This window comes from Bacillus solitudinis, from assembly GCF_002797395.1.
GTDB classification, from domain to species: domain Bacteria; phylum Bacillota; class Bacilli; order Bacillales; family Bacillaceae_D; genus Halalkalibacter_A; species Halalkalibacter_A solitudinis.
The window spans coordinates 1,338,884-1,396,554 of record NZ_KZ454943.1 but is presented as its reverse complement, the minus strand read 5'-3'; the positions used below and the strand labels follow the sequence as shown (position 1 = coordinate 1,396,554).

Genomic DNA, 57,671 nt, shown 5'->3' with positions numbered 1-57,671 from the left:
TTTAATCCAACTCAACTCTTACAAGAATTAAAGGATATCGTTAGGAAACGTTTCCGCAGAGAGCTGCAGCAAGATAAGGATTATCAAATGTATCGGAAAAAAATTATCGAAACACCGATGAAGGCTGTCTTTCAATTTATGCAAGCGGTGAGACGAATTAGACCGTGCGTGCGGCAAGTTTCGTCACCAACTCTCATTATACAAGGTGAGGTAGATGGAATTGTACCGAGAAAGAGTGCACAATACTTGTTTGAGACGATTGCCTCATCAAAAAAGAAGATGGTATTAATGAAACATTCACACCATATGATTTGCCACGGTTTCGAGAAGGAACAGCTGATTACGGAGATTGATGCCTTCTTAAGCTACGGAGTGGAAGAAAGGATAGAGAGATAATGAAATTGGTGGAACCTAAACCATTTACATTTGAAGGAGGCAAACGTGCGGTTCTTCTTCTTCATGGATTTACGGGAACGACAGCCGATGTTCGTATGATTGGTCGATTTTTACAAAAGCAAGGGTATACTTGTCATGCCCCACTTTATAAAGGCCACGGCGTTCCTCCTGAAAGGCTTGTACATACTGGACCAGAGGATTGGTGGAAGGACGTTGAGTCGGGTTATCAATTTTTAAAGGATCAAGGGCATGAAGAAATTGCAGTTTGCGGGTTATCGCTGGGAGGGGTATTCTCCTTAAAAATCGGTTACACTTTACCTATAAAGGGTATGGTTCCAATGTGCGCCCCGATGAGATCCAAAACAGAGGACGCGATGTACAAAGGTATTCTTGCGTATGCAAGGGAATATAAAAAGCGTGAGCAAAAATCAGCCGAACAAATTGAAGAAGAAATGAACGCATTCCAAGAGACGCCGATGGCAACACTTCAGGCGCTAGGACAACTAATTGAGGATGTGAAAGAACATTTAGACCATATTTATTCACCTGTCTTTATTGTCCAAGCTCGACATGACCAGATGATAGATGTTAACAGTGCAAGTACCATTCATGATCGCGTAGAGTCCGACGAGAAGACGTTAAAATGGTATGAGGAATCAACTCATGTCATTACATTAGATAAAGAAAAAGAACAGCTTCATGAGGACATTTATCAATTTTTAGAAACACTTGATTGGTCTGATAAATAGAGGCTGTTGAAACGAAAGGAGTCGATACCATGAATGAAAAACAAATTGAGCAGCTATTAACGTATTTTCGTAAGGAAGCGGACAAACCTCTTTCTGTCTCTGAAATAGAAGAAGCGTTTAAAGTTGATGGCAGTGATGAATTTAAAGAGCTTATCAAATCATTAAACGAATTAGAAAATAGAGGGCTAATTGTTCGAACAAGGAGTGATCGATACGGCGTTCCGGAGAAAATGAATTTAATTCGCGGTCGCGTTCAAGGACATGCAAAGGGATTCGCTTTTATCATTCCTGAGGATGAGGGTCAAAAGGATGTATATGTCTCCCATGCTGATTTGGAAAGTGCAATGAACCGAGATACAGTTCTCGTCCGCATTAACCAACAATCGTCGGGTTCTCGTCCTGAAGGTAAGGTCATTCGCATCATTGAGCGTGGGGTTCAAGAGGTCGTTGGGACGTATATTGACCAGGAATCTTATGGGTATGTTATGGCAGATGATAAACGAATCGCCAATGAAATATTTATTCCGAAAAACGCAGACCATGGTGTCGTGGATGGACATAAGGTTGTTGTAAAGATTGTAAAGTACCCTGAAGGACGAATGAGTGCTGAAGGGGAAATTATCAAAGTTCTAGGACACAAAAATGACCCAGGTATGGACATTTTATCGATTATTTATAAGCATGGTATACCATTGGCATTTCCTGATGAAGTCCTTGATCAAGCAAATTCCGTTGGTGACACCATCGACCCTAAAGAATTAGAAAACCGTCGTGATCTTCGTGATGAAACGATTGTTACAATTGATGGGGCAGATGCTAAGGATCTTGATGACGCGGTTCATGTAAAACGTCTAGATAATGGAAACTATCTTTTAGGGGTTCATATTGCGGATGTTAGTTATTATGTAACAGAGGGTTCTCCTATTGATAAGGAAGCTTCTGAACGAGCAACAAGTGTATATTTAGTGGATCGAGTCATTCCTATGATTCCTCATCGCTTATCTAACGGGATTTGTTCTTTAAATCCGAAAGTAGATCGCTTAACGCTTTCTTGTGAAATGGAAATTGATCCACAGGGACAAGTTGTTAACCATGATATTTTCCAAAGTGTGATTAAAACGACTGAGCGAATGACATATCACGATGTAAACAAAATCCTTGTTGATAAAGACGAAGAAGTACGTTCCTCTTATCAAGGTCTTCTTCCATTTTTTGAGCAGATGGAGGAATTAGCTGCAATTCTTCGTAAAAAGCGTTTTGACCGTGGAGCAATTGATTTTGATTTTAAAGAGGCAAAAGTTCTTGTGGATGAAGAAGGAAAGCCGACAGATGTGGTTTTACGTACTCGTTCTGTTGCTGAGAAACTAATTGAGGAATTTATGTTAGCAGCAAATGAAACAATTGCAGAACATTTCCATTGGTTGAAGCTTCCCTTTGTTTACCGAATCCATGAAGATCCGGATGCTGAGAAACTAACGAAGTTTCTTGAGTTTATTACAAACTTTGGTTATGTTGTGCGTGGAAGCGCGAATACTCTCCATCCTCGAGCGCTGCAGAAACTACTTGATGAAGTGCGCGGAGAGCCTGAAGAGACGGTCATCAGTACGGTAATGCTTCGTTCGATGAAGCAAGCAAAGTATGACACAAATAGCGTTGGTCACTTCGGTTTATCAACTGAGTTCTATACGCATTTTACATCACCAATCCGTCGTTATCCGGATTTACTCGTTCACCGTTTGATACGCACCTATCTAATTAAAGGGAATGTCGATGAGCAATCTCAAGAACATTGGCGTGAAAAGCTTCCAGGTTTAACGCAGCACTCTTCTGAGATGGAGCGTCGTGCTGTCGAGGCAGAGCGGGATACTGATAGTGTAAAGAAAGCTCAGTATATGGAAGATAAAATTGGTGAAACCTTTGCGGGTATGATTAGCGGTGTCACTAACTTTGGTCTCTTTGTTGAACTTGAGAACACAATTGAAGGACTCGTTCATGTTAGTTATTTAACCGATGATTATTACCATTATGATGAAAAGCAGTACGCGATGATCGGTGAACGAACAGGACATGTGTTCCGAATCGGTGATGAAATAGAGGTACGTGTTGTTAGTGTGAACGTCGAAGAATCTTCAATTGATTTCGAGATTGTCGGGATGAAAGCACGTCAACCAAGAGAACGTAAAAGCCGTCCGACTGTGATTGCAGGTGGAAAACGAAAACCAAGAACAGGCGCACCTGCGGCGGCTGGTAGAACTGCTGGTCAAGACGAAAAAGGACCAAGCAAAGGACGCCACAAAAAAAAGAAAAAACCATTTTACGAAAACGCCCCAAGCGCAAAACGGAAAAAGGGACGTAAAAAGAAGAAATAACTTAAACGACTGCCGGGGGCAGTCGTTTTTTATAGGTGACAACTCGTTGGCACCGGCAGCCGAGCAGAGGGAGGCTAGGTTTAAGGTTTAAGGTTTAAGATTTAAGATTTAAGGTCTAAGGTTTATAGGCGACAACTCGTTGGCGTCGGCAGAGACCTTCAAAGATATAAACAGTATAAAAAATCATGTCAGGATAGTTGACACCAATTAACAAGAGCTTCCCCCCTTTTGGTATTCTAAAAAAGATTCAGGTTTTAAAGAGACAGATTCCCTTACCTAAATCTATATTACAAATACTACTTTGGGGTGGAAGATATGGTAAACGATAGTAGGGTAAGTAAACGAATTTTGATATTAACAACAATTGCAATGGCTGTTGCGTTTACAGCTTGGACTTCGTTGTCTCCATTAATTAATCATTACGAGGCGATGTATAATCTTACGTCGACTCAGAAAAGTGTTCTTGTAGCACTTCCTGTATTACTAGGTTCAATTTTACGAATTCCTATAGGGATTTTGACGGATCGCTTTGGGGGACGAAGAGTGTTTAGTGTGTTATTACTTGTATCCATAATCCCTCTTGTCGGAATTAGTTTTGCAAACTCATATGAGTCTCTGCTTCTATGGGCTTTGTTACTCGGGATCCCTGGTACCTCATTTGCGGTTTCAGTTACTTTTGTTTCGAAATGGACGGTAAAGGAGAAGCAAGGAACAGCGCTTGGGATTAATGCGACAGGAAATATTGGTACGGCTGTTGCTGGATTCTTACTGCCGACGCTTGCTGTATTATTAAGCATTCAAACAACGTTTCTTGTTCTAATTGTGCCTCTGCTACTTATGGCGATTTTAATTTGGTTTTTCACACCAGATTCGCGTGAGCCAGGTGAAAAAAAGAGTTTATTCTCAGCATTGTCCATTCTTAAGTTCAAGAATAGTTGGATACTCTCTCTCTTTTACTTTGTCACATTCGGTTCGTTTGTCGCTTTTGGAATTTATTTACCTACTCTATTAATGGATTTATTTGATTTAAGTGCAGTTGACGCGGGGTTTAGAAGTGCTGGATTCGTTGTATTAGCAACGCTAATCCGACCACTTGGCGGTTATTTAGGTGACAAGATCGGTGCGGGCAAAGTGCTAACATATGTATTTATTGTTATTGCTTTTGGTGGTTTTACCATCGGCTTTGGTATGCACAGTATGCTCATCATGACCGTCGCTTGTTTGTCTGTGGCACTAGCATCGGGAATTGGAAACGGTGCGGTTTTCAAGTTTGTACCACAATTATTTCCTGTGAATACAGGTGCTGTAACAGGTGTTGTGGGGGCAGCTGGAGGGCTTGGCGGATTCTTTCCACCGATTTTTTTGGGAATGATTAAGGATGTAGCAGGTACGTACATGCTAGGCTTTTTGCTTCTATCCTTGCTTGCTGTAGTCTGTTTATTTGTTAATAGACGCCAATTCGATCAGCCGGATCCAGTCAGAGTGAGAAGACGTCAACTTGATCTAAATTGACGCTCTGCTTCTTTATTTGCTATGATGAGTGAATGAGAACAATACAAGAGGGTGTTGGACATGGCTGGAACAGGTAAAGTAATTGCTCAGAATAAAAAAGCAGGACATGACTTTTTTATAGAAGAAACGTACGAAGCAGGTATGGTGTTAACAGGTACTGAAATCAAATCGATGCGACTAGGGAGAATGAATTTAAAAGATTCATTTGCAAGAATATCGAATGGTGAAATGTATCTTCATAATGCTCATATTAGTGAATATGACCAAGGGAATCGCTACAATCACGAGCCAACTCGTGCAAGAAAGCTGCTCATGCATAAAAAGCAAATCAACCAATTAATTGGGCAGACGCAACAGCAAGGCTATACGCTTGTTCCGTTAAAGGTTTATATTAAGAATGGATTTGCAAAGGTCCTAATTGGACTCGGGAAAGGGAAAAGAACCTTTGATAAACGAGAAACCTTAAAGCGTAAGGATGCAAAACGTGATATTGACCGTGCATTGAGAGAACGCCAAAAAGGCTAAATCAACCAGTTGCATCTGTTACCCAGTATGCTATAATAAGAAGTCCAGAGCGAAATAAATCTGGTTCTTCACTTTAACAAGGAGAGACTGCTGTGCAGCTTTTTCTTTGTAAATACGGGGACGTTTTGGATTCGACAGGGATAGGTCGTGCTTACGTCGCGAGTCGAGGGGGTCGGCCTCGTTAAAACGCCAACGCCTATAACTGGCAAAACTAACAATTCTTTCGCAGTAGCAGCTTAATAGCGCTTTGCGGTTCCACCCTCCATCGCCCATGTGGTAGGGACTGGGACTCACTCTAAGTGGGCTACGCCGGTTACTCTCCGTCTGAGGGTGAAGGAAGAGACTAATCAGACTAGCCTCATCGAAGCCTGTCGCTGGGCTGATGTGATGGCGAAATGCTAATACAGTGACTACACTCGTAGAAGCGTAAGTGTCGTTGTTTCTGGACGTGGGTTCGATTCCCACCGTCTCCACCATACATACTGTTTGGTGGTAGATAGATTTGTGTGTGACTTCAACCATATATTTTCGTAAAACGAAAGCTTATGCTTGAAACTTACTTTGATTTAGTATTTAAAATAACTTAGAACTTAATTATTGAAATGGAGTAATGCACACAAGTTATTGTGTGCATTTTTATTTTGCTTATTTTATATCTTTCTTAAGAGTAATAACCTTAGTACACTAATTAGAAAGCATTTTATTTAATATGAGAAAAGTGATTTGGAATTTTTCACTTCTTTCTTACGAACCTATAATTAAATAAATCGTTCATATTACTAAATTATCATTACTTTTCATCCTGATATTAAGTTAAAGGTGGATAATTGTTAAAGACGAAAAACGAAAGATTAACAGATTATTTACTGAACAGTAGACCCATACTGCGCAACAAACAAGCTAGATCATTGAGTTAAAGTTCATGTGATTTTTTGGTATTTCATTTTAAGTTGTTTGAGATTAATCGGAGTAAACCGTATCATAAATAGAGGAAAAAAATTATGTAAATAAGGTGGGGTTTTGTAGTCGAAAGAGGTGGTGTGTGAATAAGTAGCTTATTGTCCGTTTCACGATACATCATGTTGATAAGAATAAATGTCTTAGAGATGTTGATCTCTGTAAAACCAAAGTCGAGTTTGATTTATCAATCTTTCGGGAACCACCGTCGGATTGTTTGATTGTTATCTTATTTATTAAAAGCTGAAAGAGTTGCTCTTTCTTTATATTAAAAATAAAGCACGTCAAAACGGCGTGCTTCATCTTTGCAACTTACATTGCCTCAATGCTTCTTTCAATATGGTTGATTTCTTCATCCGGTAAACCATTTTTTTACAATTGTTTATCGACTTCATGAACGGAAACAGACCAGGCAATACCTGAAATCTAGTAATAAATTTTTTATAAAATAAGGTGGATGTTTAAATAAAAGAGAGATATTTTATATTTTAATCAAATAAAGGTTCCATCATCAACATTTATTTTTAGAGTTAACTTTATTATTCATAATCCTCTATTTTCCACTCAGCTTTCCAATCTAAATAAACCATTTCTCCATCAAATCTTAACGGAAGCCATACGTAATCTGATAATGAGGTATTAACCTTCCATTCTTTGATAAAGTCATCTGAAAAACTATGTTCTTCATCTGGATCAAACATTGCTTTAAAAATATCTGCAGTTTTTTGGTACTGTTCTCCAGATTGGTAATCATCCCCTGCAATCTGTGGTAGATGTGGAATCCATCTATCAGCTAATGCAATATATAAATCCTTTTTAAAAGGGTGTTTAAAAACAGATGATATTTGTGAATTAAAAGAAGTATGTGAGGAATCACCAATATGTGGATTCCCTAAAACATTAAAAGGACCATGATATGTTCTAGCGCATGCTACTTCTGTTGGGTTTGGATGGTAATGTGTCGTACCTGATGTCAACAAGTAATGTAAGCCCTTTCTACTAAAGTATGCAGGAGCTTCACGCACAAAGGGAGGTGCAATATTTGGAAAATGAGTTGAGTAATAGCCTGTTACATCGGTATAATCATCCGTTAAATCTGCACAAATTAACTCACTGTGAACTCTCTCGAAGTAATAATAGGCTTTTCCATCCTCAGCTGCAACTAAGTCAAAATCACCGGCACTCATATCTAAAGGTCTGAATCCTTCCTTTAAAATTTCGTAAGGACCTAATATGTGGTCAGATATGAGTATTGTTGCATCTTGTGTGTGATCTTTTCTCATAATCTTCAGCCAGCAAACAAACTTTTGAGTCTTTTCGTTAAATATAATATGTGGTCTGTCCATATTCTGGGTTGGGTGTAGTGAAGAAGATACATCTTCTTCATTAGGAGGGATTATGATACCTTTATCTTCCCAATTATATAAATCTTTTGAGGAATAGCATCTAACTCCCCAATGCCAGATGTTATTTTCAGGTTTTGTCTTTTCTTTATTCTCACCGTACCAATAAAAAGTATCTCCTACCGTAATAATAGATCCAGCATGCGCTTGAATGCGCTTTCCATCGGTATCTAGCCAATCTTGACCAGGCCTTATTGAATTATACTTCATTCTATACTCTCTCCTTTATAAACCTAATCATTTTATAATTACCTTAAACTTACATAATCCTTTTTATTTAGATAGCTAAACTGATGTAATTAAAAGATATGATATTACAAAGCATATCAATCTTTTAGTTAAATAATTTTAGCAAAAATAGTGTACTATCTTTTGAAAGTACCTAACTGTTTTGTAGCTAGTCAGAATACATCCGTCATGGTACACTTTTTTTAGGTTTTAGCACATGAAAGGAGTGTTATGGTGGGCGGGAAGATTAGAACCAAACTTTTTTTCATCTTTTTGTTTATTTCTATTATTCCAATTTCTGTAGTTACAATAATTTCCTATAATGTTTATACAAATTTAGTTGGAAAACAAGTTTCACTTGTTGCTACTAATACTATTGACAATAGTTATGAACATATTAATAAAGTATTTCAAAATATTAATGAGATTACTCTCACATTCCAAAGTTATACAACTCGTCCGGGCAATTTTACCGTTGCACATGAGGTGAAGCAGTTAATTAATAATCCTAATCCTGATCAATATGATTTTTTTTCTGCACGTTCTAATATGCTTTTCTTCTTTTATAACCTGGTGCTCGGAAATGAATATATAAAAGGAATCTACTTTTTTCTTCCTGATGGAAAATCAATTAGTTATGGAATTGGTACTGATTTAGTTAACGATTACAATCCTTTTAAAGAAGAATGGTACATTCAAACTCTAAATAAACATGGTGATTTATACATAAGCGACTCTTCCATAAAAGATTTCACTCTTGACAAAGAGCGATCTATTTTCTTCTCAAGAGCACTCTATGACGTGGATAATAGGCAGTACCTTGGAGTATTAATGATTGACTGTGACTTAGCAATTTTTGAAGACATGGATAAAGAGATTTTTCCGAGTATTACTAATTTGTATCTTGTTAATGAAGAAAATAATGTTTTGTACTCTAATCATAAAGAAAAAATTGGTCAACAATCACCTCAACATCTTAATGCTATTGCGGAGGATACATTGGCAGAAGGAGTTTATGAAGTTAGTAATAATGGTAATTTATTAGCTATTAGACATTTTTTATATAATGATTGGCGAATTGTTGCCTCTGTAGAGTTGTCAAAGTTATATGAACAGTATGGGATTAAAAAACAACTTTTAGTGTATATTGCGCTAACCTGCATATTAATATTTTCATTACTCTCAGTGGTCTTATCAAACTTAATTACTAATCCAATTGTCTATTTAAGTAAGGTTATGCATAAAAATAAACATTTGAATCTGTTGAGGATGGAAAAGAATATAAACAGAAATGATGAAATAGGAGTTTTGTATAATGAATACAACAGAATGGTGAACCGGATTGAAGAATACATAAAAGAAAGGTATCAAAATAAACTCATTACTTTAGACTCTCAAATGAGGTCACTAGAAGCACAAATTAATTCTCACTTCTTATATAATACTTTAGAATCCATTCATAGCATTGCTGAGATTGAAGAAGTTGAAAGTATTGCTACAATGACAAAAGCACTTGGCGATATGTTTCGATATAGTATCAAGACTGAGAGTGAATTAGTTCTAATAGAAGAAGAGCTCAAACACGTAAAAAATTATTTATATATTCAAAACATTCGATTTTCAGATAAAATAGATTTTAAGTATTATATTCAAGACGGTTTATTAAAAAAGAGAATATTAAAGTTAATATTACAGCCATTAATAGAAAATGCATTGTATCATGGGTTGGAAGGGAAAAACTACCATGGTAAAGTGACTTTAAATATATATGAAGCTGAAAGCCAAATTATCTTTGAAATAATAGATGACGGAGTAGGGATATCTACAAAAGAATTAGATAATTTAAGAATATTACTAAATCAACAACCATCATTCAATGACCTTGGACGAAGAGCAAAACGTAGCATCGGATTAAAAAACGTACATTCTCGCATTAATTTATATTATGGTTCAGATTATGGATTAAGCATAGAAAGTACTGAGACGAAAGGGACGAAAATTGTAATAAATATTCCGATACTAAAATGAGGTGTAGTATATGTATAATTTTATTATTATCGATGATGAAGCGCTAATTCGCCTTGGAATACGAAAGAAAATTGAATCTCTTGGTTTGGAACAGTTGGAATTTGTGGGTGAGGCTGATAATGGTAAAACTGGTCTGGAATTAGTACGAAGAGTTAATCCAGACATAATCATTTTAGATATGAGAATGCCACTAATGGATGGGAAGTCTCTTTTGCAGATAATACAACAAGACTATTCAGACAAAAAAGTTATTGTTATAAGCGGTTATTCTGATTTTGAATATATGCAAGAAGCTATTTCTGCAAAAGTAGTTGGGTATTTGCTTAAACCTTTTAATCGTGAAGAAATAAAGGAATCATTAATCAAAGCAGTTACAACCCTAAATAGTGAGAAGGCGATGAAAAGGAATCGAGAACAACAGGTAAACGAACTACAAGAGTTAAGTTTTAATGCTGACCTTCAAACTTTATATTCTTTAATTCATGGGAAATTTTCTAAAAAAGGTGAAATAGTACCTCGATCACAGAAAATGAATAGTATTATGAAAGACAAGTTACTTTTACTTATGAGCTTTACTTTGCCTAGGACTAATAAGAATTTATTAACAACAATACTTGATGAAGATAATGTAAAGGGGATTCTTATAACCCCCCAACATCATCATAATATGGAAGGATGTTACTTGTTATCCTTTTCAAAAGAAATGGAAGCGCTTAAATGGTCTAATTCCTTTGTAAAAAGACTAGAAGACCAATATGATGGAAGTTTAAAGGTAGGCATTAGTAGTGTTAAAACGTCTGTGTGGGAGCTAAATGAGGCATATAGGGAAAGCGTTTGTGCGATTAATAGTACACTAATAAATAGAAAAAAAGCTTGTGTTAAGATATTTAAAAAAGAGGAAAGACAAGATAGAAAGCCATTGATTTTGGACCACATCGATGAGTTGCTGTTCTTCTTCGAATCGGGAAATATAGATAGGGTTATAGACTATGTTGATAAAATCTTTGAATACTTTAATAGTAAATCCGACATTACTCTTGGGCAGATTAAAATATCCTTGCGAATCATTTTGCAAGAAATAAACTTGCAAGTAAACCGTAATTTTCAAATTGGTGAAAATGAGCTTCTCCATAATTTTGAATTATCACTAGAAACTATGTTTGATATTAATGCTATGAAAGAAATTTTTCGAGAGATACTCGTAAAGAACACTGAAATGATGAAGGAGAAAAATGTTTATTCGAATAATCAGGTTGTTGAAAATATAAGGGATTATATAGATAACAATTTTGATAAGGTGTTAACACTTGAAAAAATCTCTTCACTTTTCTTCTTGAATCCGAGCTATTGTAGTTATGTGTTCAAAGAAAATACTGGTGTAAACTTTTCAGATTATGTCAATCAAGTACGAATTCAAAAAGCAAAGGATAGACTAGAAGTTTCTGAAGAAAAAATATATAAGATTGCTAAACGACACGGTTTTGATAATGTGAAATATTTTTTTCGTGTTTTTAAGAAGATAACCGGATACACTCCAGAAGAATACAGGAAAACTTACAAAAAGAGTATTAATTATTAAACAAAAACCTCCATCTGTTAAGCAGGTGGTTTTTTTCTTCCCGATGGGTTTATTTAGTAATAAGTGTTGAGTTGCAAGAGTCGCCTAATATTAAGTACCCAATATGGCATGATCGAATGACTAAAGATAGTGCACACTATGATCTGAACAAAGTGTACTACCTATAGATATAAAATAAAAATGTAAAGTTTCACAAAAAAAAGGGGGAGTATTAATGAAGATGAAAGTGCTTACAATTGCTATGGTTTCTGTAATCCTTTTGCTACTAGTTGCATGTAATGGAGAAAATACCAAAGAAAGTAGTACATCCAATGAAGGTAAAGAGGAAAATGTCACTATTACTATGACTTTATCTGGAAACAAGGCTACAGAAGGTGAAGACTTTGAGTTAGATGTTCTTCCAAGAATGGTAAATGAAAAATTTCCAAATATAACATTAGAGGTACAAAAATTACCAGATACTCAATTTGAAACTTCAGTTAAAACGAAACTCTCTGCAGGCCAAGGACCTGATATTTTTACTATTTGGCCTTTAATAGGTCCCATGGGTGCTAGATCCATTGGAGAGGCTGGGTACTTAGCAGATTTATCCGATCTGCCTTTCTTAGAAAATATTAACCCTGGTGCGATTGATGATATGTCACTTGACGGAAAGGCTTATGCTATTCCAAGAGGAATTGATATGTTAGGTACTTATTATAATGAATCTTTATTTGAAGAAGCTGGAATTGAAGAAATCCCTCAAGATTGGAATTCTTTCTTAGAAGCATGTAAGAAATTAAAGGATGCTGGCATTACTCCAATCGTAATGGGTGATAAAGACTCTTGGTGGATTCAATTTGGTATTTACCAACTAGTTGCAAATACTGTGTATTCTGATGATCCGGAATTTGACTTAAAGTTACGATCTGGAGAGGAAAAATTCACTAATCCTAATTGGGTAGAAGCTATATCAAAGTACAAAGAACTTTACGATAAAGGTTACATTGTAGAAAATTCTCTTGGTCTTGGTGGGCCACAAGCAATTCAGATGTTCGTTGATGGAAAAGCAGCAATGGTGTTTGACGGAACTTGGGAGTATGCACCTATTAAAGCACAAGGTGCAGTTGATTTTGAACGTGGTTTCTTTCCTCTACCAGGTAACGATGAAGGGGAACCAGTTTGGCAAGCAGTAGCTACTGCAGCTGGTTGGGGTGTAAATGCTAATTCTAAACATCAAGAAGAAATTAAACAAATTTTGAACTACTGGTTTGATCAAGATTCAGATTTGTTCAAAAAGTGGATTGAAATGGAGTCATCTATAAGTGCTTTTAATGGAGTAGAGTTAGAGAATGAAATTTTTAAATATTCCTATGATTTGTATCAGTCAAACGGAAACTCCACCTATTTCGCGAATCAAATGTGGCCTGGTGGTGTTGCAGATACATTACAGTCAACATTTGCAGAAATAATCGCAGGGCGTAATAAAACTCCTGAAGATGTTGCAGAAGCAATGCAAAATAAATTTGATGAATTATGGAAGCAGTAATTTTTTTTAAGTCTCTTACTATTCAAGGAGGACCTTATATAGGTCCTCTTCACAGCTTAAGAAAGGAAGTTAATTATGAAATCAAAGCTTCAAAACAAATTCATGTTTTTATTTGTAGTACCTGCTTTAATAATTTACTTAGTCTTGTGGATATTTCCAATATTCAAACTTATTCAATATAGTTTCACTAATTACGATGGTTTTCTGAAAGATTATGATTATGTAGGATTCCAAAATTATGTGCAAGTATTCAAAGATGGAATCTTTGTTAGCAGTCTATCTAACACCGTCATTTACACAATCGTTTATGTGGTATTCAGCATCCTGATTTCTTTAGGATTAGCTTTAATGTTAAATATGAAAATCCGTGGTCTTGGGATATACAGAACAGTAGCTTATATACCTGCATTGTTCAGTCCAATTGTAATTGGTTTTATATGGGGCTATGTTTATATGCCTGATAGCGGTATGATTGCGACTATTGCAAATTGGCTCGGATTTAATGGAGCAAACCTAAATTTATTAGGAAGCTATGACACTGCATTATATTCAATTTCAGTAGTTGAAATATGGAAAAGTATTGGAGTCAGTACAATAATCTTCTTAGCAGGGCTGCAAACGATACCGGTTGAGTTGGAAGAAGCCGGAAGAATGGATGGAGCAAACTCAGGGCAAATTACTCGGTTTATTAGAATTCCGATGTTAGCGACAGCTATGACGATTAATATTGCAATGAATATTATAAATGGGTTAAAAGCATTTGATTATCCGTTTATTATGACAAATGGAGGTCCAGGAAGAGCAACTAGCACATTAGTATATGATATCTATAAAATTGGATTTACAGAACAGCAGTTTGGCAAAGCATCTGCACTAGCTATTGTATCCTTTATATTTATAATGGTGATTACTGTATTCTTTGTTGTAAGGATGAATAAGCGGGAGGTTTCAGCGTGAAAAATAAATCAATAAAAATCATAATCCATGTTGCAATAACTTTAATATTAGCTATAAACCTTCTTCCATTAGTAATTGCTCTCTCTAGTTCATTTCGTAAAGTAAATAATATGACAAATCCACTTAAGCTATTTGATGAGTTCTCTTTAGAGAGCTATATGATTGCTTTTGAAAAAATGAATTTTTTACAAGCTTTCTGGAACAGCATTATTTTAACAACTATCCCTGTTATTGTTGTTGTGATTTTTTCAGCTATGGCAGCCTATCCCCTAGCAAGAATTAATAATAAATTAAGTAAATTTCTATTTTTCTTTTTTATTTGTGGGTTAGTGGTACCTTCACAAATGGTTATTATACCAATTGTGCAAACAATGAGTTCATTAAATTTACCTAGTCCTCATTTACCGCCAATCTTAATGTTTATCACAAATAGTATCCCCTTCGCCTTGTTTTTATTTACTGGGTTCATCAGGAGTAGTGTGCCTATTGAATTAGAGGAATCTGCAATTATAGACGGAGCTGGAGTATTCCGTCGATTTTGGTCAATAGTGTTCCCTTTGCTAATTCCTGTAACTGTGGCTGTGGTAATTACTCAAGGGGTTTGGATATGGAATGATTACTTCTACAATATGATTTTTATATCATCAAGTGAGTATACACCTTTACCTTTAGCCATGCTTGGTTTTATGGGTGATCAGACAAATCCCACTGCATGGAATGTGTTATTCGCGGCATGTTTCTTAGCCTCACTTCCATTGTTAATAATCTTTGCCTTCTTGCAAAAGTTTTTCATAAGTGGACTTACTGTTGGATCTGTAAAAGGGTGATTACTTTATAAGATACTTGCATAATCTTTTGTAATCTATTTGCCTATTCGAAAGGTTTCAAAGCATTAGTCAAAACCTTTATTTTGTTGTAAGTTAAAGGAGGGGCATATGAGCTTCCAAATTAGTGAATGGCATAATTATCAACGGAAAAGTGAATTTGAGAAAAAGGCTGATAATCAAAGTCCTAAACTTTATCAGAAAATAGAGTACCCAGAAAATATAATCCAAACCGAAAAAGGTGAAACAATTATTCACTCTTGGAAAACTGTATTTGTTTCGTCAGCAGATAAACTCAGTGAAACTGAATATGGCAAAGGCGATTCCTTTATTCTTGATTTCGGGGAGCATCTGGTTGGATATCTTTCTTTTGATGTTAAACCAGTTGGAAGTCCACCAGATGCTCCATTAAAAATCCGCTTAACCTTTGGCGAGATGCCTGTAGAAGTCTCGGAGTCGTTTGCAGAATACGATGGATGGATTAGCAGCTCATGGTTACAGGAAGAAACACTGCATATTGATATACTACCAGAAAATATCGTATTACCTAGACGTTATAGCTTTCGGTATTTAAAAGTAGATGTACTTGATACATCACCTAAATATAGGGTTGTATTTGAAAATGTAAGCTGTAATTCAGTTACTTCTGCTGATACTGATAGATTAGTCTCGTTTAAACATCACGACGTAGAATTAGAAAAAATAGATAAAGTAAGTATTAAAACCTTACAGGATTGTATGCAAGAGGTATTTGAAGATGGACCAAAACGGGATCGCAGGTTGTGGCTAGGAGACCTAAGACTTCAAGCTCTCACAAACTATGTAACTTTCCGGCACTTTGACTTAGTTAAAGGTAACTTATATTTGTTTGCAGCGGTTCCTAATATGGATGGGATGGTTTCTGCCAATTTATTTATTAAGCCGAAGTTGATTCCAGATGATACTTTTTTATTTGATTATTCCTTATTTTTTACAACTACTTTATATGATTATTATAAAGTAACCAAGGATTTAGAAACACTAAACGATTTATGGGAAACCGCATATAAGCAAATAGAGCTAGCGATAAACCGTGTGCAAGTGAACGGTATAGTCCAGGATGATACTAACTGGTGGTCTTTTATTGACTGGCATTCACAATTAAACAAACAAACCCCATCACAAGCTATATTAATTTATGCTATTAATCGTGCCTTAGAATTAGCTAAAGTTCTTGGAAGAGTTAATGAAGTAAATGAAATGGAAGAAACAGTTAATCGTTTGATATATGCATCTAAGAATCTATTATGGAGTGCAGATGAGGGCTACTTTATAAGTGGGGATGAACGACAAGTATCATGGGCAAGTCAAGTGTGGATGGTCCTAGCTGAAGTTGTAGATAGAGAAGAGGGTAAAAGGTTGCTCCGAAAGTTAATTGAAGAAGAACCTAAAATTGGAATGAATACGCCTTATATGCATCACCATTTTGTAGAGGCTCTATTGTTAGTTGGTGCAAAAGATGAGGCGATTTGGTGGTTAAAGAACTATTGGGGAGGGATGATTTCCGATGGTGCAGACACTTTTTGGGAACTGTATAACCCAGAAGATAAATCATTTTCACCTTATGGTAACCATTTGATTAATAGTTACTGCCATGCTTGGAGTTGTACACCTTCGTATTTAATTAGGACTTATTTGAAATAGACATATATTTCTCGAGAGTGGTGTTGAGAGTATAGTGCTGAAAGTAAGCAGGAACCTAATTTGGTTTCTGCTTATTATTTTTATGTACGGTTGTAGAATGAAATTTCAGTTTAATATGATATACCATGGTAATTTTAAAAAAACTATAGAAAGTGTACCGAGAGTCATAATAATTGTGAACTTTCTACTAGTATATAATTTAATTGGCAACGTTGAAAGCGTTTCCAAAAAGAAGATAAAGGAGGAGTATTATGCAAAGACGTGATATCACTAAGTTAGGCAAATCGTGTATGGCCATGTTGTTAGGTTTTACGGTTATTAGCAGTAGTATAGGCTCAACAACAACAGTAATAGCAAAAGAAGAAGAAAAGAGAATTACGTTTAAAGAACAAGTGGGAGGAGTTTTTGATGGAATGCCATTATTTGATGGCATTCCAGAGCATTTGGATGAGTTTGTAGACACTTATTTTGATTACACAGGAATAGAAGGCCCAGCAGTCTATGTCTCAGGGAAAAGGGATCATTATACTTTGACACGCGGGAATAATGCGGGAAAAGTTATACCAGGTGCATTGTCGGCAGCTGATAATGTACAAGGAGTTTCTACAGACTTTCCTGCTTTAGTTGGTATGGGACAAACTTGGAATAAAGATCTTCTTTCTGAAATTGGGAAGGTTATGGGTAGTGAAAAAATTAGTACTCTCAAAGTAAAACAAGGGGAATCTAATATTCAGAGTGGACCTGATCCATCCTTATCGGTTGCATTTACTGCAGTAAGTGATTTGCGAACTAATCCGCTTAGTGGAAGATTTGATGAAGGTTTTTCCGAAGATCCTTACTTGACTTCTGTAATGGTAGATGAGTTGGCAACAGGGCTTAGCGGAATAGACCAACAAAAAAGTGATGACGGGTTCTGGGTCCGTGCAGTTGTAGGAACGAAACACTATTCTGTATACAATGCACAATGGTTCCGCCAAACGGTAAATAATAGTGCTGGAGCGCGTTCTATGTTTGAATATCATACCCGTAGTCCACTAAAAGCACTTAGTTCTGGCTCAGTGTCTGGTGTTATGACTTCATTCGGTCGGACTAATGGAATCCCGAACATTATTTCTTCGCATCAAATTCATGCAAACAACAATTCCAAATACGGTCTATACAGTACAACAGACTTCTTCAGTGACCGACACATTTATGGAGAAAATAAGCAAGGGAATGGTTATGATACAAAGTATGCTGTCGACAGCTCTCACGCTTCTGCGTTGTTCACCTTAGCAAACTCAAGTGATGGGTTGGCAAATGTCCAATTGTTAGTAGAAGCCGTAGAGGCGGGACTATACGGTGTCACGGAAGAAGATTTAATAGAGACTGCAAGATCTCATGTAAATCAATTAGTTCGATTAGGTATTTTTAATGAAGTAGATGAAAATGGAATTCCAAAATACTATCCATTTGCTGATGATGCAAAAGATGTTTCAGATATAGTCTCTGACTATAATGATGCTGACCATCAAGACATTGCATTCAGAGCAGCTAAAGAAAGTATTGTACTTTTAAAGAATGATGGAGCATTGCCATTAGATAAAGATGAAAGTGCTGCAGTTTCGGGAATATATGCCGATGCTAGATTTAAAACAACGTATTCTGCACGGACTACACCTGATATTGATAATGCCGGAAATTCACCATTGCTGGCGATCATGAAAGAAATTGGCAATGATAAAGTATCTTACGAGACTGGTGCGCAAATCATAGGTTTTACATCTAAACTAAATGGTGGAACCGTCTCTGCAGATCCGAACGCTACGGAAGAGGGTGCGAACCTCATAACTACAGATGCTACTCTAAATCCCGAAAATGATGCTCATCTATTCGAACTATATGATTGGGGTCAAGAGGGAGTTAGTTTAAAGTCTATGGTAAATGGGCGTTGGGTAACTTCACCAGGTCAAAATAGAGATGGAAGTGTAGATCCTGTTGGTAATACAGATAACACACTTCTCAATCTGACCAACAATGATTGGCAACTAGAGACAATGGATGGCAACACTAGCACGATTCCACCAAGATTACGTATTGAACAGAATAATGATGAAGGTAATACTGTTTCTATCATCTCGAATGGATACCAAACAGGCTTTGGTGGGAATTTTGCTAATTGGTATTACGAAAATGGACGTTTTTTCACAACTATGGATGACGAAACTTTAGGTACTACTGGACCATTAGGCGATGCAGAAAATGCTTCTAACCGTGGAGACGATGTGAAGTTCACTACACACGTTGTTCAGGATGTTGGAGAAGAAGCAGCGAATCGCGCTAAAGAAGATGACTATGCAATCGTCTTTGTTGGTGCAATTCCCCGTCATAGTGCTGGAGAAGGAAATGATCGCTCAAGCCTTGAGATGGGTAAAGCCGATTATCAATTAGTTGATAAAGTATCTGCAGCTTTTGCCGCAGAGGGCAAAAAAACAGTTGTAGTAGTTAAATCAAGCTTCCCAGTAGGTATGGAAGAAATTCAAAACAACAAAAATGTTTCCGCAATTGTGTACCAACCATATGCCGGTCAATATGAATCTTATGCATTGGCAGAAGTATTGTATGGTGATAATGCACCAACAGGTAGACTAAGTTCTACATGGTATGCGGATATTTCTGCTTTACCTTCGATAAGTGAGTATTCAATCCCAGAAGGAGATACACAAACGTTGGCTGATCTCGATCCTCGTTTTACAGTGGATATGACCAATGCTGATCCAATTGAATCAGAGTTGACTTATATGTACACTGATGCACCAGTAACGTATGAGTTTGGGTATGGTCTATCTTATAGTGACTTTGAATATAGCGGCTTCACTGTACCGCAAAATGTAAACAGTAATAAACCGTTTGATGTGTCAGTCAAAGTGAAAAACGTGGGCGATGTGGATACTTCAGAAGTAGTGCAGCTGTATATTAAGAACAATGATGCAGCCTACGGGGAATATGCTCCACAAAAGCAACTTGTTGCATTTGAAAAGATGCAAATCGCAGCAGGTGAAACGAAAACGGTTACACTAACCGTTAATCCTGAAGACTTTGCCGTATGGGACGTAAACCTTGGTGACTTCATTGTAGAGAAGGGTAACTATTCATTAATGATAGGTTCATCATCTGAAAACATTGAAGAAAACAAAACAGTAAAAGTTAATGGTAAATCTATTAAGACTTTACAAGCCAGAACATTCAACGTGTTTGATCATAGTTTTGCTTCTAAAGATGTGGTTTATCATGAAGTTTCTAAAGATAGAACGGCTGAAAATCTGAAAGAGAAAAATGTTGTAGGTGGCTACCATGCCGTTAAATCTAAGCAAGAAGGCTCGTGGGTAGCAATACCAAAAGTAAATCTCTCTAAAGCACAGAAGGTTGTAGCAAGTGTGGCATCAAATGTAACTAGTGGTCAAATCACTTTACATGTTGACTCGCCAGAGAGTGAACCTTTTGCAGTAATTGATGTGCCTATTACTGCCCCAATCTCTTATACTGCCAAAAACACAGAAGCTGAAGTCAATGAGCTCGGATATGTGGATATAACAGCAGAAATTACTAAAAAGATGAAGGGTGTCCACGATGTATACGTTGTTTTTAATGAAGGTGATTTAAGAATTGACAGTTTATCTTGGCAAAAATGACAAAAACGTTCAGGCTTATCAGAAAATCAATAATTTGTTAGGTTAATAAATGAAATCATAATATCCCAGTGTTACATTCGCTGGGATATTTTGTGATTAAAAGAAAGTATTTTAATGAAGGTTAACTAAAGTGATCACCGATAAATAAAATTATCCTTTTGGGCACAAAACAGAGAAATTGAATCGGCTACACTGAACTAGACAGAAAAATTAAGGTCAAGTAGACTACAGATAATATAATTGAGGAGAATCTACGATGACTAAAAAAGAACGCCGAACATTTACTAAAGAGTTTAAAGAACAAATTGTGCAGCTATACAACAGTGGTAAACCAAGAAAAGAGATTATTCGTGAATATGACCTCACTCCTTCGTCTCTTGATAAATGGGTGGGTCAGAGTCAGACATCTGGTTCTTTCAAGGAAAAGGACAATTTAACTTCTGAACAAAAGGAATTAGCGGAACTAAGAAAGAGAAATAAGCAATTGGAAATGGAGAATGACATTTTAAAGCAAGCCGCGCTGATACTAGGACGAAAGTAAATGTGATTAAGAATAATCAACACAAATACTCGATATCAGCAATGTGCAAAGTCCTTCAAATCCCGAGAAGTACCTATTATTATGAAGCAAAAGAACGACAGGCTGAAGATGATATCACTTCTGATATTATTGAGATTTTCCACGAAAGTTACCAAAACTATGGGACTCGTAAAATTAAAAAGGAATTAGTAAAGCGTAGTAAGGTTGTTTCTAGACGTCGGATTGGACGAATCATGAAAGAGCAGGGCTTGGTGTCCTCTTATACGCTTGCGCAATTTAAGTCATATTCTAGCGGAACTAACGAATCAGAACAAAAAAATGAACTTGATCGACAATTTAAACAAGATGAAGCGTTATCTGTCGTGGTGAGTGATTTAACATATGTCAGAGTCGATAAAAAATGGCAGTACATATGTGTATTTGTTGATCTCTTTAACCGTGAAATTATTGGATATAGTACTGGGCGTCATAAAAATGCTTTACTTGTTTATCGTGCTTTAGCGTCAATGAAAACAGATTTGCGCAAGATCGGACTCTTTCATACAGATCGAGGAAGTGAGTTCAAAAACAAACTTATCGATGATGCATTAGCCACGTTTAATATCCAACGTTCGCTTAGTATGAAAGGATGTCCTTATGATAATGCAGTAGCAGAAGCCACATTTAAAATCATAAAGACGGAGTTCATTAAAGGACGCCATTTTGATAGTCTGAAAGAGTTAGAATCTGAATTACACAATTATATCAATTGGTTTAATTACAAACGAATCCACGGAACACTAGGTTATTTGAGTCCCATTGAATACAAACTTGGACACCTTAAAAAAGTTGTCTAGTTAAGTGTTGACTATCCAAATTTCCAAATAATGAAGGACTAGATCAGTTTTTAACCGAAATAAATAAACATGTGAATTATAAATTATCTATCGTGATTAATAATAAATGTTAAGATGAACCAATGGTACATAGAATCTTTACGCATGGTATCTTGTTCTAATTAGAGTGTCCGTTTAAGGAAGAGAGCTTTGTTATACATCTCTAGAAAAATATAAAAAGAATCTTCTTTCTCAAGTTTTAAAATTCTCCTTAATTCAATTGGGATTCTTATTGCTCCTTTTTCACTAATAATCATTTTATTATTTAATGTTTCTCCGTGTAATTTTTGGATCATTAATTCATCTGCTTGGCCGGTTAGCCCAACTGCTACTTCATCTCCACACCCGAGTGTCAATGACTTCCTGATTGATTTAGGAATTGTGACGTAATAACCGCTTTTTATCGTGCACTTCAACCCAGTATCTATTATTTGTAAACGTGGATTTTGAGAGGTAAACACTTCTGACATTGTAATCACCCCAATCCTTAAAAAGATTATCTTAATAATAGATTGAAATTATCAAGAAACTGTGAAGATCCTCATCTTCTTTATAGGGTTTATTACAAATTCGTTTAATATGCGTGTTAACAATTAAAAAGAAGACTAGCTTTTTCTCTAGCCTTCTAGTTCTTTATTAATGACATCGAAGACTTTTTCCATGCAAAGAGGAAACCCTGAGTCAAGGTTTAATGATTTTTCATTATAAACCGTTCTATTAATCATTCTTTGAAGGGTTGTTAGTCCATTTATACCCTACGCCCCAAACTGTTCGGAAGTGTTCATCAACAGGAAAGCCAGCCTGACGGATTTTTTCCCTAACATTTCGGACATGCGAATCGACGGTCCTCCCCTCTGTCTCTGAATCAAAGTCCCAAATCAAATCAATCAATTGCTCTCTTGCAAATACTTTGTTTGGATTTTTCATCAGATGTCCTACCATCGAAAATTCCTTCGGTGTCAACTTGATGGGTTTATTCTGAAAAGAAAGTTCAAACCGGTTTTCATCCCATACCAATCCGTTACTGTCAATCAAGTTTTTCGGTGTTCTTCTGCGCAAGAGTGCGTCCATACGGGCAAGTAACTCTTCTTCGTTAAAAGGCTTTGTAATGTAATCGTCGGCTCCTAGCTTCAATCCTTTAACAATATCATCCTGCTGTTCACGTGCGGTTAGCATGATAATCGGCACATCTGAGAAGCTCCGTACTTTCTGGCAAAGCTCCCAACCATCCATACCAGGCATCATAATATCTAACAGAATTAGATCGAATTCCTCTTCTTCTAGATAGGATAGCGCTTCATGGGGACCAAGCGCTTTTTTACATTTATAGTCGTGGGGTCTTAAGTATAAAGCGACTAAATCCAACATACGTTTCTCATCGTCTACTAAAAGTACCTTATGAATGGTGTTCACCTCTTTCCAATTCGATTATGACGGTGGTCCCTTTTTCAAGTCCTCTTTGGATGTTGATTCTCCCCCCATGCGATTCGATAATTTCTTTGGCGATCGCTAAACCGAGACCACTGCCACCGCTTTTTCTAGACCTTGACTTTTCCACCCTGTACAAGCGTTCAAACACAAAAGGTAGCTCTTCTTCAGGTATCCCTTCTCCTGTATCGATAATTTGTATCGTGATTTTCTTCTCATTATCCACACAAGTTAGCGTGACGGATGTTCCTTCATCGGAATGCTTTCTAGCGTTATCGAGTACATTTAACAAAACTTGTTGAATACGTTTTGGATCGATGAAAGCAACGATATCTGGCTTACATCTGACAAGCAGTGAGATGTTCTTCTCCTCAAATGCAGGTTTGATCAAACCGGCTACTGAGGTAAAAATTGCATCCAATGAAACATTTTCTTGCTTAATTAGAAATTGATTTTGATCTAGCTGAGCTAATTCAAATAAATTCTTAATCAACACCGTCATATGTGCAGTCTCTTCCCGAATGATAGCGATATATTCCTTCTTTTCTTCATCGGAAATATACGGCCGACTAACGATATCTGCATACCCTTTAATATACGTCATTGGAGTTCGAAGCTCATGTGAAATATTAGCTAAAAATTCATTTCGAGCTTTTTTCAAGTGAGCCAAGTCGTTCGATAATTTTGTGATTGATTTTGCCAACTCACCCAATTCATCATTTCGATCAATGTAGAGCTGAACTTTATTATCCCCTTTACTTAGCTGTTCTGTAGCTTCCTTCATTCTTATTAGAGGAAGAGTGATGACTCTGGATAACACTAATATTGTAAAAATTGTCAATGCGATAGTAACCAAACTAACAACTAAGAATTGATCCCTTAAATGGTCAACAATTCTTTTAATATAACTCGTATCTGCAAACATAAATACATGACCACTATGTTCCTCGTTGATTGTTATCGGACTATCTGTCGCAATATACTTTTTCTCATTCCAATGTTCTTCCACTACTTTACCCTTGCTAGATTTGATATCAAAATCGATATGCTCAAGTACTTCGGTCATTTCTGCTTCAATCGAATCTGAATTTACAAGTATATTACCAGTTTCATCAGTAATAATGACAATGAAGTCAGAAGCTGCTTCCATTATGGCAACATGCATCAATGTGGATTGTTCGAAACTTTCTTCCAAGACCTCACTATGTGTATTTCCACGTGCTAATAAATTATCTAGGACTTCATCTACTCGCTCATTCACCAAGGTGATGTATAGAGCAAGAAACAAAAACGATTCAATGATTAAAATAAAGAAAAAAAATAACAAGCCGATTTTCATCGAGAGTTTATTAAACATAGCTGACCTCTTTATATTAAGAATTACGTATCAGAGGATACAAAAGTAAAAATAATCTCAGTTCGTTGACTTTAATTAAGCGGTTCAAACAATCTTCTCGTCACTTTGCGTCGTTTGAATTTAGGGAATAATGGAGACAGTCTCACCTGTTTTCTTTGTTTTCATTAGTATACTCGATTAAAGACGGGGTTGTCCCATAACTTAAAAAATACAAGTCCTTCTCCTATTTTGTTCACGTATCAATAAAAAGCATTCTATTTTTTAGTTTATATAAAAAATTTCAATTTTTTGTGCAGAATATATTCATTGGTTTTTCAATATTAAAATGGAAAATGAATAAATTATTAATAGATTTTCCATAGATCCTGCACACCATTTGCATACTTTTTGGGTAAAGTTCCTTATACCAATAGTGAAAGAGGGATAAAGATGAAAAAAAGTAAACTTATAACAAGTATCTTATTATTTCTAGTCGTATTTACCTTGGTTGGATGCAATAGTGATGAGGAAGAAACGAATTCGCCTGAAAGTGAAGAACAATTGAACATGGACAGCGAAGAGAACATGGATGAAGAATCAAGTCATATGGGGATGAACCACTCGGGATCGGGTGAAGTTCCTAATGATTTACAAGTTGCAGAAAATCCTACTTATGAAGTCGGTAGCCGAGCGATTATCCAAACCGACCATATGGAGGGCATGCAAGGTGCCGAAGCTACAATTGTCGGTGCTTATAGCACGACAGCTTATGTCATTACATATACGCCAACCACTGGTGACGCTCTAGTTGAAAATCACAAATGGGTCATTCATGAGGAACTTGAAAACGCTAAGAAGTCTGCTTTAGAAGCTGGCGCGGAAGTCACGTTAGATGCTGAGCATATGGAAGGCATGGACGGCGCAACTGCTGAAGTCGATTCAGCCGAAGAAACAACTGTATATATGGTAGACTTCATTCCAACGACTGGAGGCGAAGTAGTCAAAAATCATAAATGGGTAACAGAAGCTGAACTATCCGCTGAATAATCAATCAAAAACCCGAGTCAATATGACTCGGGTTTTTTAAAAAGAGGAACGTAGTAAGCTCGCCATGCTGGAGAAAACTACGATGGATTAACAGCAATCATTTCAAAGAAATATTGTATCTATCAGCAAACAGAAGTGCCCCCTGTTTTTTGTCGTTAAGGCAACTTACTTGTATATCGCTTACTTATGTATAACGATACAAAAAGATTGCTCTAGACCCACCCTTATTTTAGTTGATATCATAATTAGGTGCTGAGTAGGGGGCAAGTCGAGTGGAAGAGCAAAAGTATAGTAATCTTAAATTAGGTGAACGCGGAGCAATCATAAGTATTATTTCTTACATATGTCTTTCTATCATAAAATTAGTTGTTGGATATATGAGTAACTCAGCTGCTCTGATAGCAGATGGTCTAAACAACACAACAGATATCATTGCATCTATTGCTGTACTCATAGGACTCAAACTTTCACAAAGGCCACCTGATAAGGATCATGGGTATGGTCATTGGAAAAGTGAAACCATTGCATCAATGGTAGCTTCCTTTATTATGGTGGCAGTGGGTCTACAAGTATTGATTGATGCTATCACCTCTATGTTTCAAGGAGTAAAAGAGTCACCTGATATATTGGCAGCGTATGTAGGTATCTTTTCTGCACTAGCGATGTATTTTGTTTATCGTTATAACAAAAAATTAGCGATTAAAATTAATAGCAAAGCGGTAATGGCAACGGCAAAAGATAACATTTCAGATGCTTGGGTGAGTATAGGGGCAGCCGTAGGTATTTTTGGTTCTCAATTAAATATGCCTTGGCTTGATACGTTAACTGCCGTTATTGTAGGAATGATCATATGTAAAACAGCTTGGGGTATTTTTAGACAAGCTTCTCATGAACTTTCGGATGGATTTGATGAAAATAAAATTCAATTTTATCTGGGCATCATCACCAATGTCGAGGGAGTTAAAGGAATAAAAGAAATTAAAGGGCGAAACTACGGGAATAATGAAGTAATCGATGTTGTTATTTTAGTGAATTCTACTTTAGATATTAAAGAAGCTCATGATATAGCTACCCATGTTGAAAAAGTTATGATACAAGGCTATGGAGTATATGCTGTCCATGTCCATGTCGAGCCAAATTAAAGCTAATCAACTATTGGCAATGTTCTTACTTTTCATAAAAAAGTAGTAAAAGTGAACATGAGAATAATCTTGGCAAATGTAGGGAGGATTACTCTACCTATGATAGTAAAATATAAATAAAAAAGTATTAGCGTAGCAAGGACTTGCTGGTCTTTAATTAAACGTTTGATTAATAGTTTTGATGAGTTACGGTGTTTTTGCACGATTTTCTCCTTCACTATAGAACTCTCAAATTAACTTTCTAAGTAGTTAACCAGGTGTGAAATTAAACAATAATCCACAGTTAACGATTGAATAATATAACCCTTTACGGAAGGTGCTCATCTGTAAATCAGATAAGTGCTTTTTTTCTCCTTTCTGAAGTATGAATTTCATATTTTAACAAAACCTATCATTGTGTTTTTGGGAAAGAGGGGTTAATTATAATGATGTCATCTATAAGGAACAGTTGGTTTTCTAATATAAGAGGAGACATGCTTGCAGGGATAACAGTTGCGCTTGCATTGATTCCCGAAGCGATTGCGTTTTCGATTATTGCAGGTGTTGACCCAATGGTTGGGTTGTATGCGTCCTTTCTAATTCCAGTCATCATTGCATTTGTAGGTGGACGGCCGGGTATGATTTCCGCTGCTACTGGTGCAATGGCTTTATTAATGATTACATTAGTAGCTGATTATGGTATTGAATACTTGTTTGCTGCGACAATCTTAACAGGATTAATCCAAATTATGTTAGGTGTGTTTAAAACGGGATCGTTAATCTTATCCTTCATCCCAAACTCTGTCATCATTGGTTTTTTAAATGCCTTAGCGATTTTAATCTTTATGGCTCAATTACCCTATTTCGTAGGAGAGTCATTAAACATGTATGTGATGGTGGCTGTCACACTTCTTATTATTTATTTACTACCACGTTTGACAAGAGCGATTCCGTCTTCATTAGTCGCTTTAGTTGGTTTAACGGCATTTTCTATATTTACTGGGATGAACATCCAAACAATTGGAGACATTGGCCCAATAACTAGTACATTGCCCGTTTTCATTATACCAAACATTCCATTTTCTTTTGAAACATTCATGATTGTCTTACCTTACGCTATTACACTCTCGCTCGTTGGTTTATTAGAGTCATTACTAACCGCCACAATTGTGGATGATATGACAGATACACCAAGTTCAAAAAACAAAGAAGTTAGAGGGCAAGGGATTGCTAATTTCGTTACTGGATTTTTTGGAGGAATGGCAGGTTGTGCGATGATTGGACAATCGATTATCAATGTAAAATCAGGTGGTAAAGGAAGACTTTCATCTCTCACAGCTGGGATTGTACTCATTGTGTTAATCATTATGTTTGGCGAAATTGTAGCCCAGATTCCGATGGCGGCGCTTGTTGGAGTTATGATTATGGTTTCCATAGGAACGTTTCACTGGCAATCTATTATTGATATAAGAAAAATGCCCAAAAGTGAAGCGCTTGTCATTATGATTACGGTAGCGATCGTTATTGTCACACATGATTTGGCCCAAGGAGTTTTGGCAGGGGTTCTTGTAAGTGCACTGACCTTTGTATGGAAAATTGCCAAAATCAAAGTAGGTACGTCCACCGAGGGAAATAAAAAAACGTACAGAATTTCAGGTCAGCTTTTCTTTGGTTCAACGACCTTATTTCTAGAACAATTTAAGTATGATGAAGACCCAAATCATATTGTGATTGATATGGAATTTGCACAAGTATGGGACCATTCTGGGGTGATTGCTCTTGCAAAGGTTATTAATAAATATGAAGACAGTGGAAAAAAGGTAGAATTGATTCGCCTCAGTAAGGAGAGTCAACTAATTATTTCAAGGTTGGGTTTGGCAAGTACAGGTGCACATTAAAATCAATAAAAAACTTACCCATTGCTATAAAAGCAATGGTCAGCCTGTACGAGGTGACTGGTGATGATGTCAAAAAAACTAGATGAAAAGAATGCACATGGAGATGGTTTCGATTGAAAAATTAGTACCTAAAGACCATCTTGTCCGAAAGTTAGATTATTCAATGGAGTTTGATTCATCTACGATCTTGTAAAAGAGCTTTATTCTACTGATAAAGGGTACCCAAGCATAGACCCTGTATTGTTAGTGAAAATGGTGTTTATTCAATATACTTTTGGCATTCGCTCTATGCGTCAGACCATAAAAGATCAATGTACAAAGAGTAAAAACCATCAAAAGCTCGTCCTTCGTCACATTTGGCAAGATACCTTGGATGAAGCGGAGCACTTGAGGCATACTGATTGGAATAAAGAGATTTACGCCGAGCGTAAAGAAACGATTGAACGTGTCTTTGCGGAGCTCAAACAAAAGCATGGTTTGCGTTGGGCCAATCTGAAAGGGTTGGAAAAAAATTCAATGCAGGCAATGCTCGTTTTCGCTGCCATGAACCTGAAAAAGTAAGCCAATTGGCACGGGAGAAATACTTATTCCCCAGTGCCGCCAACCACAAACAAGTCTAAATCTACAAAAACGCTTTTGAGAATCATTTTTCAAAGGCGTTTTGTCTACGGTCTCGAATAAAGGCAGTCTTGTCCTTATTCGTTGTTTTATCTTTAAAATTATAACCAACTAGATATTGACAGATAAAATAGCTTCTCATATACTTGGATAATGCAAATAGTAATCGTTCCGATTTATTTGAGAAGGAGAGATAAAATGTTTAAGCAGTCGTATTTTGTAATTTTTATTCTAGCAATCTTATTTATAATAGGGTGTTCATCAAAGAATGATGTCCCAACGATTCAAGACCAAGGAAGTCAGGAAGGGAAGCAGGAGAATGAAGGTGAGAAATCTATCACCGTTTTGTTCAGCTTTGCGCCGTCAAGCTTAGATCCGCATGCAGAGTCAATTTCGGTGCGTGCAGGAATTACAGAAACTCTAGTGAGAATTGATGAAAATTTAGAGATCCAACCATGGCTTGCCGAAAAATGGGAGCAAGTGGATGAAACAACTTGGACTTTTACATTACGTGAAGGCATCACCTTTCAGGACGGATCAGTCTTAGATGGTGAAGCAGCAAAGGCGTCATTTGAACGTGCTATTGAAGTAAGTCCAGCTATTCAAAGTTTGTTGAAAATCAAAAGCATTGAAGCGAGTGGTCAGGAAATTACATTTCACACAGAGGAAGAATACCCTGCATTTTTAACCGAACTTGTTCATACAAGTGCATCACTTGTGCAAGTGAATGCCGAAAATATTGAAGAATCGCCAATCGGTACAGGACCTTTTAAAGTGAATTCGTATACTCAGGATGTAGAAATTCAATTAGAAAGATATGATGGCTACTGGGATGGATCAGCGAAGATCGACAAAGCTGTGTTCAAATTCAATTCAGATGGAAATGTTCGTGCCCTAAGTCTTCAATCAAATGATGCTGATATTGCTTATCATCTTTCGCCTGAGGGCTTGGAAACCATTGCGAATACCGAAAACTTATCAGTGGAATCGATTCCTAGTCTACGTTCTCACTTTCTTTTATATAATCAAACGAAGCCGGCGATGCAAGATGTTAAGATACGCCAGGCATTAGATGTTTTAATTAATCGTCAAGTCATTGCTGAGGAGATAATGTCAGGGCATGCCACACCAGCGAACGGTCCGTTTAATCCTTCCTTTCCTTTTGGAAGTGATAAAAAAATCACAAGCTTTAACCCTGAGCAAGCTAAGGCATTGTTAGAGGAAGCTGGCTATGAACTAAATAGTGCAGGTAAGCTTGAGAAGGATGGAGAAGCGCTATCGCTAAATCTGATAACCTATACGGGGCGTCCGGAACTTCCTTTAATGGCACAGTATATTCAAGCCGAAGCAATGAATATAGGGATTGAGATAAATATTGTGACAGCTGAGAATATCGATAGTTTTCTATCTGAACAGTTAGATGAATGGGATATTGCAACCTATAGCAATTTAACAGCTCCTCGTGGAGATGGAGGCTACTTCTTTAATGTTGCTTATTCTCCGGAAGGCTCCTTGAACCCTGGCCAAATAAATATTCAAGAGTTAAATGAGTTAATTGGACAATTAAATCGAACCAGGGATAGTGGAGAGAGAATTCAATTACAAAAAAACGCAGTTGAAATCATTCAAGAACAACTCCCACAATCGTTCATTGTTTATCCGCATGTCATTGTTGGACTAAATGAGAGAGTAACAAACTGGAAGCCGGGAGCGGAGGAGTATTACATACTTACCAATACATTGGATGTGAAATAGTGCTTGCCTATATTTATCAAAGAATTATACAATTGGCCATCGTTTTGCTTTTATTATCCTTCATTACCTTTGGGTTAATGAAGATTGCGCCCGGTGACCCAGTCCAAATAATGCTACAGACTGATGAAATTGTTATTTCAGAAGAAGAGCAAGAAAAGCTGAGAAGTGAACTGAAGTTTGACCAATCGATTATGATGCAATATACAACGTGGGTAGTAAACGTGGCTCACTTTAAATTAGGTCATTCTTATATAAGTAAAAAACCTGTAGTGTCAGAAATAAATAATAGAATATGGCCTACCCTTCAGCTAACAATTGGTGGATTGATTGTGATGATGACCATTGCTATGATTTTAGGAACACTCGCTGCTGTCTATCAAAACAAATGGGTCGACCATCTCAGCCGCTTACTCGCCTTTGCGGGAGCGGCTGTTCCAACGTTTTGGTTAGGCTTAATTTTGATTTATGTTTTTTCCTTTAAATTATCGCTATTGCCCGCATTAGGGAATGGAAGTCTTAAACATTTAATTCTTCCTTCACTTACATTGGGTTTAGGAATGGCAGCAGTTTACGCAAGATTATTAAGGGCAGGTTTATTAGAAAGTTTTTCTCAGGAATATATTCGAGCAGCTAGAGCAAGAGGAGTAAGTGAGTGGAAAGTAATTACTAACCATGCGTTACGTGCTGCTTTACTCCCTGTGGTTACTATGTTTGGAATGAGCTTTGGTAGTTTACTAGGTGGGGCGGTTGTTGTTGAAATGATTTTTTCATATCCAGGACTTGGCAGTATGGTTGTGGATGCCATATTTAAAAGAGATTATCCTCTTATTCAAGGCTATATTTTATTTACAGGTGTTGTTGTTGTACTTGTCAATTTAACGGTTGATTTATGCTACCGACTGCTAGATCCACGAATTCGATTTGGGAAGGGGAAACCCCAGTGATAGGAAAAGCGATAACCCGCGATCCGCTACTTATGATGGGCACAGCGATGATGGTTTTTGTAATCCTTATCATTGTTTTCGGTCCCTATGTCGTCCAAAACGATCCCTATTTGATGAATATGGGACTACGCTTGCAACCACCAAGTCTTACTTATCCACTTGGTACGGACTTCTTCGGACGCTGTATTTTTTCCCGCATAGTAGTTGGTGCTAAAGTTACAGTCGGCATTGCCTTACTTGTTCTAAGTGCAGCCTTACTTGTCGGGGTTCCTATTGGCCTTCTATCGGGGTATATTGGAGGACGCTTTGATGCCTTTTTTATGAGAGTGGTTGATGGGTTAATTGCCTTTCCTGACTTTATTCTCGCCATTGCGATCGCTGGATTTCTTGGTCCGAGTTTAAACAATGTAGTCATTGCTGTAATCGTCGTAAAGTGGATTAGCTATGCCCGCCTAGTAAGAAGTGGTGTTATAGCCGAGAAGGAAAAGGATTATGTGCTTGCTGCTAGGTTAAGTGGGAGCAGGCCGTCAAAAATAATTATGAGGCATTTAGTACCTCAGTTAGCGCCACAAGTAATCATTTTAGCGAGCTTAGATTTAGGAAAGATTATCTTAATTATCTCCTCACTGTCCTACTTAGGGATTGGCGCACAACCACCAACGCCGGAATGGGGAGCGATGTTAAATGACGCGAGGCCTTATTTTCAGTCGCAGCCTTCACTAATGATTTATCCTGGCTTAGCGATTATGTTTGTCGTTTTAAGCTGTAATTTAATTGGTGATGGATTTCGAGAGGCGTCTGATATAAAAAATAGTGATGAGTTGAGGTGAGTTTGCGATGGCAACGTCCGTTATAAAAAAGCAAAAGGTTCTTCAACTGAACCAATTGTCAATTAAGCAGAAAACAAATCAGAAACAGCTGCTTCATCAAGTTGATTTAACAATTCATAGAGGTGAGATGTTTGGACTTGTCGGAGAAAGTGGAAGTGGAAAAAGTCTAACAGCTTCTGCAGTAATGGGGTTGTTGCCAAAGCAACTTGAAATTTCAGATGGGATGATTTTATTTCAAAATCAACCCATTCATCAACTATCTGTAAAGCAGCATCGTTTGTTGCGTGGAGATAAGATAGGGATGGTCTTTCAAGATTATAACGGCAGCTTAACCCCTTTTATCAAAATTGGAAAACAGATGATTGAGACACTTCGAACACCTAACAACCTTTCAAACAAGCAGGCAAAAGAGATTGCAATTGATGTATTGCAACGAGTAAAACTTCCTGCAAAACGAGTGTATTCAAGTTACCCGTTTCAGTTAAGTGGTGGCCAAAAACAGCGTGTTGCCTTAGCGATGGTGCTAATGCTTCGGCCAGCTCTACTCATTGCTGATGAGCCGACAACAGCTCTTGATGTCGTGACGGGGGAGAGAATTATTGAATTAATAAAGGAGCTTCAACAAGAGATCGGTTGTTCCGTGTTGTTCATTACCCATCATCTAAGTGATGTCCTCAAACATGCTGACCGCATTGCTGTTATGTATGGGGGGCATTTAGTTGAGGAAGGGATGGCCCATACAATTGGAAATCATCCCGCACATCCCTTTACGGAGTTGCTCCTGAAATCAATGCCTTCCTTGGAAAGAAAGCTTGAGCGTTTACCGATGATTCCGGGAGAGCCAGGAAATGTAGCAGAGAAGGGTTGTCCATTTGCAAATCGTTGTCCAAAAGTGATAGAACGCTGTGTTCAAACAGGGTTAGAATTGAGTGAGTTGTCACATCAACACACTGTGGCTTGTCATTTATATGAAGATGTACATACTACTGGCTATTTGGATGGGGTGAAATAAGATGAATGTCATCCTAGATGTGAAAGAAGTACGCAAAGTGTATGAGAAAAGTTTTCTTGCTGTAAATGATATTTCTTTTAAAATTAAGAGAGGGCGGTGTGTGGGCGTTGTCGGGGAAAGTGGAAGTGGGAAAAGTACATTAGCTAAATTAATTTTATCTTTAGAAGCATTGAGTGGTGGCGAAATTTTCTATAATGAGGAGCGCTTGGATACTATCCGTGGGAAGCGGTTGCGTCAGATGCGAAGAAACGTTCAATTGATATTTCAAGATCCTACTGCCTCTCTTAATCAGCGTTTGACCATTTTCTCTTCTGTGATGGAGCCACTTGATAATTTTAAGGAAGTGACCCCATCGTTTTTAATAGATGTTCGGCACTCACGGAGGGCGACAGCGGCTAAGCTTATGGAAATGGTGGGTCTGACGAGTGAACATCTTGATCGTTATCCTCATCAGTTAAGTGGTGGTCAAAGACAGAGGGTAGCGATTGCTAGAGCGATAAGTGTTAATCCTGATTTATTGATTTGTGATGAGCCAACGTCTAGTTTAGATGCGTCGATTCAAGCGCAGTTAATGAATTTGTTGAAGGAGTTAAAGGGAAGTTTAGGGATGTCTTATTTGTTTATTAGTCATGATATTGGTGCGGTTTATTTTATGAGTGATGAGATTATTTTTATGAAGGAAGGGAGGATTGTCGAGCAGTTTTTAGCGAGTGAGTTGTTGAGTGTGGATCGGAATGTGTATACGAGAAATCTTATTCAAGCGTCTTCTTAGAGTAAGTCTCTGTGGATGAAGGCGGTGTATGGCGGGGTAAGCCTTCTTTTGAGGAAAGAGGAGGGTCGAACCCTCTCCACTCGTCGATTGGCATCGACGCAAACGGTTTTCAACCGCTAAGGTCTGCCTCTGATGGGGGCTTCTTCTTTTTTAGTGGGTTACGCATCGAGTGGGGGGAACGTCATGAGATACCTGTCCGGATGATGTGTATTTGTCGCAAAAGGCTTTTTGGGGGTTTGTGTTTGTTTAAGCTGAAAATTTAATTATCTTGTTTATTAAATTATGTATAAAAGAAGAGGAGAAATGAGAATGAAAGTAGCGACATCGGTGGGAGGACTAGAGGAAAAGTCCGTGTTTAGTCATCGGAGTTATTTAGTTTTGGCGATTCCGTTAATGATTTCAACTTTGACACAACCACTATTAGGAATTGTTGATACAGCAGTAATTGGAAGGATGCCTAATCCATCTTATATCGGTGGTGTAGCCGTTGGTGCGCTCATTTTTAATATGATGTATTGGTTGCTAGGCTTTCTTCGTGTTAGTACCACTGGATTTACGGCACAGGCACGGGGGGCTACTAATGAAAATGAGATGACAATGTCACTTTTACGTCCTATGGTTATAGCCATTTTATTTGGGTTCCTCTTTATTATTTTGCAATACCCACTTGTCAAAACTGCCTTGTTTTTGATTGGGCCTAGTGATGCTGTGACGCAGCATGTAGCGACATATGTTTCAATTCGGATTTGGAGCGCACCTTTTGCTTTACTTTGCTACGTTATTATTGGTTGGTTCATGGGAATGTCGATGATCAAGCATTCATTGGCGGTACAATTATCCATGAATATTTTAAATATCCTCTTAAGCATCATGTTCGTGCTAGGTTTCGGGTTTGGGGTTGCTGGTGTTGCAGCAGCAACCTTGATATCTGAAGTAAGTGCAGTGTTGCTAGGAATATGGTTAATCATTCGTTCAAAGCAAATAACATTCAAAAAAGAAACAGTTTCAGCATTGCGTGAATCGACTCCTCTATTGAGGATGTTGAAAATGAATCGAGATTTGTTTTTTCGCACGGTTTGTTTATTAACGATGACAGGATTGTTTACAGCAAAAGGAGCTGCAATGGGAGAGGTGGCATTAGCAGCAAACGCTATTATTTTGCAAATTCATTACTTTATGTCCTATTTATTTGGAGGGCTTGCGAATGCATCTAGTATTATTACTGGACAAGCAATTGGGAGCAAAAATAAACAACTTTTTCACCGGGCGTTTTTCCTATCTGCACAGTGGGGTGGCGTAGCCGCAGTAGTACTTGCTTTGACAATTCTGGTATACGGCGCTGATATTGTTTCGTTCTTTACAACGATTAGTGAGGTAGAGATGTTTGCTGGAAATTATATCGGTTGGATGATTATCTTTTCCTTTGTCGGTTTCTGGGGTTTGCAATTAGAAGGGATTTTCGCAGGGGCAACAGAGGCTCGTTCCGTTAGAGATTCGATTGCTATGGCTTTGGTTGTTTTTTTATTTATCATCTATATTTTTGTTCCAGTTTACGGAAACCATGGAATTTGGATGGCGTTTGTGTTATTTAGTTTGTCACGCTCGATTTTCTTATCATTATTTATTCCAAGATTATCACGTAATTTCTTTAGTTTACCCTAAAAGAGCAGAAGTAAATTGAAGTTAATAAACAACTCCTGAAAGGGTTAACATCTAACCCTTTCAGAGCCCTTGTTTCTTAGATAACTCCTTGTTCAACCATAGCATCAGCAACTTTAATAAATCCTGCAATATTCGCACCTACGACTAGATTACCTGGGTTGCTATACTCCTTAGCAGCTGTCATGCTATCTTGGTAAATCTTCTTCATGATTTGTTGTAATTTTAAATCGACTTCTTCAAATGACCAAGAAAGTCTTGCACTATTTTGGGCCATTTCTAATGCAGAAACAGATACGCCGCCAGCATTAGCCGCTTTTGCAGGTCCGAAAAGAACATTGTTTTCTAAAAAAAAGTCCACTGCTTGTAAAGTAGAGGGCATATTCGCCCCTTCACCAACTGCCTGAACACCGTTAGAAACAAGTAGTTTTGCGGCATGCTCATCAATTTCGTTTTGAGTTGCACATGGTAAGGCAATGTCACAAGGGATTGACCAAATCTCTTTACATCCTTCCGTGTATTCAGCACTTGGATGTTCGTCTACATATTCACTAATTCGTTTTCCTTCCACTTCTTTTAACCGTTTAACCGTTGTTAAATCGATACCCCTTTTATCATAAATATATCCGTTTGAGTCACTGCAAGCGACAACTGTAGCACCTAATTGTATTGCCTTTTCCATCGCATAAATTGACACATTCCCTGATCCAGAAATAACAACAGTACTTTCTTTGAAGCCTAGACCCTTATCTTTTAACATTTCTTCAACAAAGTAAACAGTACCATAGCCTGTTGCTTCTTTACGTCCAATACTTCCTCCATAACCAAGTCCTTTACCTGTTAAGACACCCGCTGTAAACGCGCCTTGGATTTTTTTATACTGGCCAAACAGATATCCGATTTCTCGGGCGCCAACCCCAATATCGCCGGCTGGAACATCCGTATCTGGGCCGATATATTTACAAAGCTCTGTCATAAAGCTTTGGGTAAATCGCATAACTTCTGTGTTTGATTTTCCTTTTGGGTTAAAGTCTGACCCGCCTTTACCTCCACCGATTGGTTGACCCGTTAAGGAATTTTTGAAAATTTGTTCAAAGCCTAAAAATTTAATGATGCTACTGTTAACCGTAGGATGGAAGCGTAAGCCACCTTTATAGGGTCCAATAGCGCTATTAAATTGAACACGGTATCCACGGTTTACCTGAACATATCCGTAATCATCTACCCAAGGAACACGGAAAGATATCATTCTCTCAGGCTCAACCATGCGTTCAAGAATGCCTTGCTTGATGTAGTGTGGGTGTTTTTCAAGTACTGGAATTAATGATTCAAGTACTTCTTTGACAGCCTGATGAAATTCAACCTCATGCGGATTGCGTTTTTTAACGGACTCGTATAGTTCATTCACATAATTCATGGTGAACTGTGTTTCGGTTACTTTCACTTTTTCTAAAGTAGGCATAGATGTTCCCCCAAGTTTTAAAGAATGTATTGCAGTGAAAAGTCAAAAAAAGACTTATTTATTTTCGGCTAAAAATTTCTGTTATAAGGTATTTTATTCTTTTTAAACATTTTAAAACAATATAAATAATAGATGATATTAATATTAAAATGAGATTGATTACCTAGGGAGAGAGTAGGAGAGAGATTAGAAAAAATCAGAGAGGTCTAGCAAGGCTATATGCTTTGCTAGGTCTCATTAGATAATAGTTAGAGGCTGTTCATATTCTTGAAAAAGCCTTTAAGAAAATCCAAAAATAACATTTCTGTTGGAAGGAGTGGGCGGTCTACGGGTGTAATAACCCCAATTGATCGTGTTACGCTTGGGTTAACAATAGGAATTTTAACCGTTGAACGGGGTACGTTATCAATCAATGTAATTTCAGGCATGAGAGTAATCCCGAGACTAGCAGAAACTAGTCCCTTTAGCGCATCAACATCATCTCCTTCAAAAGCTACCTTTGGAGAAAAGCCTTGTTCTAAGCAAGCCTTTTCAATAACTTCACGAAAAATTAACCCTTTAGGTAAAAGGATGAAGTGCTCCTCTTTTAAATCAATTAATCTTATGGAAGATTTTTTAGATAGAGGATGATTCAATGGCAAAAGGGCAACAATTTCCTCAACAAACAATATATGCCCGCTTATCTTTAGCTCTTCCTTTGGCACTGGACCAAGCAAGGCCATATTGAATTCTCCATTTACCACTTCATCTATTAAATTCCTATAGGTCCCTTGTTTTAAGTGAAATTTAGCTTCAGGATAGCGTTCTTTAAATGCGGAAATAGCCATAGGTAATGTGTAGGCAGCCATACTAATAGGAAAGGCGATACGAATGGTTCCTCGCTCTGGATCTAAGTGTTCGTCTACCTCTCTAGTAGCAGTATCAAGCATTTTTAGTGCTTGTTTAGTACTTTCAAAGAACATTCTACCTATGGGGGTTAATCGGACACTTCTTCCTTGTCGGATAAACAGATTTATACCTAGCTCTGATTCGAGATTTCCTATTTGTCGGCTAATTGCAGACTGTGCTACATGAAGGGCTTCTGCCGCTTCCGTCATATGCTCGCGTTTTGCCACTTCCATAAAGTAACGTAATTGTCTTAATTCCATTGCTTACTCCTTCTTTCATTAATCTCAAATTGATATCAATATCATCCGTAATCCGTATTGATTAGATGATAGCTTGAATTATAAAATACACTTAAATAACTAATTTAACAAGCCAATAGCAGATTTCAAAAATAGAATTACTGTTTTTGAATAATAGTGGCGAAATAAAAACTAAGTAGGATTTTATAATTCTGAATATTCAATCAAATGGAAAAGGGTGGATTAAACTGGAACAAAACAATTGGGATGATTGGCAGAGAAAGGTATTATATGAGGACTATGTAAGACCACAGTTAATAGAGGAGAAGTTGAAGAAAAAAATGGAGGAAGTAAATCGTAGATATAGTTTTCAAGCTCAGCATAAAATAACTAACTTTAAAAAAACAAACTAGATAACAAGCACTCCAAAGCTAAATAGTATGTAATAACTACCAGGAAAGAAGTTTGGAACTTTTCTGGTAGTTTTCATTTGTCGTAAGAGAAACGAATTGCATCAAAATATGGTAAATTCATCGGTAACAGCAATTTTGATAACATATTTCAAATGGTATTATGAAAACAAAGATATCGTTTTAAGGAGGACTTGACGAAATGAGAATTGATGCTCATCAGCATTACTGGAATATAGCTAGAGGTGACAGAATATATTCTCAAATTGAGTCTGTAGCAGGTGTAGTTGGGTGATTAGATTTTAAAATCGATGCCTCTAAAAAGCGATTTTTGAAGCATAGTGTACGAACATAATAGAGTATTATGAAGGAAAGTATAAACTGGATAATGTGAATTGTTAAAGACGTTTCCTAAAGTGGGAAACGTCTTTTTGTTTTCGGGTGAAATTATCGTTTCCTATAGTCAGAAGGAATCGTTGCTGTTAGTTTCTTAAAGGGTTTGATGCTAGACTAAAAAATGAGGCATGCTGTTGAACCCACATTGTTAGATATATCAGAACAGTTAGGAGAAAGACAACAACCACACATAAATGAAATAGTCGTTTGATTAACGAGAAGAAAGCAAGGGGATAGAGTTTTTATTACAATGAATGAAGAAAGATTTTAAGTCAGAGAGGATGTGGAATGTGATGGAGGAAGTACGTATTGGTATTATTGGTGTTGGTACAATGGGAACTGCACATGCTAAGTATTTAAGTCAGAATGAGGTTAAGGGTGCTAGATTAACTGCAGTTATTGATCAAAATGAGGAAAAGGCAAATTGGGTTAAAGAAAACCTTAACGACGATGTTGCTGTTTTTTATGATTATGATACCTTTTTTGGGTCTGGATTAGTTGATGCAGTTCTTATTGCAACTCCGCACTATGCCCATGCTAGTCTTGCGATAAAAGCATTTGAATGCGGTCTCCACGTATTATGTGAGAAACCGGCTGGCGTGTATACGAAACAAGTGAGAGAAATGAATGACGCCGCGAAAAAAAGTGGAAGCGTTTTCTCGATGATGTATAATCAACGGACCAATCCTCTCTATCAAAAGCTTCGTGATTTAATTCAAACAGGGGAATTAGGGGAAATCCGTCGCATAAATTGGATTATTACAAATTGGTACCGCTCTCAAAGCTATTATGATTCTGGGAGTTGGCGAGCTACTTGGGCCGGTGAAGGCGGTGGTGTTTTAATTAATCAATGCCCACATCAGCTCGATTTATGGCAATGGATGACGGGAATGATGCCGACTAGAATGCGTTCATTTTGTTATTTCGGAAAACATCGCGATATTGAAGTTGAAGATGATGTTACGGCATTTGCTGAATATGAGAACGGGGCAACGGGGGTATTTATTACAACGACTGGCGAAGCTCCCGGTACAAACCGTTTAGAAATTGCGGGCGACCATGGAAAAGTAGTTATTGAAGACGGAAAATTAACATTCTGGAGGCTACGTATCCCAGAGTCTCAGTTTAACAAAGAATATAAAGGTGGTTTTGGTAGTCCTGAATGCTGGAAGTGTGAAATTCCCGTGGTTGGAGAAGAGACGGGACACATTGGGATTACTCAAAATTTTGTGGATGCAATTTTATCAGGTGTCCCTCTGATTGCTCCGGGGCATGAGGGAATTAATGGTCTGATGCTTTCAAATGCGATGCAGCTCTCAACCTGGCTTGAGGATTGGATTGAGTTTCCTATTGATGAAGAACTCTATTATCAACAATTACAAGAAAAAATTAATCTCTCAACAGTGAGTAAGGAAGATAAAAGTATCAAATTGGACGTAACAGGGACCCATTAGAGAAAGGGATGATAAAGATGAACCAACAAGATGGCATGAACTATGCGCCAAAAGGGAAGGTAAATAAAGTAGTGGGAGAAGGAGAGTTTTCGTTTGCAGCAATTGCTCTTGATCACGGCCATATTTATGGAATGTGTAACGGCTTAATTGAAGCGGGGGCAGACCTGAAATGGGTATATGATTCTGATCCGATGAAAGTTGAAGCCTTTGTAAACACGTTTCCTAACGTGATGGTTGCATCATCTGAAAATGAGATTATGAACGATAATGATGTAAAACTTATTGCTGGGGCGGCGATTCCCTCGAAAAGATGTGAGCTTGGTTTGCGGGCGATGGACCATGGCAAGGATTATTTTACGGATAAAGCTCCATTTACAACATTGGAACAACTAGATATGGCACGGGAAAAAGTAGCGGAAACAGGATTGAAATATATGGTCTACTACAGTGAACGACTCCATGTTGAGAGTGCGGTGTTTGCGGGACAACTTATTGAAGAAGAGGCGATTGGTCGGGTCATTCAAGTGACGGGGTTTGGACCACATCGGTTGTCAGCTCAAAGTCGTCCAGAATGGTTCTTTCAGAAGGAGCATTATGGCGGTATTCTATGTGATATTGGAAGCCATCAAATTGAACAATTTCTCTTTTATGCTCAATGTAAAGATGCTAGCGTTCAAGCTAGTAAAGTAGCAAATTATCATTACAAAGACTATCCGGAGCTTGAAGATTACGGGGATGCATCAATAATTGGGGACAACGGAGCAACTAACTATTTTAGAGTGGATTGGCATACACCTGATGGTTTACGAACGTGGGGAGATGGGCGGACGTTTATCCTTGGAACGAAGGGCTATATTGAAATCCGAAAGTATATTGATGTCGGACGTGAAGACAAGGGAAATCACCTTTTTCTAGTGAATGAACACGGTGAGAAGCACTATTCGTTAACAGGTAAAGTAGGTTTTCCTTTCTTTGGCGAATTCATTCTTGATTGTTTGAATCGAACCGAGCATGCCATGACACAAGAACATGCGTTTAAGGCAGCGGAGCTCTGTCTAATAGCACAAGAACAGGCGATTAAAGTCGAATAGTTAATCTATTATTTTATACGATAAATAAGGTAATGTGGAGGCACTATGTCAATTCCATCAATTACTTCAGCACAAATAAATCTTTCCTATTATCAGCGCTATAAAACGGAAATGAACTTCCATTCTCATGAAGAGTATGAAATCTATTATTTCCATGGCGGAAAATGTAACTATTTAATAGGTGACCAAATTCATGTTCTTTCACCTGGAGATTTAATCCTAATGAATGGCTTAACGCTTCATTGTCCAAAGATATTTGAACATGAAGAATATATCCGTACAACATTACATTTTGATCATGTTCATTTTCGAGGAATTCTTCGTCATATGGGAATGGAATCTTTGTTAAATCCTTTTTTCTCGTTGCAGTCCTTTCGTATCCCTTTTCGTGATAATGAAAAAGAAGAAGTAGAAAAACTCTTTTCTTCGATGCATCAATTTAGTAATAAAAAGGGTGTTGTTTCTGAGTATCGCTTTCAACTTGCCTTTTTGGATATGCTTGCGTATTTATACCCTTTTTGTCAAAGGTCACTAACTTACACAAAAGATCCGCAGTCCGAAAAAGAAAAAAACGTTCAACAAGTTATTACATATCTAGAGAAGCATTTTAAAGAGGATGTGAATTTAAAACAACTAGGGGAGGATTTACATCTAAGTAAGTACTATTTAGCAAAAATATTTAAAGATGTTACAGGGGTCACGATATTTAATTATCTGTATCACCGGAGAATCAATCAAGCGAAAATCGAGTTTTTAATGAATGATGAGTTAACGGTCACAGAATTAAGCTATATGGTTGGATTTAAGCATCCATCTCATTTTAGTAAAGTGTTTAAGGATTCAACAGGAGTCACTCCTGAATACTACAAAAAGCGGATGATAAGCCAGGAAAAAAACCGACAAAACTCATAAAAGAAAGTGGGGAAATCATGAAGTTCTCAGTGTTTACTGTAATAGCCCCTGATTTAACGCCAGATGAAATACTCACTAGCTTAAAAGAGTACGGATATGATGGTGTCGAATGGAGGTATAAAGAAAAGCCTCAGAAACTTCAAGAAGAAAAGCCAAGTTTTTGGGGAAATAACTTATGTACAATAGCCCCTGATTACTCTAAGGAAAAGTTAACAAGATTGTTAGAAAAAACAAAGAAGCTAGGGATTGAAACGGTAAGTGTGACACCTTACTTAGCGTGCGGTGACATAGAAGAAACAGAAAAAGTCTTGCATGTTGCCGAAACTTTAGGGGCAAGCATGATCCGGGTGGGGGTACCATCGTACAATCGGAGTGAGAATTATCATGATTTATTCGAGAAGGCTGTTCGTTATTTACACGAAGTTGAGGAGATGTGTAAGCAATACAACATCAAAGGATTAGTTGAAACACATCATATGACAATTACGCCAAGCGCGTCTTTGGCCTACCGGTTAGTCAATACATTTGATCCAAAACATATCGGGGTTCTCTACGACCCGGGTAACATGGTTCATGAGGGATATGAAAACTATCGAATGGGTCTAGAGTTACTGGGTCCTTATCTCGCTCACGTCCATGCTAAAAATACAGGCTGGGAAAAGAAAGAACGTCATAAAGAAGACAAGAGCGAATGGACAGCAGAATGGAAACTGATTGAAGAGGGCCTCGTTGATTGGAAACAAGTACTCACAGATTTAAAAGCAGTTGGTTATGATGGCTATATTGGAATGGAAGATTTCAGTATGCAGAAGTCTACAAAGGAAACTTTGAAACATAATATTAACTGGTTTAAAACGATGCTTAATCAGGGATAGAGTCTTATGATTCGTTGGAATGTTTTCCGGAGGGTTATTCCTGTTAGTGATTTAGGGGTTGTGCTATAAGGTCAAAAACCGTCCTTATGACACAACCCCTTTTTCTTATGTAACAATATCATGTCTTTTATCAATATAAATAGTTCCTTGCTCGTCAATTTGAGCAAAAAAGACTTCTTTAATATTGGCAATATTATTGGTCTGCAGTATGGTTCTTACCCAGTCCATATCCTTTCCTAACATCCTCAAGCTCTCAGATAGAATCTGACCATCAATAATAAAAGCTTGTGCATTGCCACGACTTGCTTGAATGTTAAAAACATCTTTTTGCATAGCACTTAAATAAGGAGGCTTTGCAAGAGCGGTTATGGTTCCATCTGTTTCCATGAACGCAGTTTCAACTTGGTCAACATAGAAGAACCCCTTTTTTCGTAAACCAGTCGAAAGCCCATCCATCGTAAGTCTAACCTTTTTGAGCCCTTCTTCTAGAATCTGTCCATTTTTAATTAAGTAGGTCGGTTCATCTTCTAAAATTTTTCGTCCAAATAAACTTTTAATTGCTCCTATACTAGAAAGGAAGGAATAGAAACCAAAAAGCACAAGGCCAACCATTCCGACTAAAACAGGGGTCCCCTTCGTTAGCATCGAACTCGCTACAATAGAACCAATTGTAATCCCTGCAACAAAATCAAAGAAAGTCATCTGGGCGATTAGCTTTTTGTTAAGAAATCGGCATAAAATATAAAGAATGATAAAACTGACAGTGGTACGAATAAACATTTCAAAAATAGTCATTATCATCACCTATGCTATAAACTCGATATGTATATTATTTGTTATGTTTTTTTATTTATACTTAAAAAACTGAAAAGGGGATAGGGGCCCACCTCTTCAGTTCGTTGTAGTAGAACTTAAAATGCATAGTGTCCCAAAAAAAGGACGACAAAGCCAACCATAATGCGTAGCCCACTAAAAAAGAGAGATTATTATTGCATTTGGTTTTGAATGGTTGAGTTTGCATTGTTCATTAAATTCATTGAGGTCATCCGATTCGATGTTTCCATTGGTTGAAACATATTTGTCATTTGAGTCGTTTGTGACGTACTAAAAGCAGGTGGTTGGTAGTATCCGTTATGATTCATCCACGTCCAAATTTCATATGCCATCTCTTGGCATAGGTTTGCACAATTTACATGATACGTACGAAGTTGAGTATCTACACACTCATTTGCCCACTGCATTCCCATGATTGCCCCGGATTTATGAACATTAAGAGCCAGTGTTGCCATAGTCTGATCCGAAAGAGTTTGTGTATTAGCCATCGGTGCAGACATTGTTACTTGATGATGCATACCAATCGTGTTGTTTTGTGAATAGAAATAAGGGCTTTGGTGAGTTAAATGAACCCCTTTTCCTTGCGCAAGATTAACACCTTGTTGATAAGTTTGAATCATTTGTTGTTGATGCTTTGATAAAACTTCTCTTAAACGTTGATCTTGACACTGGTTTGCAAACATACCATGCTGTTCAATCTCGGCTGCCTTTGTTCTTAACGCTTCAGATGTTTCTAAAAGTTCGTGAGCTGCTAAATTCATTTTAGTTCCTCCACAAAAGTTATTGGGGTATAACCCAAAACTATTGTGCTCAAAAAAGGGAAGTATATGCATACACTAAACAAACGAAATATAAACAATTAACCCAGAAAAGAACTAATTTAGTTTGAGAAGGCTTTGTTAATAATATAAACAGAACTTATTAAAGGAGGTTTTAGCTATGCGACACGTATCAGCTCTTATTGTGAAAACATTGATGGTGGCAGCTGTTCTGTTAATTATTATGTCAGGTATGTACAACTATCCAGCAGGTACTACCGTCGGGTTATCACTTTTGATTGTTGGGTTGAGCTATGTTATAGGAGATATTGGGATACTAAGAGTGTCAAACAACATTGTAGCTACAATTGCTGACTTAGGATTAACAACGATTGCTATTTGGCTAATCGGTCCACTGCTTTATGGGTATGGTGTTCCGTTTTCCGTTGCATTTCTTTCAGCACTAGTAATTGGAGTGGGAGAATGGTTCTTCCATAAATTTGTTGCTACACTTCGTCGTCAGGAACAGCCAACTCCCCAAGCATAAAAAGGAAGGAAAAAGAAGGACAGGTCTTTGACTTTGTCCTTTTTTTTTATGCCTATTACCGGCTACTGTTTAAGGGAGGAGGATAAATTGGTATCTTTTAGCTTTTTGGAAGCATGATAAGAATTAACTACATATTGAATGAGATTCAGTAAGCAAAGGAGAAGAATGCCAATGGCAATGAACGAACAGATTCCACATGATAAAAGTCTCGATAATAGCCTAGCTTTGATGCAAGAAGGATATTTGTTTATTAATAATAGGATGAATCGTTATCAAACAGATTTATTTGAAGCACGTTTACTAGGTCAAAGGGTTATTTGCATGAGTGGTGAAAAAGCGGCAAACGTATTTTACGATTCAGAACGATTTCAGAGAAATGGAGCGGTACCAAAGCGAATACAGAAGTCCTTATTTGGGTTAAATGCTATTCAAACGATGGATGGAAAAGCACATATTCATAGAAAGCTTCTGTTTATGTCTCTGATGACACAACCACAACAAAAGCGGGTTGCCGAACTTACCATGGAGCAATGGATGGCTTCGATTGGTAAATGGCAGGGCGTGGAGAATGTTGTACTGTTCGAAGAGGCTAAGGAAATATTATGTCGCGTTGCATGCGAATTTGCGGGGGTACCTATACAGGAAGCGGAAGTTAAAGAAAGGGCGGACGACTTTAGTGCAATGGTAGATGCGTTTGGAGCAATTGGACCACGACACTGGAAAGGAAGAAGAGCAAGAACAAGAGCAGAGGAGTGGATTCGACAAGTTATAGAAACTGTTCGAACGGGTGAGTTGAATGCTGAGGAAGGTTCTGCCCTCTATGAAATAGCTTTTCACAATGATTTAAATGGTCAACACCTTGATGCGCAAATGGCTGCGATAGAATTAATAAATGTCCTACGTCCCATTGTGGCTATTTCAATTTTTATTACGTTTGCTGCTTTAGCGTTAAAAGAATATCCTGAATACAGGGAGATGCTCCAAACTGGTAAAAATGAATATTTCGAAATGTTTGCGCAAGAAGTAAGACGCTTTTATCCATTTGGTCCGTTCACTGGTGCAAGAGTTCGAAAGGATTTTATCTGGAATGAATGTGAATTTAAAGAAGGAATGCTCGTACTACTAGATATGTATGGAACGAATCATGACTCTAGACTTTGGGAGAATCCAAATGAATTCAGACCGGAACGTTTTAAGGATTGGAAGGGTGGTTTATTTGATTTTATTCCACAAGGTGGGGGAGATGTTGCTAAAGGACACCGTTGTCCTGGAGAAGGTATGACCGTGGAGGTGATGAAAGCAAGCTTGGATTTCCTCGTTAACAAAATTGAGTTTGAAATACCGGTTCAGAATTTAAATTATAGTTTGGTGAAAATGCCATCATTGCCTGAGAGTGGTTTTGTGATGAGACATATTAAACGGAAATGAATTAATGAAATGAACAACTCTCTAAACTGCAGGGCAATGCCTGTGGTTTTTAGAGTTTTTCGTGTGAATGTTGGGATTTATACACTATTTTCTAGCACTAGTTTCGCTTTTTTATTTCCTCAAATGGTGGAACATGCTATAGTTAATTTAACTGAAAAAGGCAAACTTAGGGAAACCTTAGGACGCAAAGCTTTAGGGGCTAAGTCACACTGTGATAGGTCAGCCAGTTACCAAGAGATAAGGTGTTTTATTTGCTATTCTCTGGAATGGCTTTTTATTTTGAATTACAATAGGTATAAAGTTGCGGTATAATAGTTTGTTTTGTTAAGGAGGATAGAGATGAACCATAAACAATCAATATTTATAGGGAATAAGGTTTTGTGGTTCGTCTTAATTATTTGTGGGGTGGCCGCTCAGTATTATAAATTACCTACATTATTTGATAATACAATAGTTTTCACGGCAGTGTTTTACTTGGCCATCATCCGTCTTTTTGGTTTTAAGCAAGCAATGGTAGCAACCGTTCTTATAAATCTGCTCAGCTTTTTTGTCCTGGGGGAAGCAATTTATGTTTGGCTTAACTTAATAGTTGTTCTTTTTATCGGAGGATTATATTGTTGGAAAGGGAGAAATCTCTTTTTTTGGGCTGTTGTATTAATAGTGGTTTATTGGCCGCTTCATCATTTAGTGGTTTGGTTTAACCAATCTTCTATGGAGGCAGTCTTCTCAGACTTAATCTTTTTTCAGGTATGTGTGGCTATACTAACTTGTGCATTGTTAGCAGATATATTAGCGGATTACTTACCGCGAATACCAATTGTCGGACAGATTATTCCAAATAAAGAACCGATTTTCTTTGGACGTTTAATTACTCATTTAATTGTCGCTGTGGCAGTCGTGCCTATGTTGGTTTTGACGGTTTTAAACGGGTGGTATGAGAAGGAAAAAGTTCTAATAAAATTCACAGAAGAAATTGAGACAGTGAGGGAACGTTTAGAAGAAAGAATTGATAGTATGGACCAATTTGAAATTCAAGGTTTACAATTAGGCTCTGTCGTTCAAAAAGCACATATAAAAGAGATGTTCATTAATTTAACTAATCAAAGTTCAGTAGAAATTTACGCTTTAGATGAGGAGCATCAAATATTCATCTCAAGTGACGATACTGCGATGAATTATTTTACTCTCCTTGAGGATGGCTATGTGAATAATGTAAATGCTGAAATTAGTATGTGGAAACCGAGCGGATCAAGAGGGTTGTTGATGACAGACTGGTTGGAAGGATACTATTTTACAGTTTTGACTTTAGATAGTTCAAACCTTCAGTTTTTTATTCTCATGCCTTTAGCGGATGAATTGCTTTTAAGCGCTAATACGATAGCTCTTTACTTTAAAAGTATATTGCTATTGTTTATATTAGCAAATGGTTTTGCTTTTATGTCAAAGCGAATATTATCTAAATCTCTATTTCATCTAACAAAGGTTACTTCGGATCTTCCAAAACGTATGAATAGTTTGGAAGATTTTAAATGGACAGGAAGCCAAATTTATGAGTTTGATGCGCTTGGACAAAATTTTGAGCAGGCTGCAGTGAAACTTAAGGAAATGTTTCTAGAAGCTATCGAAAGAAACAATCTTCTATTAGAAAAAACGGAACGATTACAAGTTTCTGAGGAGCTTTTATACAGAAAAGCACATTATGATGAACTCACGCAGCTTCCTAATCGTTACGCCTTTCAACTAAATATGGACCGGTTATTCGTCCATTCATCTACTCGTCATCAGGTTTTTGCAGTGGCATTTATTGATTTAGATAAGTTTAAACAAGTAAATGATACCATTGGTCATAATGGTGGCGATCTACTGCTTCAAAAAGTAGCTAAACGGCTACAAGGGGTAATTGAAGGGAATAAACGAGTAAATGCATATCGAATAGGTGGGGATGAGTTTGTTGTCACAATTGAAGATACATTTTCGAGAGAAATTGAAGCCTATTGTCAAGAAATCTTAAAGATAATGAGAGAACCAATTAGTATATTTGAAGAATCATTTACAATCTCAGCTAGTATTGGCGTTAGTCGTTATCCGGTTGACGGGGAAGATATAGAAACAATCCTAAATAAGGCAGATAACGCAATGTACAAGACAAAGGAGTCCGGTAAAGACAACGTAACTTTCACTAACAGGTAAGGGGAGGGGTTGTAGTGAGTGTGTATAAAATACTAGCAGTTACGCTGATGCTCGTTTTAGTTCTAATTGGGTGTCAGCACGAAAAGCCTTCTCCGTTTGTATGGGAAGATTACGAACTAGGCCAAACAATAGAAGAAGTAATTAAGCCTGAACAAAACTTAGAAAAAAAGACGTTAACAATTTGGACTCGGGAAAATGAGTTTCAAGATGTAATCGATACATTTCAAGGCAAATATCCAGAAGTTCATGTGGATATTGTTGAGATTGACAAAGACGAGATAGTTGAAAAGTATTTACAGAGTATTATTGATAAAGAGACCCCTGATATTTTTGTGCTTTATAACAGACATCTAGGTCATTTTTCAGGGATCGATGGGTTAGAGAATTTATCAGAAGACCCGTACCGAACCTCCAAGGTATTTGAAAAACTACCAGAGGGTTTATTAAATAATTACTATTCGTTTAAGGAAGAGAATCTGTTTGCAATCCCAACGTGGGTCTTTCCAAATGTTACTTACTACCGGGCTGATATTTTAGAAAAAGAAGGATATCCTAGCGAACCTGATGAACTTGCTGCCTATATGGAGGATGCTGATAATTGGATGAACATGCAAATAGACTTAAAAGGGAAAGGCCACTTTCTCTTAGAGGATGCTCAAAATCTACTATTTAGTTTGAAAAATACAGTTAACTATTTTGATAAAAACCTTAACTATAAATTGGGGTATGGTAGTGAGTATCAAGTTGTGTTAGAGGTAGCAGAGTCAGTTTATCAAAACAATTTGCATTTAAACAAAAATATTTGGGGTGAGCAAGGACAGGATGCTCTTCGGAGTGGAGAGCTTGCGATGGTGCACCTGCCTTCATATGGAGAGGATCTTTTGAGCGGATGGCTTCCTGAACAAGCAGGAAGCTGGCGGGTAACAACAATGCCCTTTGGGTTGAAAGGAATAGATAAGGATACAGGGCAAGCTCTCGCGATTTCTTCGTATAGTAAGGAGAAGGAGTTGGCATGGGCATTTATTGAAATGGCTGTGGATAGGTTAGTCTATCAGTATACATGGGGGGGAGACCCGGAGTTTCTGGGAGGACAAAACTCGAATGCTTTATACTGGGATTTAATAAGCGAAAAAATGTTAGGGCAGCCTACACCTTTCGATCACTATGCCGATGAAATTTGGGAATTAACCATCTATAAAATTATAATGGGAGCGTCCCTTAATCAACAACGATTGGTGGAAATTGAAGAGCGAGTAAACGAAAGGATCCGATTAGATAAACGAGTCTTATTAAATTCATACGACTGAAGAGGCCACTGAAAAAGGTACGATTTTCACCTTTTTCAGTGGCCTCTTCAGCCTTAGGGGGAGTTTTGTTATCATCATTATTTTAAACTATCTATTCATCGAAAAAAACGATATAATAAATCAACTAATGGAACTATAGGTAGAGGGGGGATTTCAGTGACGAGAGTGATATTAGTGGTATTTATGTTGTTGACAATTCTTTCGGGACAGACATGGGTTGATGAAGTGTCTGTTACGGAGAATATAGCTTTCATTCATATGGACACAGATCAGCTTTCACTTCCGTATAGTTCCTTCTCTTCAAGCGAAGATATGAAGAACAAGGGGGAGAGTTTGCTTTTTTACGAACCATTCGTTTTACAAATTGCCCCGCAAAAAGAAAGTTCCGAAAGCATAGAATCGAAACGAAAATCCCTTTTTAATCTCATGTCTATAAAAAGGGGCAATGTCATCCAAGGGTCTCTTCGAGTATAGGCATTACATTCGAAGGAGGTAACCCGATGGAAAAACAATCATCAAGTTCTGAAATAAAGGAGTCCCTTATTGGTTTAGGTGTAGGGATCGCTATGATGATTATCATTTTTTTAATTGCTCATTATGGATTAGGGATGGAATTTTTCCCAGCATAATTATAAATAAACCCTCTGTTCTTTGGACAGAGGGTTTTACTGTTAAGAGGCGCTGCGCAATTTTTTATGCAGTTTGAATGTGATGCAGTTGAACGATAACTCTTTGGATACGACGATTTCGGACATCTTCTATCGATATTTGAAACGACTCAAAGTCAATGGTTTCTCCTTTTTTAGGGAGGTAGCCTAACGTATCCGAAATCCATCCGTTCAACGTTACCGAAGAGGTTTCAGGAAGGTCAATATTTACAAGCTCACTAAAGTCTTCAATAGGACAGCGACCATTGACTCGAAGCTTTTCTTGATTGATATGCTCAATTATCACTTCATTTTCATCATGCTCATCCCAAATGTCGCCGACAATTTCCTCGATAATATCTTCCATTGATACAATCCCTAAAATCCCACCGTATTCATCGAGAACAATCGCTAAGTGAACTTGACTCTTCTGTAACTCCTTTAGTAGGGAAGATATCTTTACTGATCCAATAACAAAATGAGGTTTACGCATAATTAATTCTAATGAGAATTCTTTTTCGAATACATAATGGGCAAAAAAGTCACGGTGCGAAATGATTCCGACGATATTATCAATCGTTCCCTCGTAAACGGGGAGACGTGAATACTTCTCGTGAATAAACGTATCTTTAATATCTTCAATCGATGTGTCCACTGATACGGCGATAACGTCAGGTCGCGGTGTTAGAATATCACGTACGACAATATCATCGAATTCGAGCGCGTTTTGCAGTAATTCTTTTTCATTCGAGAGAAATGTCCCTTCCTCTTCTCCTATTTCCACTAATGCTTTCACATCATCATCGGTAACTGTTGGCTCATCTGTTTTCGAACCTGTCAGCTTGTTAAGACTAACTTTTAATTGAACGAAAAGCCACGTAACCGGGGAAAAGAGTTTTAAGATTATCATTAAAGAAGCGGAAGTATTAAGTAAATATTTCTCTGCATACTGTTTAGCTAAAGACTTTGGTAAAATTTCACCGAAAACAAGGACTAAAGCAGTGATAACGATAGTGGTAATCACGAGTGTACTTCCCTGACTTCCAAACATGACCGTTGCAATCGTGGTGGCAATTGTCGCCATCGCGATGTTAACAATATTATTTCCAATTAAAATGGTTGATAACGTTTGGTCATAATTTTCAATCAACTTCAAAGAACGCTGTGCTTTTAGATTATTGTTTTCAGCTAGGTTACGTAATCTTAGCTTATTCGCACTTGTCAACGCGGTTTCAGACGCAGAAAAATAGCCAGAAAATAATAACAGTGCTCCTAGTAACATAATCGAGGGTATACTGTCCAAGAACTCATCACTCTCCTAAAATATAGTTAGTTTTAATATATATCATGTACGAGTCTTTCTGCAAATAAAATACTTTAAAAGATTTGAAGATTCTTAACGAGTTTTAGTAAGAGCTTCACCCTTGAAACATCCCTTCTATAGTTGCCACGTCATCTGTTAAAGCGGGTTCTGTGTTCAGTAATGAAAACAGCGCAGTGACAAGAGCCATTCAGAATGTTTTTTATCGGTTCCGTAGAAATACGGGCAGCACATTCCTGAACTTCCCTCCTCCTTTCCGTAGAGAGATACGTGACGGATTCGCTTATTCACGTTTTTTAAAAGATACAAATGCTATTAATTGGTAAATACAAGGATTTTAAGGTTTGAAACGAATAGCACTGTATGAGAAGGAGAAGAAGGACATTTTTCTATAAAGCCAGTTGGTGCTTATGAGATAACTGCTAATAAAAAGGTATCTAAGCCCGTTACGAACAGAAAAACTTTTTAGTTTCCCTATTCACATGTGGACTAGTTTTGATCTTTTAAGAAGAAAAACGAGGTAAACACAAATAAGTTTCCCCCAAAAGCTAATTGGGGGAATTTATTGTGTAATTTGGACTAAGAAAGGATCTTCAGGAAACACTTCCGACTTCTAGGACCATCAAATTCGCAAAAGTAGACGCCTTGCCAAGTGCCAAGTACAAGTTGGCCATTTTTTATAACAAGTGTTTGCGAATGTCCAACCGTACTCGTTTTAAGATGTGCAGCGGTATTCCCTTCCATATGACGATCCTTTGGATGTTCCCATGGATAGATTTCATCTAATCGCCTCAGCATGTCTACTTTGACATCAGGATCTGCGTTTTCATTAACTGTAACCCCTGCTGTTGTATGCAAGGAGGAGACAATAACTACGCCGTTTTTGATTCCAAGTTCTTGTATCCACTCTTCAATCATAGAAGTAATATCAAGCATTTGATCACGAGTGTTCGTTTTTAAATACAATGTCTTATCCATTATAAAACCTCCTATTCTCTTATCTTTTACTAATATCAGAAGTGATTTCTAAGGTCAAGGAAGAGACGCTTTTTCCTGAAAAAATTTGTAAAAGTATGTATATACGATTACTGTTAGGTGTCTGCTTAAGAAGGGGTATTTTATTACTGAATTAATATAGAAAAGAATGTTGAAAACCTCTTAGCTTCCTTAATAAGGGAGGAGCCACTACGATGAAGGAAATGAAAGCACCTTACTCACTGCAAACGGTCTTGATGTTAGTTGGTTCAGTAAGTGTTATGTTTATTCTTTATCATTTTCAGCCGCTTTTCTTTTTCTATAGTGGGAGTCTACTCGCACTTGTCCTTATGTTACCTGCTTATTATTCATTTGAAAAGTTAATGAGAAAGAAAGAAATGACGGTTTAAAGATGACAATCTAAAAAAGCCAGGGCCTTCAGGGTCCTGGCTTTTTTAGATTGTTCAAAGCCTTTATCGATTCATTGATTATTGTTGGTAAGGGAACTGTGTACTGTAACCTTGAAATTGCTGATAACCTTGCTGAAGCTTCTGCTCATCAGCTTGTTCTAAAGAGTAGAATCCTTTACGGAACATAAGATTGTAAAGCTCACGCTGACAATCTTGAGTTTCTTTGCAAACGCCAGCAATATCTGAATAAAGGAGCTGGTTACTTGATTCGTTTAGCGCGATTGAGTATGCACTAGTCATATATTTTTCTGTTGTTAGCAAGTCGTTTAAAAAGTCTCTGTCGTTCATTTGGGGTGTCTTTGGTACTTGTGTTTCTGGGTTCTGAATTTTTGACGATTGATTCATGGTTTTCCCCCTTATTGGACTGGAATTTGTTGCTGTTGATTAGATTGTAAATGAGTTAAAATTTGTTGGTAATGCTTTTGGTGCATGGCGCCTGTTTGGTCTAACATGTGACTGATTTCTTGATCCTGACATTGCCTAGCGAAGAAATGAGCTTTTTTCATCGCAAGTAAGTTCCATGAAAGCATATCGGATAAATATAGTTGATCCTTGGTCGTAATCACATTGGGCGGTTGTGGCATGATCGTTTGGGACTGTTGCGTTTCCGTAACTTGTTGCATGGGATACCCTCCTTTTGGATGCTATTCGAAAAAGCAGCGTACCCGTCATTCGGATACATAAATAGTGTGAGGTGAAAGGACTAGCTCTATCCATTCAAAAAATCACCAGAATTAGGAGAAACAAATAAGTTGTGATGCTTGGAAAAATGAGCAATAATAACTGTAAAGATTTTGCTTAGAAGGAGGAATTGTGTGGCGGTTACAATTTATCAATATCCAAAGTGTGGGACCTGTCGTAAAGCGTTGAAGTGGTTAAGTGAACACAATATCGAAGTAAATGTTATTCATATTGTCGAAGCGCCGCCGTCAAAGCAAGAGTTAAAAGATCTTTATGAGAAAAGTGGATTAGAGCTAAAAAAATTCTTTAATACAAGTGGGCAGAAATATCGTGAGCTTGGTTTAAAGGATAAACTTAAAGACATGTCTGAGAGTGACATGCTTGAACTACTCTCAGCTGATGGCATGCTTATAAAGCGCCCGATCACCACTGATGGTAATCAAGTGACGGTGGGGTTTAAAGAAGAAACATTTGAGCAAACTTGGAAATGAGCCTTTTAGTTTTAAAGCTGTAGGCTGTATAATGAAAACATACATATTTAATGGAGGGGATTATAAAATGAGTAATTTACCAAAAGAATTAAAGTACTCAGAAGAGCATGAGTGGGTAAAGGTTGAAGGTGGACAAGTTCGGGTAGGAATTACGGACTTTGCACAATCAGAGCTAGGAGACATCGTATTTGTAGAACTTCCTGAAATCGGAGATGATATTGAGGCTGACGAACCATTCGGAAGTGTGGAGTCAGTGAAGACTGTTTCGGAACTTTATGCGCCAATTAGTGGGAAAGTTGTCGCAATTAATGAAGAGCTAGATGATTCACCAGAATTTGTGAACGAATCACCGTATGAAAAAGCATGGATGATTGTCGTTGAACCCTCAGATGAGTCTGAAATTGAGAAACTGATGACCGCAGAACAATATCAAGAAATGATTAGCGAAGACTAATCACTCTGGAGTAACCATTAAGAATGGTTACTCTTCTTTTATTCTCCACGTGTAAACGGCAATGAAGCGGGCAAATTAATTCATAAGAACCTGCTAAAGGAGGAGAAGTGCAAATGGATTTAATTAAAGTAGATGTGACAAGTCAAGTAAATGGAAGAATGGAAAATGGAATCATGAACCTATACATGGGCAAAGCTAGCGTTGGAAAAATCATCGAGACAAACCAAGGTCTCCAACACGAAATGGCAGAAGGCTACACCTTCCAAGAAGACAAAATCTACCGCTTCCAAAACCCCCATCCAGAAAAAGTGAAATCATACGTCGATAGCTGCGAAGAAGGCTGGTGTTAAAGTCAATACGCCCCTCCCCGAACTTGGGAGGGGCGTATTGACGAAGTACAACCCCGAACTTAGGGTTGTACAATCTTTCCCTCCCCGAACTTGGGAGGGGCGTATTGACGAAGTACAAGCTTGTTTTTTCATTACTTCTTGAGAAGTCGCAATATTTATACTACATATACTATTTGCGTATTCGTTGACACTCTTTTTTGAGGCATGCTATGATGCAATTTGTGAAAAATGAAGAATAAATAAAATGCTTCATTTTCGGAAAATTCCGCTTGATAGCTTTTGGAAAGAAGGGAACCAAAATGATTTCACTTCGTGGAGTAAAAAAAACATTTGCTACTAAAGATGGACCTGTTATTGCAGTTGACGGAATTGATATGGAAATTGTAGCAGGAGAAATATTTGGAATCATTGGGTATAGTGGAGCTGGTAAGAGTACGTTGATTCGCATGTTGAACATGCTTGAGCGTCCCTCTGAAGGTGAGGTTGTAATATCTGGGCAAAACCTATCACGTATTCCAAAGCGCGAATTGAGAAAAGCGAGACAAGAAATTGGAATGATCTTTCAACACTTTAATCTACTCTGGTCAAGAACGGTCCATGAAAATATTGAATTTCCACTTGAAATTGCTGGTGTACCGAAGAAAGACCGAAACAATCGAGTGAAAGAATTAATTAAGCTAGTTGGACTCGAAGGAAGAGGGGAGAGTTACCCTTCTCAGTTAAGTGGCGGTCAAAAGCAAAGAGTAGGCATTGCTCGTGCTCTCGCAAATAACCCTAAGGTGCTTCTTTGTGATGAAGCAACATCTGCCCTTGATCCCAAAACAACAGATTCAATCCTTGAATTGCTTGTTGACATCAATAAAAAGCTGGATTTAACAATTATTCTCATTACCCACGAGATGCATGTTATTCGCAAAATATGCAACCAAGTCGCAGTTATGGAATCTGGGAAAATAGTAGAGCAAGGACCTGTACTCGATGTTTTCCGGCAACCAAAAATGGAAATGACGAAGGAGTTTGTAAAGCAAATTACAGAGCCTGAGGAAGCGAAGGAAACGATACAACAGCTACTTAGCGAGCAGCCTGATGGACAAATTGTTAAATTGACGTTTGTTGGGGATGAAGCAGAACGACCATTAATTACCGAATTGATTCGAAGTTTTGCCATTGAAGTCAATATTCTTCAAGGTAAGATTACCAAGATTCAAGAAGGATCCTATGGGACGCTCTTTATTGGGTTAAATGG

Annotated in this window: 49 protein-coding genes, 1 other RNA gene, 2 pseudogenes and 1 riboswitch (2 of these 53 running past the window's edge); of the genes and pseudogenes, 40 read left to right on the top strand and 12 right to left on the bottom strand. The window is 37.5% G+C overall.

What is annotated here, in order from left to right; all coding sequences use genetic code 11:
* The 6 genes from CEF19_RS06805 to ssrA all read left to right on the top strand — a co-directional run.
* A protein-coding gene (locus tag CEF19_RS06805) for an alpha/beta hydrolase (RefSeq protein ID WP_100405394.1) crosses the window boundary here: on the top strand, positions 1 to 396 show its 3' portion. It extends 315 nt beyond the left edge of the window; 396 of the gene's 711 nt are visible here — the last part of the coding sequence; the start codon falls outside the window, past its left edge; it ends in the stop codon at positions 394 to 396.
* Positions 396 to 1,145 (top strand): alpha/beta hydrolase, encoded by a 750-nt coding sequence (locus CEF19_RS06800; protein WP_100405393.1) that lies wholly within the window; start codon positions 396 to 398, stop codon positions 1,143 to 1,145. Before CEF19_RS06805 ends, CEF19_RS06800 begins: the two co-directional genes overlap by 1 nt.
* A gap of 29 nt (positions 1,146 to 1,174) precedes the next feature.
* Positions 1,175 to 3,514, top strand: a complete 2,340-nt coding sequence (gene rnr, locus CEF19_RS06795; protein WP_100405392.1) for a ribonuclease R — start codon at positions 1,175 to 1,177, stop codon at positions 3,512 to 3,514.
* Positions 3,515 to 3,829: 315 nt separating this feature from the next.
* On the top strand, positions 3,830 to 5,026 hold the full coding sequence (locus CEF19_RS06790; protein ID WP_100405391.1) for an MFS transporter: 1,197 nt from the start codon (positions 3,830 to 3,832) through the stop codon (positions 5,024 to 5,026).
* A gap of 60 nt (positions 5,027 to 5,086) precedes the next feature.
* Positions 5,087 to 5,551 (top strand): SsrA-binding protein SmpB, encoded by a 465-nt coding sequence (smpB, locus tag CEF19_RS06785; RefSeq protein WP_100405390.1) that lies wholly within the window; start codon positions 5,087 to 5,089, stop codon positions 5,549 to 5,551.
* 116 nt (positions 5,552 to 5,667) lie between these two features.
* Positions 5,668 to 6,027, top strand: a transfer-messenger RNA (tmRNA) gene (gene ssrA, locus CEF19_RS06780).
* A gap of 1,020 nt (positions 6,028 to 7,047) precedes the next feature.
* Here the strand turns inward: ssrA and CEF19_RS06775 are convergent.
* Entirely contained in the window at positions 7,048 to 8,121 is a 1,074-nt protein-coding gene (locus tag CEF19_RS06775; RefSeq protein ID WP_100405389.1) for a family 43 glycosylhydrolase, read from the bottom strand.
* Between the two features lie 249 nt (positions 8,122 to 8,370).
* Here CEF19_RS06775 and CEF19_RS06770 point away from each other — a divergent pair, with 249 nt between their 5' ends.
* From CEF19_RS06770 to CEF19_RS24200, 9 genes and pseudogenes are all read left to right on the top strand, one after another.
* Positions 8,371 to 10,167 (top strand): sensor histidine kinase, encoded by a 1,797-nt coding sequence (locus tag CEF19_RS06770; protein WP_100405388.1) that lies wholly within the window; start codon positions 8,371 to 8,373, stop codon positions 10,165 to 10,167.
* 10 nt (positions 10,168 to 10,177) lie between these two features.
* Positions 10,178 to 11,746, top strand: coding sequence for a response regulator transcription factor (locus tag CEF19_RS06765; RefSeq protein ID WP_100405387.1), 1,569 nt, complete (start codon positions 10,178 to 10,180; stop codon positions 11,744 to 11,746).
* Between the two features lie 214 nt (positions 11,747 to 11,960).
* On the top strand, positions 11,961 to 13,274 hold the full coding sequence (locus CEF19_RS06760) for an ABC transporter substrate-binding protein (RefSeq protein ID WP_100405386.1): 1,314 nt from the start codon (positions 11,961 to 11,963) through the stop codon (positions 13,272 to 13,274).
* A gap of 75 nt (positions 13,275 to 13,349) precedes the next feature.
* A complete protein-coding gene (locus CEF19_RS06755) occupies positions 13,350 to 14,231 on the top strand; it encodes a carbohydrate ABC transporter permease (RefSeq protein WP_100405385.1) in 882 nt (293 codons plus the stop codon).
* The gene (locus CEF19_RS06750; RefSeq protein ID WP_100405384.1) at positions 14,228 to 15,058 is read left to right on the top strand and encodes a carbohydrate ABC transporter permease; all 831 of its coding nucleotides are present in this window, start codon (positions 14,228 to 14,230) and stop codon (positions 15,056 to 15,058) included. The genes CEF19_RS06755 and CEF19_RS06750 overlap by 4 nt, the downstream gene beginning before the upstream one ends.
* A 108-nt stretch (positions 15,059 to 15,166) precedes the next feature.
* A complete protein-coding gene (locus CEF19_RS06745; RefSeq protein WP_100405383.1) occupies positions 15,167 to 16,738 on the top strand; it encodes an alpha-L-rhamnosidase-related protein in 1,572 nt (523 codons plus the stop codon).
* 251 nt (positions 16,739 to 16,989) lie between these two features.
* A complete protein-coding gene (locus CEF19_RS06735) occupies positions 16,990 to 20,409 on the top strand; it encodes a glycoside hydrolase family 3 protein (RefSeq protein WP_100405381.1) in 3,420 nt (1,139 codons plus the stop codon).
* A 256-nt stretch (positions 20,410 to 20,665) separates the two neighbouring features.
* Positions 20,666 to 21,786 (top strand): IS3 family transposase gene (locus CEF19_RS06730; RefSeq protein WP_100404241.1). Its coding sequence is split into 2 segments (ribosomal slippage): positions 20,666 to 20,915 and positions 20,915 to 21,786, totalling 1,122 coding nucleotides; the frame shifts between segments, so codons are not numbered across the junction.
* Between the two features lie 17 nt (positions 21,787 to 21,803).
* Positions 21,804 to 21,899 (top strand): annotated as a pseudogene (locus tag CEF19_RS24200) (Lrp/AsnC family transcriptional regulator); the annotation flags it as partial.
* 48 nt (positions 21,900 to 21,947) lie between these two features.
* Here CEF19_RS24200 and CEF19_RS06725 read toward each other — a convergent pair.
* The 3 genes from CEF19_RS06725 to CEF19_RS06715 form a co-directional block, all read right to left on the bottom strand.
* Complete coding sequence (locus CEF19_RS06725; RefSeq protein ID WP_100405380.1) at positions 21,948 to 22,295, bottom strand: AbrB/MazE/SpoVT family DNA-binding domain-containing protein; 348 nt, start codon at positions 22,293 to 22,295, stop codon at positions 21,948 to 21,950.
* A 247-nt stretch (positions 22,296 to 22,542) separates the two neighbouring features.
* Positions 22,543 to 23,229 (bottom strand): response regulator transcription factor, encoded by a 687-nt coding sequence (locus CEF19_RS06720; RefSeq protein ID WP_100408232.1) that lies wholly within the window; start codon positions 23,227 to 23,229, stop codon positions 22,543 to 22,545.
* Complete coding sequence (locus tag CEF19_RS06715; protein ID WP_100405379.1) at positions 23,222 to 24,610, bottom strand: sensor histidine kinase; 1,389 nt, start codon at positions 24,608 to 24,610, stop codon at positions 23,222 to 23,224. The genes CEF19_RS06720 and CEF19_RS06715 overlap by 8 nt, the downstream gene beginning before the upstream one ends.
* A gap of 429 nt (positions 24,611 to 25,039) precedes the next feature.
* Here CEF19_RS06715 and CEF19_RS06710 point away from each other — a divergent pair, with 429 nt between their 5' ends.
* The 10 genes and pseudogenes from CEF19_RS06710 to CEF19_RS06660 all read left to right on the top strand — a co-directional run bounded on the left by CEF19_RS06710 (position 25,040) and on the right by CEF19_RS06660 (position 36,248).
* A complete protein-coding gene (locus CEF19_RS06710; protein WP_100405378.1) occupies positions 25,040 to 25,636 on the top strand; it encodes a YdhK family protein in 597 nt (198 codons plus the stop codon).
* 272 nt (positions 25,637 to 25,908) lie between these two features.
* The gene (locus CEF19_RS06705; RefSeq protein ID WP_100405377.1) at positions 25,909 to 26,778 is read left to right on the top strand and encodes a cation diffusion facilitator family transporter; all 870 of its coding nucleotides are present in this window, start codon (positions 25,909 to 25,911) and stop codon (positions 26,776 to 26,778) included.
* 425 nt (positions 26,779 to 27,203) lie between these two features.
* Positions 27,204 to 28,655, top strand: a complete 1,452-nt coding sequence (locus CEF19_RS06700; protein ID WP_100405376.1) for a SulP family inorganic anion transporter — start codon at positions 27,204 to 27,206, stop codon at positions 28,653 to 28,655.
* Between the two features lie 246 nt (positions 28,656 to 28,901).
* Positions 28,902 to 29,380: pseudogene (locus CEF19_RS23680) on the top strand (transposase).
* A gap of 91 nt (positions 29,381 to 29,471) precedes the next feature.
* Positions 29,472 to 31,028, top strand: a complete 1,557-nt coding sequence (gene nikA, locus CEF19_RS06690; protein ID WP_100405375.1) for a nickel ABC transporter substrate-binding protein — start codon at positions 29,472 to 29,474, stop codon at positions 31,026 to 31,028.
* Complete coding sequence (nikB, locus tag CEF19_RS06685; protein WP_227521932.1) at positions 31,028 to 31,972, top strand: nickel ABC transporter permease; 945 nt, start codon at positions 31,028 to 31,030, stop codon at positions 31,970 to 31,972. Before nikA ends, nikB begins: the two co-directional genes overlap by 1 nt.
* A complete protein-coding gene (gene nikC, locus CEF19_RS06680) occupies positions 31,969 to 32,802 on the top strand; it encodes a nickel transporter permease (RefSeq protein ID WP_227521931.1) in 834 nt (277 codons plus the stop codon). The genes nikB and nikC overlap by 4 nt, the downstream gene beginning before the upstream one ends.
* Positions 32,803 to 32,809: 7 nt before the next feature.
* Positions 32,810 to 33,814, top strand: coding sequence for an ABC transporter ATP-binding protein (locus tag CEF19_RS06675; protein ID WP_100405373.1), 1,005 nt, complete (start codon positions 32,810 to 32,812; stop codon positions 33,812 to 33,814).
* A gap of 1 nt (position 33,815) precedes the next feature.
* Positions 33,816 to 34,586, top strand: a complete 771-nt coding sequence (locus tag CEF19_RS06670; protein WP_100405372.1) for an ABC transporter ATP-binding protein — start codon at positions 33,816 to 33,818, stop codon at positions 34,584 to 34,586.
* 309 nt (positions 34,587 to 34,895) lie between these two features.
* A complete protein-coding gene (locus tag CEF19_RS06660) occupies positions 34,896 to 36,248 on the top strand; it encodes an MATE family efflux transporter (protein ID WP_100405370.1) in 1,353 nt (450 codons plus the stop codon).
* A 76-nt stretch (positions 36,249 to 36,324) separates the two neighbouring features.
* On the opposite strand, the gene gdhA is transcribed toward CEF19_RS06660, so the two are convergent.
* Together gdhA and CEF19_RS06650 are read right to left on the bottom strand one after the other, a co-directional pair.
* On the bottom strand, positions 36,325 to 37,707 hold the full coding sequence (gdhA, locus tag CEF19_RS06655) for an NADP-specific glutamate dehydrogenase (protein ID WP_100405369.1): 1,383 nt from the start codon (positions 37,705 to 37,707) through the stop codon (positions 36,325 to 36,327).
* A gap of 248 nt (positions 37,708 to 37,955) precedes the next feature.
* Positions 37,956 to 38,855 (bottom strand): glutamate biosynthesis transcriptional regulator GltC, encoded by a 900-nt coding sequence (locus tag CEF19_RS06650; protein ID WP_100405368.1) that lies wholly within the window; start codon positions 38,853 to 38,855, stop codon positions 37,956 to 37,958.
* Positions 38,856 to 39,933: 1,078 nt separating this feature from the next.
* Between CEF19_RS06650 and CEF19_RS06645 the strand changes: the two genes are divergently transcribed.
* Genes CEF19_RS06645 through CEF19_RS06630 form a run of 4 tightly spaced genes read left to right on the top strand, consistent with a single transcriptional unit; the run spans position 39,934 to position 43,972 of the window.
* Positions 39,934 to 41,094 (top strand): Gfo/Idh/MocA family protein, encoded by a 1,161-nt coding sequence (locus CEF19_RS06645; protein WP_100405367.1) that lies wholly within the window; start codon positions 39,934 to 39,936, stop codon positions 41,092 to 41,094.
* Between the two features lie 17 nt (positions 41,095 to 41,111).
* The gene (locus CEF19_RS06640; RefSeq protein ID WP_100405366.1) at positions 41,112 to 42,185 is read left to right on the top strand and encodes a Gfo/Idh/MocA family protein; all 1,074 of its coding nucleotides are present in this window, start codon (positions 41,112 to 41,114) and stop codon (positions 42,183 to 42,185) included.
* A gap of 45 nt (positions 42,186 to 42,230) precedes the next feature.
* A complete protein-coding gene (locus CEF19_RS06635; protein WP_100405365.1) occupies positions 42,231 to 43,097 on the top strand; it encodes an AraC family transcriptional regulator in 867 nt (288 codons plus the stop codon).
* 17 nt (positions 43,098 to 43,114) lie between these two features.
* Positions 43,115 to 43,972 carry a sugar phosphate isomerase/epimerase family protein gene (locus tag CEF19_RS06630; protein ID WP_100405364.1) on the top strand — a complete coding sequence of 286 codons (858 nt, stop codon included), beginning with the start codon at positions 43,115 to 43,117 and terminating at the stop codon, positions 43,970 to 43,972.
* A 105-nt stretch (positions 43,973 to 44,077) separates the two neighbouring features.
* Here CEF19_RS06630 and CEF19_RS06625 read toward each other — a convergent pair whose 3' ends face one another.
* Together CEF19_RS06625 and CEF19_RS06620 are read right to left on the bottom strand one after the other, a co-directional pair.
* Positions 44,078 to 44,767 carry a DUF421 domain-containing protein gene (locus CEF19_RS06625; protein ID WP_157800893.1) on the bottom strand — a complete coding sequence of 230 codons (690 nt, stop codon included), beginning with the start codon at positions 44,765 to 44,767 and terminating at the stop codon, positions 44,078 to 44,080.
* A gap of 191 nt (positions 44,768 to 44,958) precedes the next feature.
* Positions 44,959 to 45,567: a spore coat protein gene (locus tag CEF19_RS06620; protein ID WP_157800892.1), complete on the bottom strand. Its 609-nt coding sequence runs from the start codon at positions 45,565 to 45,567 to the stop codon at positions 44,959 to 44,961.
* Between the two features lie 178 nt (positions 45,568 to 45,745).
* On the opposite strand from CEF19_RS06620, the gene CEF19_RS06615 reads away from it, so the two are divergent.
* The 6 genes from CEF19_RS06615 (at position 45,746) to CEF19_RS23945 (ending at position 51,665) form a co-directional block, all read left to right on the top strand.
* Positions 45,746 to 46,111 carry a DUF2512 family protein gene (locus CEF19_RS06615; protein WP_100405361.1) on the top strand — a complete coding sequence of 122 codons (366 nt, stop codon included), beginning with the start codon at positions 45,746 to 45,748 and terminating at the stop codon, positions 46,109 to 46,111.
* 177 nt (positions 46,112 to 46,288) lie between these two features.
* Positions 46,289 to 47,539, top strand: a complete 1,251-nt coding sequence (locus CEF19_RS06610) for a CYP152 family fatty-acid peroxygenase CypC (RefSeq protein ID WP_157801072.1) — start codon at positions 46,289 to 46,291, stop codon at positions 47,537 to 47,539.
* 149 nt (positions 47,540 to 47,688) lie between these two features.
* A riboswitch (cyclic di-GMP riboswitch) is annotated at positions 47,689 to 47,774 on the top strand.
* Positions 47,775 to 47,878: 104 nt separating this feature from the next.
* A complete protein-coding gene (locus CEF19_RS06605) occupies positions 47,879 to 49,729 on the top strand; it encodes a GGDEF domain-containing protein (RefSeq protein WP_100405359.1) in 1,851 nt (616 codons plus the stop codon).
* Between the two features lie 14 nt (positions 49,730 to 49,743).
* Complete coding sequence (locus CEF19_RS06600) at positions 49,744 to 51,036, top strand: ABC transporter substrate-binding protein (protein WP_100405358.1); 1,293 nt, start codon at positions 49,744 to 49,746, stop codon at positions 51,034 to 51,036.
* 156 nt (positions 51,037 to 51,192) lie between these two features.
* Positions 51,193 to 51,510, top strand: a complete 318-nt coding sequence (locus CEF19_RS06595) for a hypothetical protein (RefSeq protein ID WP_100405357.1) — start codon at positions 51,193 to 51,195, stop codon at positions 51,508 to 51,510.
* Between the two features lie 26 nt (positions 51,511 to 51,536).
* The gene (locus CEF19_RS23945) at positions 51,537 to 51,665 is read left to right on the top strand and encodes a hypothetical protein (RefSeq protein ID WP_264755123.1); all 129 of its coding nucleotides are present in this window, start codon (positions 51,537 to 51,539) and stop codon (positions 51,663 to 51,665) included.
* Positions 51,666 to 51,729: 64 nt separating this feature from the next.
* On the opposite strand, the gene CEF19_RS06590 is transcribed toward CEF19_RS23945, so the two are convergent.
* Both CEF19_RS06590 and CEF19_RS06585 read right to left on the bottom strand, forming a co-directional pair.
* The gene (locus CEF19_RS06590; RefSeq protein WP_100405356.1) at positions 51,730 to 52,986 is read right to left on the bottom strand and encodes a hemolysin family protein; all 1,257 of its coding nucleotides are present in this window, start codon (positions 52,984 to 52,986) and stop codon (positions 51,730 to 51,732) included.
* A 597-nt stretch (positions 52,987 to 53,583) separates the two neighbouring features.
* Positions 53,584 to 53,982, bottom strand: a complete 399-nt coding sequence (locus CEF19_RS06585; protein WP_100405355.1) for a secondary thiamine-phosphate synthase enzyme YjbQ — start codon at positions 53,980 to 53,982, stop codon at positions 53,584 to 53,586.
* Positions 53,983 to 54,194: 212 nt separating this feature from the next.
* Here CEF19_RS06585 and CEF19_RS06580 point away from each other — a divergent pair, with 212 nt between their 5' ends.
* Positions 54,195 to 54,389, top strand: coding sequence for a YesL family protein (locus CEF19_RS06580; RefSeq protein WP_100405354.1), 195 nt, complete (start codon positions 54,195 to 54,197; stop codon positions 54,387 to 54,389).
* 78 nt (positions 54,390 to 54,467) lie between these two features.
* Here the strand turns inward: CEF19_RS06580 and CEF19_RS06575 are convergent, their stop codons facing one another.
* Complete coding sequence (locus tag CEF19_RS06575) at positions 54,468 to 54,794, bottom strand: spore coat protein (RefSeq protein ID WP_100405353.1); 327 nt, start codon at positions 54,792 to 54,794, stop codon at positions 54,468 to 54,470.
* Between the two features lie 11 nt (positions 54,795 to 54,805).
* Positions 54,806 to 55,072, bottom strand: a complete 267-nt coding sequence (locus CEF19_RS06570) for a hypothetical protein (RefSeq protein ID WP_100405352.1) — start codon at positions 55,070 to 55,072, stop codon at positions 54,806 to 54,808.
* 192 nt (positions 55,073 to 55,264) lie between these two features.
* Here CEF19_RS06570 and CEF19_RS06565 point away from each other — a divergent pair, with 192 nt between their 5' ends.
* From CEF19_RS06565 to CEF19_RS06550, 4 genes are all read left to right on the top strand, one after another.
* Entirely contained in the window at positions 55,265 to 55,621 is a 357-nt protein-coding gene (locus CEF19_RS06565; protein ID WP_100405351.1) for an arsenate reductase family protein, read from the top strand.
* A 67-nt stretch (positions 55,622 to 55,688) separates the two neighbouring features.
* On the top strand, positions 55,689 to 56,075 hold the full coding sequence (gene gcvH / locus CEF19_RS06560) for a glycine cleavage system protein GcvH (RefSeq protein ID WP_100405350.1): 387 nt from the start codon (positions 55,689 to 55,691) through the stop codon (positions 56,073 to 56,075).
* Positions 56,076 to 56,188: 113 nt separating this feature from the next.
* Complete coding sequence (locus CEF19_RS06555; RefSeq protein WP_100405349.1) at positions 56,189 to 56,425, top strand: YusG family protein; 237 nt, start codon at positions 56,189 to 56,191, stop codon at positions 56,423 to 56,425.
* Positions 56,426 to 56,724: 299 nt separating this feature from the next.
* Positions 56,725 to 57,671, top strand: the 5' portion of a protein-coding gene (locus tag CEF19_RS06550) for a methionine ABC transporter ATP-binding protein (protein WP_100405348.1). The gene runs 79 nt beyond the window's last position; the window shows 947 of its 1,026 coding nt (coding positions 1–947); it begins with the start codon at positions 56,725 to 56,727; the stop codon falls past the right edge of the window.

Excerpts from the sequence above, each read along its gene's own strand:
- CEF19_RS06660 (WP_100405370.1), top strand. The coding sequence starts at position 34,896 with ATGAAAGTAGCGACATCGGTGGGAGGACTAGAGGAAAAGTCCGTGTTT.
- CEF19_RS06790 (WP_100405391.1), top strand. The coding sequence starts at position 3,830 with ATGGTAAACGATAGTAGGGTAAGTAAACGAATTTTGATATTAACAACA.
- CEF19_RS06645 (WP_100405367.1), top strand. The coding sequence starts at position 39,934 with ATGGAGGAAGTACGTATTGGTATTATTGGTGTTGGTACAATGGGAACT.
- CEF19_RS06620 (WP_157800892.1), bottom strand. The coding sequence starts at position 45,567 with ATGAATTTAGCAGCTCACGAACTTTTAGAAACATCTGAAGCGTTAAGA.
- rnr (WP_100405392.1), top strand. The coding sequence starts at position 1,175 with ATGAATGAAAAACAAATTGAGCAGCTATTAACGTATTTTCGTAAGGAA.
- CEF19_RS06625 (WP_157800893.1), bottom strand. The coding sequence starts at position 44,767 with ATGACTATTTTTGAAATGTTTATTCGTACCACTGTCAGTTTTATCATT.
- CEF19_RS06650 (WP_100405368.1), bottom strand. The coding sequence starts at position 38,855 with ATGGAATTAAGACAATTACGTTACTTTATGGAAGTGGCAAAACGCGAG.
- CEF19_RS06710 (WP_100405378.1), top strand. The coding sequence starts at position 25,040 with ATGAAAAAAAGTAAACTTATAACAAGTATCTTATTATTTCTAGTCGTA.
- CEF19_RS06575 (WP_100405353.1), bottom strand. The coding sequence starts at position 54,794 with ATGAATCAATCGTCAAAAATTCAGAACCCAGAAACACAAGTACCAAAG.
- CEF19_RS06715 (WP_100405379.1), bottom strand. The coding sequence starts at position 24,610 with ATGTTTAATAAACTCTCGATGAAAATCGGCTTGTTATTTTTTTTCTTT.
- CEF19_RS06615 (WP_100405361.1), top strand. The coding sequence starts at position 45,746 with ATGCGACACGTATCAGCTCTTATTGTGAAAACATTGATGGTGGCAGCT.
- CEF19_RS06580 (WP_100405354.1), top strand. The coding sequence starts at position 54,195 with ATGAAGGAAATGAAAGCACCTTACTCACTGCAAACGGTCTTGATGTTA.
- gdhA (WP_100405369.1), bottom strand. The coding sequence starts at position 37,707 with ATGCCTACTTTAGAAAAAGTGAAAGTAACCGAAACACAGTTCACCATG.
- CEF19_RS23945 (WP_264755123.1), top strand. The coding sequence starts at position 51,537 with ATGGAAAAACAATCATCAAGTTCTGAAATAAAGGAGTCCCTTATTGGT.
- CEF19_RS06735 (WP_100405381.1), top strand. The coding sequence starts at position 16,990 with ATGCAAAGACGTGATATCACTAAGTTAGGCAAATCGTGTATGGCCATG.
- CEF19_RS06640 (WP_100405366.1), top strand. The coding sequence starts at position 41,112 with ATGAACCAACAAGATGGCATGAACTATGCGCCAAAAGGGAAGGTAAAT.
- smpB (WP_100405390.1), top strand. The coding sequence starts at position 5,087 with ATGGCTGGAACAGGTAAAGTAATTGCTCAGAATAAAAAAGCAGGACAT.
- CEF19_RS06745 (WP_100405383.1), top strand. The coding sequence starts at position 15,167 with ATGAGCTTCCAAATTAGTGAATGGCATAATTATCAACGGAAAAGTGAA.
- CEF19_RS06725 (WP_100405380.1), bottom strand. The coding sequence starts at position 22,295 with ATGTCAGAAGTGTTTACCTCTCAAAATCCACGTTTACAAATAATAGAT.
- CEF19_RS06800 (WP_100405393.1), top strand. The coding sequence starts at position 396 with ATGAAATTGGTGGAACCTAAACCATTTACATTTGAAGGAGGCAAACGT.
- CEF19_RS06610 (WP_157801072.1), top strand. The coding sequence starts at position 46,289 with ATGAACGAACAGATTCCACATGATAAAAGTCTCGATAATAGCCTAGCT.
- CEF19_RS06675 (WP_100405373.1), top strand. The coding sequence starts at position 32,810 with ATGGCAACGTCCGTTATAAAAAAGCAAAAGGTTCTTCAACTGAACCAA.
- nikA (WP_100405375.1), top strand. The coding sequence starts at position 29,472 with ATGTTTAAGCAGTCGTATTTTGTAATTTTTATTCTAGCAATCTTATTT.
- CEF19_RS06775 (WP_100405389.1), bottom strand. The coding sequence starts at position 8,121 with ATGAAGTATAATTCAATAAGGCCTGGTCAAGATTGGCTAGATACCGAT.
- gcvH (WP_100405350.1), top strand. The coding sequence starts at position 55,689 with ATGAGTAATTTACCAAAAGAATTAAAGTACTCAGAAGAGCATGAGTGG.
- CEF19_RS06605 (WP_100405359.1), top strand. The coding sequence starts at position 47,879 with ATGAACCATAAACAATCAATATTTATAGGGAATAAGGTTTTGTGGTTC.
- CEF19_RS06760 (WP_100405386.1), top strand. The coding sequence starts at position 11,961 with ATGAAGATGAAAGTGCTTACAATTGCTATGGTTTCTGTAATCCTTTTG.
- CEF19_RS06570 (WP_100405352.1), bottom strand. The coding sequence starts at position 55,072 with ATGCAACAAGTTACGGAAACGCAACAGTCCCAAACGATCATGCCACAA.
- CEF19_RS06700 (WP_100405376.1), top strand. The coding sequence starts at position 27,204 with ATGATGTCATCTATAAGGAACAGTTGGTTTTCTAATATAAGAGGAGAC.
- CEF19_RS06755 (WP_100405385.1), top strand. The coding sequence starts at position 13,350 with ATGAAATCAAAGCTTCAAAACAAATTCATGTTTTTATTTGTAGTACCT.
- CEF19_RS06635 (WP_100405365.1), top strand. The coding sequence starts at position 42,231 with ATGTCAATTCCATCAATTACTTCAGCACAAATAAATCTTTCCTATTAT.
- CEF19_RS06630 (WP_100405364.1), top strand. The coding sequence starts at position 43,115 with ATGAAGTTCTCAGTGTTTACTGTAATAGCCCCTGATTTAACGCCAGAT.
- CEF19_RS06670 (WP_100405372.1), top strand. The coding sequence starts at position 33,816 with ATGAATGTCATCCTAGATGTGAAAGAAGTACGCAAAGTGTATGAGAAA.
- CEF19_RS06585 (WP_100405355.1), bottom strand. The coding sequence starts at position 53,982 with ATGGATAAGACATTGTATTTAAAAACGAACACTCGTGATCAAATGCTT.
- CEF19_RS06770 (WP_100405388.1), top strand. The coding sequence starts at position 8,371 with ATGGTGGGCGGGAAGATTAGAACCAAACTTTTTTTCATCTTTTTGTTT.
- CEF19_RS06765 (WP_100405387.1), top strand. The coding sequence starts at position 10,178 with ATGTATAATTTTATTATTATCGATGATGAAGCGCTAATTCGCCTTGGA.
- CEF19_RS06555 (WP_100405349.1), top strand. The coding sequence starts at position 56,189 with ATGGATTTAATTAAAGTAGATGTGACAAGTCAAGTAAATGGAAGAATG.